Consider the following 56,519-nt stretch of genomic DNA (forward strand, 5'->3'; position numbering starts at 1 on the left):
TCAGCTGGTGCTTGCCGGCTTCGAGATCGAGGTGGCTGTCCTTGTCATGGATGGCCTCCTTGGTGGTGATCTCGACGCCGCCGAGGGTGTCGATGAGCTTCTTGAAGCCCGAGAAATCGACTTCCAGGTAGTGGTCCATGCGGATGCCGGACATCTTCTCGACGGTCTTGACGGCGCAGGCCGGGCCGCCGACCTCGTACGCCGTGTTGAACATCTGCCGCCGGCCGCCCGGATCGGTCTGACCGTCGTCGGTCTTGCACTCGGGCCGGGTTATCAGGGTGTCGCGGGGTATCGAGACGACGCTGGCCGTCTTGTGGCCCTTGTTGACGTGCACGACCATCGCCGTGTCCGAGCGGGCGGCGCCCTCGTCCTTGCCGTACTTGGCGTTGTCGCCGGAGCGGGAGTCGGAGCCGAGGACGAGGATGTCCTGCGAGCCGTTGTCGACGTTCGCGGGGCGGTCCGTGCCGAGGGCCGCGTTGATGTCGACGCCCTTGATGTTGCCGTTGAGCTTGAAGTACACGAAGCCGAGGCCCGCACCGCCGAGGACGATCACCGATGCGGCGGTCCACGCCGTGATGACGAGGGCCTTGTGCCGCTTGGTGGTCGGCTTGCGGCGCCGGCCGCCTCCGCCACGGGGGCGCTTGGGCTTCGGATCCTCGGGCGCGCTCTCGTCGGTCATGTGCTCCTCAGTCCTCGTCGGGTCGGTTACCCCCTGCTTTCAGGGTCAGGCGTGGTGTGACGTCATTTGTCAGACGTGCAAACCGCCTGAAGGGTTGCACAGCGCCTTGTGGGCGCCCCCGGCGCACACCGGTGACCCACCGTGCACTCCGAACCCACCCATCCAGCTTCCCACCTGCGATTTCGTCGGCGCCGGTGCTACTGCCCGTGACCGTGAGAATCTCTTATGTGTGTGGCAAAGGTCTCTCGGCAGGCAAAAGGGCCGCCCCCGTCGGATGACGGGGGCGGCCCTTTGGTGGTGCTGTTCGCTGTGACTAGTCGTTGCCGTTGCCCGGCGTCGGCGTCGTCTTCGCGATCTGCATCAGGAACTCGGCGTTCGACTTCGTCTGCTTCATCTTGTCGAGAAGCAGCTCGATGGCCTGCTGCGAGTCGAGCGCGTGCAGCACCCGGCGCAGCTTCCAGACGATCGCCAGCTCTTCGCTGTTGAGCAGGATCTCTTCCTTGCGGGTGGAGGACGCGTCGACGTCCACCGCCGGGAAGATGCGCTTGTCCGAGAGCTTCCGGTCGAGCTTGAGCTCCATGTTGCCGGTGCCCTTGAACTCCTCGAAGATCACCTCGTCCATGCGCGAACCGGTGTCGACAAGCGCGGTGGCCAGGATGGTCAGCGAGCCGCCGTCCTCGATGTTGCGCGCCGCACCGAAGAAGCGCTTCGGCGGGTAGAGCGCGGTCGAGTCGACACCACCGGACAGGATGCGCCCGGACGCCGGGGCCGCGAGGTTGTACGCACGGCCGAGGCGGGTGATGGAGTCGAGCAGGACGACCACGTCGTGACCCAGCTCGACGAGACGCTTGGCGCGCTCGATGGCCAGCTCGGCGACGGTGGTGTGGTCCTCGGCGGGACGGTCGAAGGTCGAGGAGATGACCTCGCCCTTCACCGACCGCTGCATGTCGGTGACCTCTTCCGGACGCTCGTCGACCAGGACGACCATCAGGTGGCACTCGGGGCTGTTGGTGGTGATCGCGTTGGCGACCGCCTGCATGATCATGGTCTTGCCGGTCTTCGGCGGAGCCACGATCAGCCCTCGCTGACCCTTGCCGATCGGCGACACGAGGTCGATGATGCGGGTGGTCAGGATGCCCGGGTCGGTCTCCAGACGGAGCCGGTCCTGCGGGTAAAGGGGCGTCAGCTTGTTGAACTCCGGTCGCCCGCGCCCGGATTCGGCCGCCATGCCGTTCGCCGAGTCGAGGCGGACGAGCGCGTTGAACTTCTCGCGGCGCTCGCCGTCCTTGGGCTGACGGACCGCGCCGGTGACGTGGTCGCCCTTGCGCAGACCGTTCTTGCGGACCTGGGCGAGCGACACGTACACGTCGTTCGGTCCGGGCAGGTAGCCCGACGTACGAATGAACGCGTAGTTGTCGAGGATGTCCAGGATGCCCGCGACGGGGATCAGTACGTCGTCCTCGGCGACCTGCGGCTCGTTGGCGCCGCCGAACTCGTCGCGGCCACGGCGGCCACGGCGGTCGCGGTACCGGCCGCGACGCCCGCGACGGCCGCCCGCCTCGTCGTCGAAGTCGTCCTGCGGGCCGTTGTCCCGCTGCTGACGGTCCTGCCGGCCGCCGCCCTGCTGGCGGTCCTGACGGCCACCGCCCTGCTGGTCGTCGCCCTTGTTGCCACCTCGGCGGTCACGGTCGCGGCCACGGCCCTGGCGGTCGCGGCCCTGACGGTCACGGCGGCCCTCGGCGCCCTCACCGGAGCCGTCGCCGCGGGACTCGGACTGCGCGTCCTGCTTCGGCTCGGCCTTCGCCTCGGCGGTGACGGTCTCGGGGCTGCCCGCGTCGGCGGTGGCGCGGCGACGCCGGCGCTCGCCCTTGTCGGCACCCGCGGGCTGGCCCGGGATGTCGATCTGCTGCTGGGCGACGGCCTCTTCGGCCTTGCCGCCCGAAGCCTGCTCCGTCTTCTCGGCCTTGTCGGCCTTGCTCGACTTGCCGCCGGCCGCCGCGTCCTCGCCCGTACGGGCCTTGGAGGTCGCGCGGCGCTTCGGCTTGGTCTCGGCCTCGGCCGAGGACGGCGCGGCACTCTTCGCGGGGGCGCCCCCTCCCGCCTGCGCCTCCTTGATGACCTCGATCAGCTGGCTCTTGCGCATCCGCGCAGTGCCCTTGATACCGAGGCCGGATGCGACCTGCTGCAGTTCCGCCAGCACCATGCCCTCGAGGCCGGTGCCGCGGCGCCGCCGGGACCCGGCCGAAGCACCGGTGGCAGGCGCCGCAGAGGCGTCCGTGGCGGGCGTGTCGGCAGTCACGCCCATCAGATCGGTGGTGTCGCTCACGAAGGGTCCTTCCCTGGAGCGGACGTCGGCCTGTCTGGCTCGGCGACCGGTTGTGCTGTCCGGCGGTCCTTTGGTGTGTGGACCTGGCCGGGGCGGTGGTCCGCCAATGCGCGGCGGAAGAATTCACTGGTGATGGCGAGTCCCGGTGAGGTGCCACTGATGTGCGGTGTCACTCGGCTCGGTCACGCCGGTTCCGGAGCGTGCTCGGAACTGCTCAATGCAAGGCACGAAGCAGTTTGGGAGGCTCCCGGAAGGATGGATGTCCCGGACGGGGACACGAAGCACCTCGCCATGGTGGGGTCGGGTGCAGACTTGAGGTTAACACTACCGGATCCAACAAACATTCCCCCTCTCCAAATCCGGTTACCCGGAGGTCACTGCGTCAAGGCGCGAGCGGCAGCACGCTCGCCCCGGTCGCGTCGAGCGCCAGACGGTTGGCCGCCCAGCCCTCGCCCGCGAGGCGTGCGACCTTGTCGGCCGTACTCTCATCGGCCAGCGCGAGGACCGTGGGTCCCGCGCCGGAAATCATCGCGGGAACGCCGTCCGCCCGCAGTCGGTCCACCAGGGCGGCGCTCTCCGGCATGGCGGGTGCGCGGTACTCCTGGTGGAGGCGGTCCTCGGTGGCGGGGAGCAGCAGCTCGGGGCGTCTGGTCAGCGCCTCGACGAGCAGGGCGGCCCGGCCCGCGTTGGCGGCCGCGTCCACATGGGGGACGGTGCGCGGGAGCAGTCCGCGCGCGGTTTCGGTGAGGACCGGCTTTCCCGGTACGAAAACCACCGGAACGATGGAATCGGCGGGGTCCATCCTGATCGCCCGCGCCGCTCCCCCGTCCATCCAGGAGAGCGTGAAGCCGCCGAGCAGACAGGCGGCGACGTTGTCGGGGTGGCCCTCGATCTCGGTGGCGAGCTCAAGCAGGGCGTTGTCGTCGAGCCGGGCGTCACCGCCTATCGTCACGGCGCGCGCGGCGACGATTCCGGCGCAGATGGCGGCGGACGACGAGCCGAGGCCCCGGCCGTGCGGAATACGGTTGGCGCAGACGATTTCGAGCCCGCGCGGCTGTCCGCCGAGCAGGTCGAAGGCGGTACGCAGGGAACGTACAAGCAGATGCGACTCGTCGCGCGGGAGCGTCTCGCTGCCCTCACCTGCGATGTCGATGTTCAGTCCGGAGTCGGCCACCCGGACGACGACGTCGTCGTACAGCCCCAGCGACAGGCCGAGGGCGTCGAAGCCCGGCCCGAGGTTGGCGCTGGTGGCGGGGACGCGCACCCGGACGGCGGCGGCGCGGAACGCGGGACCGGCCATCGCTCGATGACTCTCCTTGAGCTGCGATCTTTTGGAGGACTTGCCACATGTGAGGCAGTACCCGAAGGCCGATACACGGCGGCACCGCGGCATATGCGGCGGGGCGGGTTGGGTACAGCCTATCGAAGGAAGGTTCTGTGGCGACATAGGGCGCACAGGAGGCGCACGATGCGTGCCGTAAGCCCCCTGTGCACCCCCTGTGGGGAGTTGCGGGTTTTCCCCGGGGTTATGCCAGGCCGAGGCGCTCGGCGGCGGTGGCCGCGTCGACCGGCACGGTGACCGGCTGCGGGGCGCCGGCGACGGCCCAGTCGGGGTCCTTCAGGCCGTTTCCGGTGACCGTGCAGACGATCTTCTGGCCCTTGTCGACCTTGCCCTGCTCGGCGGCCTTCAGGAGACCGGCGACGGACGCGGCCGACGCGGGCTCGACGAAGACACCCTCCTGGGACGCCAACAGCTTGTAGGCGCGCAGGATCTCACGGTCCGTCACCTCGTCGATGAAGCCGCCCGACTCGTCGCGCGCGGCCAGGGCGAAGTCCCAGGACGCGGGGTTGCCGATGCGAATCGCGGTGGCGATGGTGGACGGGTCCTTGACGACCTCGCCACGCACGATGGGCGCCGAACCCGAGGCCTGGAAGCCCCACATCCGGGGAGTGTGCGTCGACACCGAGTCGGCGGCGTACTCCTTGTAGCCCTTCCAGTAGGCCGTGATGTTGCCGGCGTTGCCGACGGGAAGGACGTGGATGTCCGGGGCGTCGCCGAGCGCGTCGACGATCTCGAACGAGGCGGTCTTCTGGCCCTCGATGCGGAACGGGTTGACCGAATTGACCAGCGCCACGGGGTAGTTCTCCGAAAGACCGCGCGCGAGGTTCAGGCAGTCGTCGAAGTTCCCGTCGACCTGAAGGATCTTCGAGCCGTAGACGAGCGCCTGGCCCATCTTGCCGAGCGCGATCTTGCCCTGCGGCACCAGGACCGCGCAGACCATTCCGGCGCGTACGGCATAGGCGGCCGCGGAGGCCGACGTGTTGCCGGTGGAGGCGCAGATGACGGCCTTCGCGCCCTCCTCCTTGGCCTTCGTGATCGCCATCGTCATGCCGCGGTCCTTGAAGGACCCGGTCGGGTTGGCGCCCTCGACCTTGAGATGGACCTCGCAGCCCGTGCGCTCGGAGAGCACCTGCGCGGGCACGAGCGGCGTGCCGCCCTCGCGGAGCGTCACGACCGGCGTCGTGTCGGAGACGGGGAGACGGTCCCGGTACTCCTCGATGATTCCGCGCCACTGGTGGGTCATTGCTGGTTACTCTCCTTCAACCCGCATGATGCTCGCGACACCACGCACGGTGTCGAGATTCCGCAGCGCCTCGACCGTGCCGCTGAGCGCGGCGTCGGGTGCCCGGTGGGTGACGACGACGAGGGATGCCTCGCCGTCCTTGCCCGTCTGACGGACCGTATCGATCGATACGCCGTGCTCGGCGAAGACCGTCGCGACCTGGGCGAGGACACCCGGCTTGTCGGCCACGTCGAGGCTGATGTGGTACCGCGTGACGACCTCGCCCATGGAGCTCACGGGCAGCTGGGTGTACGCGGACTCGCCGGGCCCGGTGGCCTCGCCGAGCTTGTTCCGGCAGACGGCGACGAGGTCGCCGAGCACCGCCGACGCGGTGGGCGAGCCGCCCGCGCCGGGCCCGTAGAACATGAGCTGGCCGGCGGCCTCCGCCTCCACGAAGACGGCGTTGTACGCCTCGCGCACGGACGCCAGCGGATGGCTGAGCGGAATCATCGCGGGATGCACGCGCGCGGTGACGGACTCCCCGTGCGCGGCCCGCTCACAGATGGCGAGCAGCTTGATGGTGCAGCCCATGCGCTTCGCGGAGGCGAAGTCGGCGGCGGTCACCTCGGTCATGCCCTCGCGGTAGACGTCGTCGAGCCGCACGCGCGTGTGGAAGGCGATGCCGGCGAGGATCGCGGCCTTGGCGGCGGCGTCGAAGCCCTCGACGTCGGCGGTCGGGTCGGCCTCGGCGTACCCGAGAGCGGTGGCCTCGTCGAGGGCTTCCTGGTACCCGGCCCCGGTCGTGTCCATCGCGTCAAGGATGAAGTTGGTGGTCCCGTTGACGATCCCGAGGACCCGGTTGACCTTGTCGCCGACAAGGGACTCGCGCAGCGGCCGGATCAGCGGAATCGCGCCGGCGACGGCGGCCTCGTAATAGAGATCCCGCCCGTGCTCCTCGGCGGCGGCGTGCAGCGCGGCACCGTCCTGGGCGATGAGGGCCTTGTTGGCCGAGACGACGGACGCGCCGTGCTCGAAGGCGGTGGTGATGAGGGTCCGGGCGGGCTCGATCCCTCCGATGACCTCGACGATGACGTCGATGTCGCCCCGTTTGACCAGCGCGGTCGCGTCGGTGGTGATGAGGGAGGGGTCGATTCCCTCGCGCACCTTGGAGGGACGGCGGACGGCGACCCCGGCGAGTTCGACCGGGGCGCCGATCCTGGCCGTGAGGTCGTCGGCGTGCGTCGTCATGATGCGCGCCACCTCTGAGCCGACAACCCCACAGCCCAGCAGCGCCACCTTCAGCGGACGCGTACGCATCATCCGACCTCACTTCTCATACATCTAAACGATGGGACCAGTCTCACCCACCGGACCGGAGTTTCTATCCCCTGTCCGAATCATGAGACATCTATTTCATTACCCGACATCGAGACGCAGGAGATCTTCCTCCGTCTCGCGCCGGACGATTACGCGCGCCGCACCATTCTTGACCGCGACGACCGGCGGACGGAGCGCGTGGTTGTAGTTGCTCGCCATGGAACGGCAGTACGCGCCGGTCGCGGGCACGGCGATCAGATCGCCGGGAGCCAGGTCGGCGGGGAGGAAAGCGTCCTTCACCACGATGTCGCCGCTCTCGCAGTGCTTGCCCACGACGCGTACGAGCATGGGCTCGGCGTCGGACTCGCGCGACACCAGGGCGACGCTGTACTCGGCGTCGTAGAGCGCGGTGCGGATGTTGTCGGACATGCCGCCGTCGACGGAGACGTACGTACGCAGACCCTCGAGCGGCTTGACGGTGCCGACCTCGTACAGCGTGAAGGCGGTCGGCCCGACGATGGCGCGCCCCGGCTCGACGGAGATACGAGGGGTGCGGAGATCGGCGGCCTCGCACTCACGCGTGACGATCTCGCTCAGTGCCTTGGCGATCTCGTGCGGCTCGCGCGGGTCGTCGTCGGAGGTGTACGCGATGCCGAGCCCGCCGCCGAGGTCGATCTCGGGAAGCTCGACACCGTGCTCGTCACGGATCTCGGCGAGCAGCTGCACGACACGACGGGCGGAGACTTCAAAACCGGCCATGTCGAAGATCTGCGACCCGATGTGCGAGTGCACGCCGATGAGCTCGAGCCCGTCCAGCTGCAGCGCGCGGCGGACGGCCTCGGCGGCCTGTCCTCCCGCGAGGGCGATGCCGAACTTCTGGTCCTCATGCGCGGTGGCGATGAATTCGTGGGTGTGCGCTTCCACGCCGACGGTGACGCGGATCTGCACGGGCTGCCGCTTGCCGAGCCGCTCGGCGATGTGCGCGACCCGCACGATCTCCTGGAAGGAGTCGAGCACGATGCGCCCCACGCCGACGGAGATGGCCCGCTCGATCTCCTCTTCACTCTTGTTGTTGCCGTGGAAGGCGATGCGGTCGGCGGGCATCCCGGCGTCGAGGGCGGTGGTGAGTTCGCCCCCGGAACAGACGTCGAGGTTGAGTCCTTCTTCGTGCAGCCAGCGCACGACCGCACGCGAGAGGAAGGCCTTGCCTGCGTAGAAGACGTCGGCGTCGGTGCCGAAGGCGCCGCGCCAGGCGTGGCAGCGGGCACGGAAGTCGGCCTCGTCGAGGAAGTAGGCGGGGGTGCCGAACTCCTCGGCGAGCCGGGTCACTTCGATGCCGCCGACGGTGGCGACACCGTCCGCGTTGCGGGTGACGGTCTGCGCCCAGACCTTCGGGTCGAGGGAGTTCAGATCGGCGGGCGGCGCGGTGTAGTGCCCTTCGGGCAGTACGTCGGCGTGGCGGGGCCCGGCGGGGTGTGCGGAACGGCTCATGTCGCGGTCGTCTCTCTCACAGATGTTCTGGTGCGCTGATGCCGAGCAGGGACAGGCCACCGGCGAGCACCGTCCCGGCGGCTTCGGCGAGCGCGAGCCGGGCGCGGTGGGCGGCCAGGGGTTTCTCGTCACCGCGCGGCAGGACGGACGGCTGAAAGGCGAGGAAGGCGTCGGCGGTGGTGACGAGGTGCCGGGCGAGGCGGTCGGGCGCGTGACGCCGGGCGGCGGCTGCGAGGACGCGGGGGTGGTCACCGATGGCGTCGAGGAGGTCTTGCGCTTCTTGTACGTCTTGCACGTCGCCGGGGACGGCGTCGAACCCGAGGGCCTCGGCGTTCCGGCTCAGGGCACGGGTACGGGAGTACGCATACCGCACGCGGAAGAGGGGGTTGCTCTCGCGCTGGGCGAGGTGCTGCTCGGCCGGCTCGATCCGGGGGCGGTCGTGCCCGGCCGGATACAGCAGGGCCCAGCGGGCGGCGTCGCGGCCGAGGGGGGTGGGGTCCTGCGGGGCGGGGACGGGGCGGAGCGTGTCGAGCGGGACGGGAGGCTTCCCGTGGGCGTCGACGCGCACCCCGAGGCCGGTCGACCAGCCGGGGTCGGGCGCCTCGTCACAGGTGACACGCACGAGGGCACCCTGCGAGCGGAGGATCCGGCGGAGGGTGTCGGCGAGGACGGCGGCGCGGACTTCGCGGGGGAAGTGGAGCTGGTGGCGGGCGCCGGTGTCGGGGTGGACGTGCCCGTAGCAGGCACCGCGCTCGCGTACGTCGCGTACGAGGGCCGCTCCCCCGCTGTTTCCGCCTTCGGCGAGGGTGATGTTGAGGAAGCCGGGCCCGGTGATGTCGATGGAGGCGATGCCGGGCTCCGCGGTGAGCCGCGGGGACAGAATCTCGGCGACCTGCATCGGCGGACGCCCGGCGGCGCGGGCGACCTGCAGGGCGACGTTGGTGGCGTAATCCCCACGCCCCCCGGGCCGAGGCCGCTCGACGATCACCCGCTCGGGCATGCCCACGTCACGTAGCTCACCGTCATCGACGGCGCGGCGCATGGCGCGCAGCACGGAACGGGAGAGCTCGACGGGGGTCACGGGGACAAGCGTATGGGAGGAGGGGGGTAGGGACGCGACCCGGTTTGGCGGATGGTCCGGGATGTGGACGGGGGGTGGGGGTCTCCGGGGTGGCCGGGCCTCTGCGACAGGGCGCGCGGGGCGGTCGGCTCAGCCGCCGGTGCGGCCGGCTCGCTCGGCCTCTCCGGTCCCGGCCGCGCAGTCGCCGCCGAGCGCTTCGCCGCCGCGGCCGCGCTCCAGCAACTGCCGTACGATCCCGACGAGTTCACCCGGCTCGAAGGGCTTGGCGAGGAAGGCGTCCACGCCCACTTCAAGACCGCTCTCCACCTCGTACTGAGTACAGGCACTGACGATCACGATGGGCAGATGCCGGGTCCGCGGATCGGAACGCAGCCGCGCGGCGGTCCGCAGCCCGTCAAGGCGGGGCATCACCACATCAAGGGTGACGGCGTCGGGCCTGACCTCTTGCACCACGTCCAGGCACTCGGCACCATCGGCCGCGGTCACCACCTCGAAGCCCTCCAGCTCGAGGTTGACCCTGATCAGTTGCCGGATGACCTTGTTGTCGTCCACAACAAGCACGCGGCCGGGCACGCCTGACACAACTCGAGAGTAGGTCTGCCGACACCGCCGCGTCCGGGTTTTCCCCACTTCTGCCCTGTGCGGGGGATGCCTGGGGTGCGCGTCCGCCCCGGGTGGGGGACCCCGGGGCGACCCCTGGGAAGCGCGGTGCGGTGCGGCCGTTCCGGCGGCCGCGGAGATGCGGAAATACCTGTTCATGGGGAGCCCATTGGAGCTGGTAGGGTTCTACCCGTCGCCGCGCAATCAGCGCTGACACGCCCCCGTAGCTCAGGGGATAGAGCAACGGCCTCCGGAGCCGTGTGCGCAGGTTCGAATCCTGCCGGGGGCACCTTGTATGAGGTGTCCGAAGACCCCGCCATCAGCGGTTTCGCTGAGGACGGGGTCTTGGCGTATCTACGGACGTGTGCAGCCGTATGCCGCCCTTAGCGGCCCTATGTCAGAGTCTGTGGACTATTCGTGGACATGATCTTGGGGCGTTTCCCCAGGTCAGTCCCCACAAAACGACGAAGGCCCCCGGACAGGTCCAGGGGCCCTAGCGTCGACGCGTGGTCGTCGGTCAGTCGTACTCGCTCAACAGATCCTCGATACGGCGGTTGGCCACCTCCTGACGACCATCGAGGCACTTCGCGTAGCGGCCGAGCAGGACCTCAACGCTGTTGCCAGCTCGCTCGGCTACCTCTGTTGGATCGACGCCGGCGTTGAGCCACGTCGACAGCGCGGAGTGCCGCAGGTCGTACGGCCGTCGAGCCAGCGGCGAGGCAGCCGCGGCCGGTGGGAGGGCAAGCAGCCGGGCTTCCTGCCAGGCCCGCCAGTAGGTCGAGGAGGCCACCACTCCCCCACGCTCGCTGTAGAACAGGCGCCCGTCCGCGGCAGTGCCGAAGGTGTCGAGCTGCTCGCGGAGTACGGCCACGAGCTGCGGCGGGATAGGCACGCGGCGGACATCCTCAGCAGCACGGTTCTTGAGCCCGCGGTCATCGTGGGTCTCGCCGGAATCGGTCCACTGTCGGCCGACACTCGGGCGTGTGCGGTGCAGGAGAGCAGAGCCCCAGCCTTCCCCGGGCAGGACGAGATCGGGTTCGGCGAGACCGACAGCTTCCGCGGGACGGAGGCCGGCGAAGTACATGCAGGCGAAGAGTCCGACCAGACGTCGCCCGCGCGCACGACGAAAGCCGCCGACGTAGGACACGGCGTGGAGCAGAGCGCGCGCCTGTTGCGGGTTGGCCACCACCCGGGGGTCTACCTCACTAGATGCCTTGGGCTTCTGCCAGCGCACCGCAGCCAAGGGGTTTTCCCGGAATTCGCCCAAGTCCACGGCGTAGTACAGGGCATTGACGAACGTACGCCTTTTGCGACGCACCGTCTCCGCGGCAGCGGCCTTCCCATCGAGGCGAATCTTGAACGAATCAAGAACCTCACGGGCGGTCACCGGGTCGACGAGGCAGTCCAGGGGGCGGGATGCTTTGGTGACCCAGTGCAGAGCATTGGCGACGTCAACCGGCACATCCCGATCCTGGGGACCGGGCAGGACGAATGCCCAGTTGCGTAGAGCCTTTCTCAGGACGTCGTCAGCTGGGCGCCCCGGGCGGTCGTCCAGTAGGGCCAACGTCACGGATGTCAGGGCCTCATTGAGACCATCGCGCGTGTTGGGGGCCGCATGTGGCCACTTCATCGCCAGATACCGCAAGCCGAAGGCGTACCAAGTCAACACGGCCCGCTTCGCAGCCATCGACGCAGGCAGACCCGTCTCACCGTCGAACTCCTCGCCCTCTCGCGCAGCACGTAGGAGCTTGGCTCGATAGTGATCAGCCAACGCCTTCGTGCGGAATGACTCCGAGAAGACATTGCCAGCGACGGACCAACGCACGTCGTAGGAAGCTCGTTTCGAGGCTCGCTTACGGACGCCCCAGATCTTCACGTCGAGGGATTTCACGCCGCCTCTTCCAGATCACGCAGCCACGCGTCGTAATCGCTCCGCCATACCCGAAGTTCGCCGTTCGGCAGCTTGAATGCGGTCGGCGCCTGCCCAAGTTCCCGCCACCGGTAGAAGGTTCGCCGGGAGACATCCCGCAGCTCCGTCAGGATCTCGGCCACGGTCATTAGTTCGTCTTTCACTGGTGCGCTCCTTCCAGGACGGGTTGGTCGTGCAGGGCTTCGCGTGCGGTTTCGCGGTTGAGCTGGAGGTCGCGGGAGATTGATGCGGCGAGGGCGGATTCGCCGGGGGTGTGGCCGTGGCCGGCGTATTGCCAGGAGGCGAGGACGAGCACGGTGTCGGGTTCGTGTCCGTCGAGGCCGAGGGCTTCACGTTCTTGGGCGGCTCGGTAGTCGGCTCTGATCTGTCGCAAGGTGCCGAGGGTGGTGGAGTAGCGGCGGGACTTGGTGGAGAAGTGGCCGCGGAAGCCGAGCATGTGGGCCCAGGCCGTGAGCCGTCGCTCCGGGTAGGCGGGGGCGAGGTCGAAGCAGGCGTCGATCAGGCGGCGAGGGTGGTCGGGCAGGCCGAGGAGGGTGGCGGCTTCGCGGTTGCCGATGCGACGGTCGACGGTGCCGGTGTTCTCGGCGGCTTTGGTGGCGTACTTGGCAACGTAGGAGGCCACTGCTTGTTCGGTGATCTCGGAGCCGTCGCCGAACGCCTTGATCGGGCGCACGTCGAGCTGTCGTCCCCAGAGCAGGGACCAACCGGAGTACCCGGCTTCCTCGCTCGGGGGCACGGTGACCGTGACGTACGAGTGCGCGGCGGCGGCACGGATCGCTTGCGTGAGCAGGTCCGTGCTCGCCCAGTCCGGCGGTGGGGTGTCGGGTCCATCGGGTCCGTCGATGCGGATCACGGCGTGGAAGTGGACGGCTCCGCGCTTTTGGAATTCGGCGACCTTGCCGTATGAGAGGCGGGCGGTTTCCTTGAATGCCTTCTGGGTGATGCCAGCTTGGGCTGCGAGCTCGCGGCGTAACCGGTTGATGAAGCGGTGCCACAGCTCGCCGGCGTGGTTGTTGAAGAGCACGGCGCCCGCGTAGTCGTAGCGCGTCGGATCAAGCGGGGTGCCGAGCGCCGGGTCGTCGTCACGGTGGGCGATGCCGCAGCGGCAGGCCCCGGGGGTGGGCTGGTTGTGGACGGGGCCGAAGCTGGGGGCGGTGAGAGTGGCGAAGACGCGGGGCCGGTGTCGGATCGTTGCGGGGATCTCGTGGCGTTGGTCGCCGACGAGTCCGGCGCGGATGAGGTGGTAGGTGTCGCCGGCGTAGGTCCAGGCGCAGGCCGGACAGCGCGAGGCACGGCGGTTGCCACACGCAATCCGCAGCCGACCGCCCGGCTCGTTCTCGGTCGTGTAGTGCCGCAGGGTTTCGCCGGTGGTGCGGTCTTTGGCGATGGACCAGCCGGTGAGGTGGATCGGGTCGGAGCAGCCGCCAGTGCGTCTGATCTGGTCCTGCCAGCGGTCGAAGCGGTCGGAGCCGGCCACCCGCAGCATGTCGCCAAGAGTGGCCGCATCCAGGCCCGCCACGGTGGCGGTGTCGGTCACGCGGCCACCCCCACAGCGGTCGGGGCGGTCAGGCCGGCGAGGAGCGCACCGGCCATGGGCGGGGGGACGGCGTTACCGAGCTGCTCGAACTGCTTGGTGCGCGAGCCCTGCCAGGGATAGTCGGACCGGAAGCCCTGAAGGACGGCGCCTTCCTGGACGGACAGGCGGCGCACGGCGGTGCCGTCATCGTCGTACCAAGACACGTCCTTGAGCGCGTGGCCGAACAACAGGGTGGGCGCCGGCTGGTCGAGGGTGCGGCGAGTGGCGCGCTCCCGGTTGCCCATGCGCAGCGTCCAGGAGCGGGCCCGACCGGTGATCGCCCAAGACGGAGCGGAGGTCGAGAAGCGAGTGCCGCCGCCTTCGTGTTCGCCGCGGGTGATGACATCGGCGACGGGGCAGCCGAGCGCGTCGGCCATGGTGACCCATGCCGGACGGCCGGGGCCGAAGAGCGATTCGGGTTCCGCGACCGTGCTGTGGGTGGGTTCCGGGGGCCCGACCGAGGTGGTGCGAGAGGCGAGCAGGATGCAGCGTCGCCGGGTCTGGGGGAGGCCGTAGTCAGCGGCGTTGAGGATGCCGACCCACGTCGTGTAGCCACGGGCTCGGAGGATGCGGGCGATGTGGTCGAAGACCGGCCGGACCGCGGGGACTTCCTCCAGGGCGACCCAGTCCGGGGCGAGGTCCAGGGCGTAGCGGAGGGGTTCGACGACCAGGAGCGAGCGTGCGTCGGCGCACCGGGCGCGTAAAGCGTCGCGGGTGTCCTGTCCCGCGGCGAGGTCGTCGAGGGCCCGGTGACACAGCTCTCGGTCGTCCTCCCCCGCCCGGAGGCCAGCGGCCGACCAGGTCTGGCAGGGGGCGGAGCCGGCCAGCCCGGTGAACTTCCCGGCGAGTGGGGCGGTGGGGTAGGTGGCGACGTCGGCGCGGATGGTGGTGTGTCCGGCGGCGGCGCGGGTGGCACAGGCGGCGGCATCGATCTCGATGCCGACCTCACGCACACCGAGTCGGCGGAATCCCTCGGCCCACCCACCGGGGCCAGCGAAGAGATCCAAGACGTAAGGGTTCGTAGTCATCGGGTGCCCTCCTTGCTGCTCTTACGGGGAGGGTCGGAGTAGTAGCGGGTGGTGCCCAAGTCGCGGCCGTCGTGTTCGTGGCGTGGGGCGGTGGGGTGGTCGTCGTTCCACGTCTCTGCGCACACCTTGTAGACGGGTTCGCCGGAGTGGGCGCGCAGTGGGGTGGGTTTGCCGCATTGGGTGCAGGCGCACGTGTCGCCGTGATCGAAGTGCTGTCCCGAGTTCCAGTTCAGGAGGCTCATGCGGCACCGCCGGCGACGATCAGTGCTGCGGTGATGAGCAGTCCGCCACCGATGCGAACGAGGTCGACTGCCCGCTTCAGGTCGGTGAACTTGGCGACCGCGATGCGGGAGAGGGCGGCGATGTGCTGAGTGCTGTGGTCGCTGGCTAGTTCGGTCTCGATCTCTTCGGCGGTGAGTGTCGCCCAGAGCGAGAAGCCGACGCGGTGCGAGCCGCCCAGGCTTGGGCGGACCGAGCCCAGCAGTAGGCCGGCCGCTGTGATCAGCAGTGCCACACCGGTGCCGCCGACCACGACGGCAGCGACGTTCAAGGGAGCGTCCTTGGCGACCGTCCAACCACCGGCCAGCACTGCACCGACGAACGCCAGCAGCAGAGCGGCTTTGTTGTCGGTGCGGGCCATCTCCGCTTTGACGTCGGCCAGAGCGGCGGTGAGGTTCTCCGGGGCGCTCATGCAGCCACCTCCCGTACGCGGGCCTGGCGGGCCCTGCCGGTTCCGTGGCAGGTCGTGCAGCGAGCCGTGACCGTGCGCAGGTGGCCGTGCCGGTTGCGGCCGCCGAGGGTGACCTTGACGGTGGCGAACCCGTCGCAGTTGCCGCAGATGCGGGCCGGGGCAGCAGTGGGGTGGGTCATGATGGTGTGGCTTCCTTCCGGATCGGTTGTTTCGGGTGGGAGGTGCGGCACCGGAGCGGACTGGACTTGGTGGTTGAGACCGCTCCGGGGCCGGTCAACGGGTGTGCTTGGCCCCGCCGTTGATGAGCGAGCGGATGACCAGGGCGCAGATCGCCAACGCGACAGCGGTGATGGCGACCGCCAGGAGCATGGAGACCAGCACCGCGCCGACGACAAGCACCACGGCCGTGCCGGCGCCGACCATGACGATGAGCGAGCCCGGGGTGAGCTGCACCGTGGGACCCGTGGACGTGGCCGGCGCCGGGGCACTGTGCTGGCAGAAGCAGTCGGTCGAGGCGTGGTGGTAGTCGGGCTGTGTGATCGCGCTCGCGGTGGTGATGACCGGGATCTCGCCGGTGGGTGCCGGATTGATCGGTACGCGGGGCTGAAACATGGGGTGATCTCCCTTCTGTGGTGGGTTACTTGATGGCCGGGTCGAGGGCGGGGGCGAGCAGGCTGTCGGCGAGGAGGTAGCCGCCGAGCAGCAGGACGATGACGAGCCAGGCCGGCGGGCGGACGAGTTTGATGCCGAGGTAGCCGACGACTGCGAGGGTGAACCAGAGCGGGACGGACATGACCAGGTCTTCCTTGTCTTGCAGGTCAGTTGATGCGGCAGTGGTGGCCCTTGGCGGCCATGCAGGCGCCGGAGTAGGTGTTGAAGTCGGCGGACCAGCCGCATTTGTCGGCGGTGCAGGCGGCGACGTAGCACTTGTGGCCTTCGCGGTCGTGCGCGGTGCCGATCTCTACGGGGCCGTAGGACATGACTCGCTGGAAGATGAAGCCGTGCGGCATGACGGGTGATCCTTTCTGTGTCAGGTGAGTTGGGCGGCGATCGCGTCGGCCATCGGGGCCGGGACGCCGAGGCGGGCGCGCAGGGTGTCGATGTCGATGCGGGATCCGGTGCGGGCCTGGTGCTCGTCGGCGACCTTGCGGGCGTGGCTGACCAGCGCGGCCGGAACCGCGGGAACCTCCGCAGCGGCAGGAGCTTCGGGCAGGGCCGGAACCGGGTCCGGCTCGGCAACGGGCGCCGGCTCGATGACGGGCTCGGGATCCGGTACGGCCGTGACAGGAGCTGGCGGAGCCGGCTGCTCGTTGCCAGCCTTGGTGCTCGCGGGCTCCCGTGTCGGGGAGTGGGCGAGGAGGGTGCCGCCGAGGAAGGCGAGGGCGGGCCAGCCGGCGACGCCGAAACGTAGCCAGGCCGGGGGATGTTGGAGGTCGAGGAAGCCGGCGGTGGCGACGTTCGCGCCGAGCGAGGCGACCAGGGCGATGAGGAACCAGCACCAGGCCAGCCGGGAAGGCCCGGAATTGCGTAGCCGGCGCCAGGCGGCGACCAAGAGCAGGTCGACCGAGATCGGGTAGGCCCAGGCCTTCCAGCCGGTCTGTCCGGCCGCCGCGGCGATGTCGTGCAGGTGCGCGAAGGACAGCGCCCCGGCGATCACGGCTTGGACGAGCACCGCATCCATGCGGATCTTGCTCTTCATCTCGGTTCCTCCCTTCAACGGAGTTGGAGCCGGGACGGGGCGGGGATCTGGCCCGGCCGCCCGGTCCCGGCGGTGATCAGTCGGTAGGCGCTTGGCCAGAGCCGAGGCAGCCCAGGCACAAACCGTTCTGCTCACCAACGGGGCGGCGCTTGCGGCCGACGCGGACCGGGCGGGGGACTTCCCCGGTGCCCTTGCACGTCGGGCATTCCTTGACGGCCGGCTCGTCGGCAGCGGGCTTGTCCACGGCCGGGCTCATGACTCCTCACGGGGGTACTGGGGTCCGTCGCTAGGGCCGTAGCCGGGAGGGAAGGTGCCCGGAGGCGGCTCGGGGAGGGACGCGGCCAAGGACGGGCCGACCAGGTCCACAAAAGCTTCGTCCGCGCCCGGTTGTTTGGCGTACAGAGCCAGATCGACGAAGAGGCTCACGGTGCGGGCGAAGTCGTCGCAGTGCTCACACATGGCGATCACCGACCTCTGTGCGCGACTGATGATGGACTTCAGCTGCCTTGGAGGCGGTTTCCAGTCGGGCTAGGAGAGCGTCACGACGCGTCTCCGAATCGGCGAAGCCAGCCCCGTGAGTTCGTCGTGCAAGCAGGCGGCCACCGAAGCAGGCAAGAATCTTGAACAGTGAGAGACGGCTCGTGATCGTCTTTCCGGGTTCAGTCATGGCGATCACTGACCCTTGCGGGGGTAACCGGAGCCGACCACGGCCTTGTTGGTCGCGTTCTCCGCGATCAAGGCGCCCTGCACGACCTCGGAGAAGTCGTCGCTGCCGTTGTCGCGTCCGTAGCTCCTGATGTCCCTGCCGAACCGGGACAGTCGGGCCTTGTTGTCGATGGCGTTTTCGTGCTTGCTCATGGCTTCCTCTTTCTGATTCAGGCATGGAGCGGGTAAGGACCTGGCGCGAGGCGGTCGCGCCGACCGGTGAAGCAGGAAGATCAGGCGGCTTCGGCGACGGGTTCAGCGGTCGCGGGCGCCTTAAGCGGAGCGGTGCGGATCGGCGGGCGGAAGCGCGCCAGCTCCGGGAGATCCGGGGTCATGTCGGCGTGCTTGTTGCAGGCGTTCACGGCCTGGCGCACCGTCGTGTGCGGCGTGCGGATGCGGATCCAGTCGCCGTTGGAATGGCCGACCACGGCCGTGCCCGGACGCTCGTTGGGGATCTGGGTGGTGGCGAACACCGCATGCGGGGAGATGTCCCCAAAGGCCATCTTGGCCGACGATTCATCGTTGACCCGGTGCGCGGTCCGCCCGGTCAACTGGGCGCGCAACATGGTGATTCCATCCCCGAGCTCGGAGCCGAAGCGCTGCCCGTAGATGTCGACGAAAATGCCAGCAGCGCGGCCGAGTTGAGCCAGCCGGACCAGGGCAGTGATCGCACGCTCGCGGCGCAGCTTCTCCGCCTTGTTCGTGAACAGCGCCAGTTCGGCGATCTCATCCACGGTCAGCAGCACCGGGACCGGGCGCAGATGCTCAGGAAGACCCCAGATGTCAGCGGTGATCTCCCCATCCGGTGTGTCCGCACTGACGCGCTGCTCGGACCGGATCACTTCGTAGATCGTCTCCATGCGGGCCACGAGGGCTTCGAGGAGATCGGCAGCGTCATCGGGGTTGTCCGCCAGCGCGGAGAGCCGGCGGGCCATCGGGGCGAGTTCGACACCGTTCTTGCAGTCGATACCGACCAGCGCAATGGGCAGCGGCGCGAGTTCCTTGATGACCTTGCGTTGGTAGACCGACTTACCCGACTGCGTGGCACCCAGCGTCAGCGAGTGCGGGACCTGCCGGTAATCGCGGTAGTGGACACGACCGTCCTCCCGCAGCGCGAGCGCAATCCGCAAACCCTCCCGGTCGACCTTGGCGGGCATCTGCACCCGCTTGAGGACGTCGTAGCCGGTCACCGTGATCTCGATGATTCCGGGCTTCACCTCACGGGAGGTGACCTGATGCACCGCGAAGGCATGCCGCAGCCGATCGGCCGCAGCCGAGAACTCGAAGGCGTCCTGCCCGGGCCGCATCTTGATCCGCAAACGCAGGCCGGTCCTGGTCGGCGACAGCCGCAGCAGCCGGGGAACCCGTTGGCGCGGGATGTCCTGGTTGAGCAGGCGTGCCATTCGCAGCCGCAGCCGCGAGGCGGGAACCGTCAGGTGGCAGGCGTCCATCACGGCCGCGTAGTGGACCCGGACGCGGATCGCGGCGAACAGGATCCCGAAGGCCAGCCAGTACCAGGCGGGGCGGCGCCACCGAAGCAGCAGCGCCAGCCCGACCACGATCACCAGCGTGATCGCTAACCAGCTCATGATCAGGCCGCCTTCGCGCTCTTCGGCGCCCCGACGCTCTGCGCGGTGGCCGCGACCGCACGGAAGCTGATGCCGTGCCGCTTCTGGCCGTTGAACTCGTTCTCCCACGGGCGAGCGATCAGCCCGGTAAGCGCGACCGGCGTACCGATCGCCAGCTCACCAGAGATGGACGACTCACCCACGGTGACCTTCACGACCTCCGCGTTGCCATCCTTCACGAACAGCACGTCCAAGGTCACCAGAAGCTCACCGGTCTGCCTGTCAGCCGCACGCTCCTGCGTCTTCTGGTTCGCGTACTTCGGCTGCGGAGGCTGAGCAACCATCAACGTCGCGCCGACAGTGTCCACGGGGATCTGCTGCATTGTTTGTTCTCCTGATCTTGCGAGGAGTTGAGCCGCCGTTTGGCGGTGAGATCAGGAAACTCCCGAACAGGGTGGACGCAGCACCGGCCCTATGGACCTTTGGGGACGTCTTCGCTATCTTCGAAACGTCCCTAGGTCTTCAAGTCCCTTTGTTCACAGGGGAGATGACATGGCGAACGAACGGTTACGTGCGGCGATCTCCGCCAAGGACGAGACCCTTCAAACCCTTGCCGAACACGTAGGTATCGACCCGAAGAGCGTCGAGCGCTGGATCTCCAAGGACCGCACGCCGCACCGCAATCATCGGTGGAAGGCATCGAAGTTCCTCGGAGTCGACGAGGTCTACCTCTGGCCCACCGTCGAGAAGCAAGCGGAGACAGCGAGCACGTCAGAACTGATCACGTACTACCCGCACCGTGGCGCGGTCCCCGCTTCCCTATGGTCTTCGTTGATCGAAGGAGCGACGAGCCAGGTCGAGATCCTTGTGTACGCGGGACTGTTCCTCTTCGACGGACATCCCGACCTGCCGGACGAGTTGGCCGACAAGGCCCGCGCCGGGGCTCAGATACGTGTCCTCCTCGGAGACCCTGAAGCGCCGATGATTCAGCAGCGCGGTGAAGAAGAAGGAATCGGCAGCGACTTGGCAGCACGCGCCCGGATCACGCGACGGTACCTTGAGCCGGCGAGCAGCGTCCCTGGCGTCGAACTCCGCCTCCACGACACGATCCTGTACAACTCGATCTATCGCTTCGACGACGACGTTTTGGTGAACCCGCACGTTCTTGGTGCGCCCGCCGGACAGAACCCGGTCCTGCACTTCCGCTACCTGCCAGGAGCCCGAACGTTTCGCCACTACATGCGCAGCTTCGACTACGCCTGGGAGCGTGGCCGTCCCGCGTAGAGGTGATCGCAGGACGGACGTGCGACGCTGGAGACATGGCTCGCGTCGACTACGTCAATGATCCGAACGCTCCGAAGGCGAACAGCATCGTCCCCTCCGTGGTTGCCGTGGCAGCCAACGAGGCCGGCGAAGTTCTCCTCATCCACAAGACCGACAACGATCTGTGGGCACTGCCCGGCGGGGGTGTCGAGGTCGGCGAGTCAGTCGCCGATGCCGCCGTACGCGAGACCAAGGAAGAGACCGGGATCGACATCGAGGTGACCGGACTGGTCGGCCTCTACACCAACCCCGGACACGTCATGGCGTACGACGATGGCGAAGTCCGCCAACAATTCTCGATCTGTTTCACAGCACGCATCACCGGCGGAGATCTCCGCACGAGTAGCGAGAGCAAAGAAGTTGCCTTCATCCCACCTGCGCGGCTGTCGGACCTGAACATCCATCCGTCGATGCGGATGAGGATCGAGCATGGTTTGAGCAGCCGGCCAACGCCCTACATCGGCTGATCACGCAGCGGCGTTGAGGCGCGCGAGCGTCCGTTCAACCGCCGCGCTCAGGTAGGGCCGTGCTTTGGTGATCGCGGTGTGGACTTCGCTCCCCGGCTCGTAGCGCACCAAGATCTCATCCATCCGACGGTCGAAGTCGAAGGACTGCCCTGCTGGGCCAGTCGTCATGTCGGAGTAGATCAGGGCGTCCAGAACTTCAGAGTCCTCCCGCTCGTACTCTGCCAACTCCGCTGACAGATCACGCTGCTCAGCCTCGTACACGGCACCCGAGTGATGTGCAACGAGCCGGACGAGCCGAAGCGGTGCACCGAGGGCCTCTAGATGGCGAGCCCCATCAAGGGGGTGAAAGCCGGTCTGCCTCAACTCCGGTGCGTACCCGATGTCGTGCAGCCAGGCCGCGGACACGAGGAGATCGCGGTCAGCATCGGAAACTGCCGGCGAAGCCTCGCGAGCACGAGCGGCAACGGCCTGCGTGTGCAACCAGCGATTACCGAGCGGGGGCAACAGGGACTCAGCCAGTTGAGCCGCACCCTGAGGCGTGTCCAGTGCAGTAAGCATGATTCGCACCGTAGCTGACGCAGGCCATACCCGGACAGCCCGGCATCAGCCGCTCCGGAGCAGGGGCGCGGACAGAGTTTCCCTACTTCATCAAGGCTCGCTGCGCTCGCGACCGCCAGAGTCAGCCGCGAGCTTCAACCACCCCTTGCCTAGGCTTCCGTCCCTGGTGACGCGGGAGAAGCCCACCGGGTACCGCCGCCGCGATCCGACCTAGGGAAGGGAAAAGAGCCAAGCAGGATCCGTAGGGCCGAGAAGCGCACGCCGAAGAACACCCCCATTAAGCCCTCCAGACCCGAGCCGCCCCCGAAGGGGATCAATCCAAGGAACCGAGGGCCCCGACAAGGGGGCAGGGCGCCGGCCGGCCGCCGCCCCGCGTGGCCATGTCTACGCCAGCAACGCGGGGCGCCGTCCGTCCGTCGCCCACCCCAAGGGGCCAAAACCCAGCACCGGGCCATAGGGCACAGGGGATTGCCGCACAGCAGGCCACAGACGCTTTGTGTTACCGACAAGGCCGGATCGCGGCGGCGGTACCCGGCGGGCAAACCCACTACCTGGGCCGTTGCCCCGTGGCTGGGGCGGTCGGTGGAACGGCTTTAGACAGCCACTTTGGCGCGAGCCTCGAAGATCAGGGCCTCAACGTCGTGCTCTACCGGGCAGGTCCACAACTGCCCGACTCGCCGGAAGCTTAAGAGGCCCTGATCACTCGCGCCAAAGCAGCTCCCGTCCAAAGCCGCTCCACCGACCGCGTGCCTGTCTGCGGGTGCAGGGTGGTGCGGAGGTGGGTGGAGTGGTGGGTCGTAGCCGGGGTTCTCGTCGGGGCCGAGTGTGGGTCGGATCGTCGGCGTACGGGTTGGGAACTGGCCAGTCACTGGGGGTTGGGGCAGGTCATGGTGACGGCCGGTCGGCACCGCTGACCTGATGCCCAAGGGCAGCACGAACCTGGGAGGGCGCCAAGATCGTTCAGACAGTGGGGTGCTCCACCTTGTGCGCCCTCCCAGAACCGTGCCGGGCGAAGCCCATCAGGACAACGGCACCGACCTAGGGAGCACACCATGACCTGCCCCAACCCCCAGTGCGAGGACGGCCTGGTTCCCAACCCGTACGCCGAAGACCCTCAGGACGTCACTCTCTGCCCCGACGAGTACCCCGGCTACGACCCGCGCGAGTTCCTCGACTACGAGGGCTGAGCACCAAGGGCCCCGGCTTAGGTCGGGGCCCAAAGCCGCTCCACCGACCGCGTGCGGAGTCTGGCAGCATGTGAGCGCTGTCGATCGTTCAGTCCAGGGAGAGTTGTGCAAGAGGCGTTGATTGGGCTCGTTGGTGTCGTCTTGGGTCTAGGCGGGAGCACCTGGACGACACTCTGGACGAACCGGCAGAATCGCCAAGGCCTTGAAGCGGAGCGGCTGCTGGCTCGGCAGGAGGAGGCGACCCGAGAGATTCGGCAAGCCCTGATCTCCATTCACCACATGAAGGACAGCTTGACGAGCGACCTACCGCCCGACCTGCCCTATCCCGGCTACGAGACGCCGGAGCCGATTACTGAGCTACGTCGCCACATCCACACGATCGACACCTTTATCTTCGTGCTCGCCTCGGCAGAATTGCGTGCCCGACTGAAGGGCGCGACACAAATCATGTGGTACTGGGACAGCCTTGACGCAGGCCCCGGACACCCTGTTTGGATCGCGGTAGATGATGCTGGTGCGTGCATAGGCGCACACCTTCGAGGGGAAAAGCTCCCGGAGGAACCGCCGACTGTGAAGCGTTGCCGTGAAGAGGCCGAGCGGATGACTTTTGGCTGAGTCGTCAAGAGCACCCGCCTTTCTGACATCAGCGGATGACACCAACAAGCGCGAACACTGCCGGTCAAGGCTGCACCCCAGCGGAAGGTCAGCCCCGGCACTACGGGAGTTCAGCACGGTTGAAGGGTCGACGTGGTCGACCTGGTAAAGATGAGGCCAGACCTCAAAGCCTGTGTACTGTGCGGCGCCGTCCTCAACCGGGACGGCGCCCCACCGGCTGACTCGGTCATTGAGAGACCGTCGGCCCCGTGTAGCAAGCTGTGCTAGTCGGTATCGAGAGCTTCCCGGACGGCCTGCCGAAAGGCTGCTCTCGGAGCTTGTATCGCTTTCATCGCGGTATCGAATTCCACAGCCCAACTAGACAGACCTCGCTGCCGGCCCTTCCGCAATGCGTCGCGCCAAGCCGTCCCCGCTGCGTCCAGTTCATACACGGCCTCGATGAGAGACTCCGCGGCCTCAGTCACCTGCCGAGGCCCAGCGACAGAGACTGCACCTACGGCAGCCGTGAACTCAGTCCATAGCTCATGGGCGTGAAGAAAACGTTCCTCCCGCAACTCCTCGTCGCCACTGTCGGATCGCAAGGTGTCAGCCGCTACCCACCAACCAGCCGTGAGCCGCTCGCAGCAGTCCAGTAGTGACGTATACGCCTGACGTCGCATGTCATCGCGCCAACGGGCCCGATCTGCACGTTGTTGCCCACGCTGCCCAAGCATCGTGAACATACTGCCGCCGAGTCCACCGATCGCACCTACTGCGGCGCCGATCACTGCCGCTATCCCTGAATCCACGGCAGGTTATTAGATCGCCAGACGGAATCTGACGCAAGATCACATGACGAGTCAGCCATCGCCGTACAGCAGCGAAGTACAGCAACCACGCTGGCCAGCAGCAACCATCCACACCCCTCGCGACCCGCTTGACCAGCCCAGCAGACCTTAGCGACCGCACCGCCCGTAGTTCGCATCTAGATGACTGCGACTGAGCACACATCACTCAAGGTCACGCTGCGCGAGTCTCCACCACTAGGAGCCGGCGGGGCCGGGCAGCACACCAGCTGATCATGCATCCTGGCTGGAGCCCTCAGCCAATCTCTGCATTCGGCCGTCGTCAGGGGCGCGGTTGAACAGGATGTCAAAATACTCTTCCCACTGCTTCTTCGCGCGCCCCAAAAGCCCTTCCCAGTCAGTCGCATCTCGACCACGGGGGCGCATGTCTTCAATCTTAGTGAGAACGTCTTGAGCCTTTTCAATCTTGTCGGCCACCAATAGGCCGGTAACGCTCCGAAACTCGGAGTTTCGCGCAAGGGTCGCGTTCTCCAGATTGATGAGGTAGCGCTCGTAGCGGTTGAGATGATCCCAATCCACTCGAATGCCAGGACGCATGAATTCCACCACTAGGAGCTGACTGCCAGACGAAAGGACCAGATCCATCCTCGCATTCCAGTAATCTCCGTATGCTTGCTTGGCTACCTCTTCAACCAAACCCTTGACAGATTTCTCGACACGGAACGTTTCCCATTGCGGAGAAATTAGCCAAGGGTTCTGGGCGATGTAATCCCTCACTTCATTCTCAAGCGTTCGATTCTTGATCCTTTCTTCAAGGCCAGTGATGAGGTTCAGCTGGCTCTTCACTCGCTCAGCAGCGTGAAGGGCGTTCATGACCCGAGATTCCACCAGGATCTGCACGAGAGAATCAGCATCCATCTCGTCGGCCTCTGACAGGTCACCGATGAGTCCCTTTAGCCTTCCGCCTTCCCATGCGGTAAGCATAGCCTCAGCCAAGTTTCCGAATTGCTCCTGGGTCAAAGACTGGATGCGGGCGATCGACGTCAGCGCCCTTTCTACGACCTTCCTTTCAGGCTTTTCGAGCTGTCCAAGTCTCACAGAGAATGGCGCCATGCGTTGACGCATGGCATCGACTTTCACTTGAGACCTCTTGGTCTGCCAAAGGCGAAGAAGGGACCTAACACGCGCTTGTCCCCACTCCAAGAGATCTTGAGCTGCTTCCGCCTCCCAGTTGACCCTTTGGCGCTCCGTCGAGATCAGGTCGCTAGGCTGTTCATCTAGATAGTCTGCCTCAACTCGACCAGATAGATAGCTTGTTGCCTGCTGCCCTCCTAGACCCCCGCTGAGATTGAAGAAGAATGGACGTTGCGACATCTTGTGGTGACTAAATACCGAAACTCCGGCGAGTTCAATCTCGCTGATCGGCTCCTTATAAAAGACAAATCTCCAGCGAACTCGGTTTCCGTTTGGTAGCTCCTCTACACCCCAGTCGCCATCAAGAGTAAGACCCTCCGGCATCTGCTTCTGTGTATAGTCACGAGGAAAATAGAACTCGATCTTCTCCATCACTTCAGAGTCAGCAATTTGCGTCCCGTTGACGGTCACATTGAACTCATCAGCACGCTCCAACAGCAGGAAACGTCTGGCCATACTGCTGCGGAACTGATCGCCGTTCGGTTTTTTCTTCAGCGATAGTCCGGTGAGAGTGATCTTTGTGCCGTGCTTTTTGCGTCGACCTTCACTACTCCCTTCGTACTCCAGTACATCAACAGTGAGTGGTTCATCATCGGCATAGCTGTCGGCATCTTCGATCAGCTGATTGGCATCAAGACGGAAAACTGTACGTTCCCCAGTCTCCTTGCTGATGGTCTCAATCGTCACAAACCGCGCAATACCAAAACCAGCAAACTTACCGATCCCCTTCCTTCCCATCATTGGACGGCCCGCTAGAGTTCGATCACTTGCCCTATCCTTCCTTCTGTCATATCCGACATTCAGGTATCGATCCTGACACTGTACGAGCGTCATCCCCTCACCATTGTCCGCAATGACGATTCCGGCGCTGTCTACCAGATTATCCGGAAGCGAGATAGATACCTCTCCGGCATCCGCATCCCATGAATTGGAAACCAACTCCGCAATGGCCGCTACCGGCGACTGATACATGTCGATGCCGAGATGCTCAATGACTCGACCACGAAAACGAATCTCCAACCGGGGAGCATCAGTGTTCACTTAACACCCTTTCAGTTTCAGCGTCCGGGAGAACGGTACCGACAACCTGCTCTGTTTGTGCCGGTTTCGCCGAAGCTCTCCATGCCGTCCACTGCCCTGGGTCAGATACTGGATACGGGTGAGGCAACGTCCAGTAGCGTGAACACAAGATCATCGTGCAGCACCGGTGCGGGTAGGACTGGTTATGAGCGAGAAGCTACGTGTAGGCCAGGTGTACCGCTACGCGAGCGGGAAGGATCCGAAGCCAGCTGTCCTCGACGGTCACCCCTTCCACCACGTGACGCACTCACCAGGGCTGAAGCGCGCGTTGCTTGAAGCGGGCATCAATGGAATGGCGAAGGTGCGTGGTCCTGATGGAGACCGCCGGCCAGCCACCCTGATCCGTTCCAGTCCGTGGAAGGCGGGTACTGACCAGCCCCCCGCACCACTACCGGGAACACCACTCTCCTGGACGCCTTCGAATGATGATCTCCAGTACACATGGCCTCCCCGTGGACTATTCGTGGACGAGCCGTCGTTCGTCAGCAGCATGGGAGGCTATGACCTGCGCATACTGCTGGGACTGAAGGGCCCTCCGGAGCCGTGTGCGCAGGTTCGAATCCTGCCGGGGGCACCTTGGATTAGGTGCCCGAAGACCCCGCCATCAGCGGTTTCGCTGAGGACGGGGTCTTGGCGTATGTGGAGGCGGATGCCGCTGGGCGCAGCCGTTTCGTCCGGCTGCTCCTTCTCAGCGCAGTTGCTCCGCCAGTCCGACGATGATGCCCTCCGGGCCGCGGAGGTAGCAGAGCAGATGGCTGTCCTCGAACCGGGCGATCTCGCCGACGAGTTCGGCGCCGTGCGGGCGCAGGCGGGCCATGGTGTCCTCGAGGTCGTCGACGGCGAACATGACGCGGTGCGTGCCCAGGATGTTGTGCGGCTTGTTGCGCGGCCCGGTGCTGATCACGGCGGGGCTGCGGTACTTCGACAGCTCGAGCCGGCTGTGCCCGTCCGGGGTCCGGAGCATCGCGATGTCACAGTGGACGCCGTCGAGTCCGGTGCACTGGTCGGCGACGAGGCCCTCGACCTCCGCCCTGCCCTCCAGTTCCATGCCGAGTTCCACGAAGAACGCGATGGCGGCGTCCATGTCCTCGACGACGATGCCGACGTTGTCCATCCGCTGAATCGCCATGCCGGCTTCTCCTTCTTCCTCGTGTGGCCGGATGCTGCCTGCGCCTGGCTGACAGGAGTCGGGGTCCGATGTCAGGCGCTGTCAGTGCGCTGTGGGTGTGGTGTCAGGGCCCCCCGGCAGAGTCTTGCTCATCAACAGCAGCAAGCACCCGCCGGGAAGCCCCAGCAGGGGCCGCCCAGAATTGAAGGAGCACGCCACCATGTCCGCCATCACCATCACCTTCACCGAGCAGGACAAGCTCACCCTCCGCACCGCCGCCTACGGGGCCATCTCGCTCCTGGCCGCCGCCGACGCGGCCGGCTCGCCCCACAAGATCGCCACCCAGGGCTCCATAGCCCTGGCCTCCGCCACCGGCCCCGTCGGCTACGTCCTCGCCGAGAAGTCCAAGATCGGAGACCTGGGCGGCACGTCCGTGGCCGAACTCGCCGACAACGTGTTCCCCGCCCTGACGGCCGCCACGGCCCTCCTCGAGAAGCAGGACCCGGCCCAGGCCGACAACTTCCGCGGCATCATCACCATCGCCCTCGAAACCGCAGCCCAGGCCCGCAAGGGCGGCCCCAGCCCCACCATGACCGACATGAGCCACAAGATCACCGCCGCCCTCGACGCCGCGTGACGGGGCCCACCCGATCGAGACAGCGAGGGGCCGGACCCCGATGTGCAGAGTCCGGCCCCTCGGTGACAGCGGCTAGCTCGGCTCCGCCCCGTCCCGCTTCGATGCCAGTGCTCGGACCAGGTCGACCACGTCGCCCACCGTCCTGACGTACGCCAGCTGCTCCCGCTCCACCCGCTGGCCCAGCTCGCGTTCCAGGACCGTGATCAGGTCCACGTAGTCCATCGAGTCGAGGCCCAGGTCCTCGCGGAGGTTGGTGCGGGGGTCCTCGACGTCCTCTCGTGGCATCACCACCGCCTCCGCCAGGAGGGTGATCACTCGGGACTCCAGCTCCTCGGTCGTGCCTGTACCGGGTTGCTCCATGGGGTTCTTCTCCTGCCTTTCCCGCTGTGTTGTCGTCGTCAGGCCTGCGGTGCCACCTGGACTCCTGCCATCGCGATTGCCTTCGGCGAGAGTTCGTCCCGCTGCCAGCCCAGGGACGAGAACCTGCTCAGGCCGTCGCCCTCGTTGTTGTGGCCCACCATCACCGAGTAGAGATTGATGGTTCCCGGCTCCTGGAGCTGGGTGGCGAAAGGTGCGTCGTCGAACGATGCGATCCTGCGGTGGCGGACCTTCAGGGAGCCGTAATCGCGGTCGTAGTCCTCGGGGGTGAAGGTCAGGACTCCCGTCTGGCCGCTCACTGCCGAGGGCTTGACGCTTTCGCGGTATGTGCGGATGACCGAGTGGCTGCCGTTGACGAAGCGGAAGACCGTGAGGTTGCGGCGGAACGCCGAGTGGTCGACCGCTATCTGCTGGACCAGGTTGGGGAGGATGTCAGGGACCATTGCCGCCGTGCCGTCTCCCGTGAAGGAGATGACGTTCTCGTCGCGGCGGGTGGCGATTCCGGGCAGGGCCATCAGGCCGTCGCCCATCAGGCCTCGGCCGTACCAGCCCGAGAAGCCCTGGCTCGTGCGGGGCAGGGTGTTCACCGCCGACAGGCCGGCTCGGCCGATGTCGTACACGCCCACGTAGCGGTAGTCCTCTTCCTCGATGAGGCCCTCCAGGACCCCTCGCAGGCGGCGGAAGAAGTAGTTCGTTGTCATCGGGAGGACCGGCAGCAAACCGATTACGTCTCCGTCTGAGTCCGTCGTTGAGGCGATTGCTTTGCGGCGGAGCTCCAAGACCTCGGGGTCCACGTCGAGGCGCTCGTGCAGGGCGCGCAGGACTCCCTCGATGTCGTCGACGATGCCCAGGCCCGTGAAGGGGGCCCTGTCGATCTCCCGCTCCGTTATCTGGATCGGGGCGAGCTGGCGCAGCGACGACTCGGAGAACGGCGTGTCGATCTGGGGGATCTGCGTGCCGATGAACATGACCGACTGCTCGGCCGACGGGCGCAGTGCGCCCTCCTTGTACAGGTACTCGTAGACGCGCGGCGAGTAGCCGTACATGCTCAGTGTTCCGATGTACTCGTCGATGGTCTTGCCGTCGCGGTACCTGTTCACCGTGCCGGGCTGTGCGACCGAGTCGGCCAGGCCGATGCCCGCCTTCTTCGCCAGCTCGTACATCAGGTCCGTCGCCGTGGCGTTGAGCGGTCCCACCTGGCTCAGGAGCCTTCGGGGTGCGGTGTTGAGGAGGTTCGACAGTTCGTCGACCTCGGAGGAGCGGACCGACTCGACCCGGCGAGTCGTCGGCTCCGGCACCTTCGGCAGTTCGTCGGGCGTCAGTGTCGTCTGGAGTACGTCTCGGGGCGCGATCACCATGACCGGGCCCCGTCCCGCCGAGTACGCCTCGAACGCCTCCGCCAGGCCTGCCGCGATGTCGGCCGACCTCGCGATGTGCACCACCGGGAAGCCGCGGGCCAGCAGCGACGGGCGGCTGTCCTCCGTGCGGTGGATGGTGCCCTGGAAGGGGTGCCACTGGTCGGTGCGTGAGTCGCAGCAGACGATGAAGCCCTTGGTGCCGACCGCCACGTGGTTGGCGAGCGTTCCGCGGAACTCCTCGTGCATGCCGCTGGTCGCGACGATCGCGAACGGCGCGGCGTCGAGCGTGTACCGGGCGAGGGCGGAGCACGCCAGGCTGTGCTCGCTCGGGCCGCGCACGATCGGGTTGCCGTTGCTCACCGCCCGCTGCTCGATGTCGTCGATGAAGGTCGCGACGCCGGAGCCGGTGTAGTAGTGCAGGCCCCAGGCCGAACCCGCCTGCGCCGTAAGGAAGTCGGCTATCGAATCCGCGATGCTGCTCGGCTTCATCGCGGGGCGCAGACGGCTGTTGCTGTGCAGTTGGATCGAGTCGACGAACGCGCAGGCGACATCGGCCGCCACCACCCAGGGCTCCGCCGGCATCCAGCGCGGGGTGAAGAGTTCCACCGAGTAGAAGCTCTCCACGTCCTGGTCGGTGTAGACGTGCACCGAGTACGGGCTCGGCTCGAACTCCGCCGACTCGCCGATGGCCAGGGACAGTTTGGCCAACTGCTCGTTCAGTTCGTCGGGCGAGGTCATGCGGTAGCGGTAGTCGGCGTGGTCGAGCAGGAGCAGGCTGAGGACCGACTTCTGGCCGCCCTGTGCCCCTCCCTGCGCCGCGGTCGCGGCGTTCACCGCCGCCTCCACCGCCGCCAGTGAATCGACCGTGAGCAGCGTGAACCGGTCCTCGGGGGCCACCAGATCGAGGAAGCGCAGACCGCGCGTGACGACCTCGCGGTAGTCGTCGTTCGCCGGGTCGTCGGCCGGTTTCACGGGCACGTCGAGGCCACGCGCTCCGGCCAGGTCCGTCAGCGCTCGGGCCGCCGCGTGGCCGACCGTCTCGCCGTCGGTCACGACAACCACCAGGCGGCGGAAGGGAGTTGCCTGCTGCATTTCGGGCATTTCTGTACGTCCCAACAGTAGAGATGTGATCAGGCAGGGGGTGGGTCAGTTGCGTCAGGCGGCCCCGTTGCGGAGTCTGACCACCGCCGACCACGGAGCCCGGCGCGGTTGCCGCGGATCGGGCTGGGGGAACAGGGAAAGAAGTCGCATGAAGGGAGAAAGGCGCTTCCATTTCGCCGCCGCCGGCAACTGCGAGGCAAAACGTTCGACGGTCCAGCCCGCCTCTTCAAAGAATCCGATTCCGTTGGCCGGGCCGAAGACGACCGGCGCATTGTTCTTTTTGCTGGCCCGGTCGGAGAGTTTGACGACGGCCGGGCTGATGATGTCCGCGATCCACCAGGTGATTCCGGACGACTTCAGGTCCGACATCACGCCACGGACCTCGGATTCGGACAGGTAGAGGAGAAGTCCCTCTGTGATGACCAGGGTTCTGCCCGGCTGTCCTTGTGCAGCTCCTTGTGCAGCTCCTTGTGCAGCTCCTTGTGCAGCTCCTTGTGCCGCCCCCTGATCCGCCCCTTGTGTCGCCTCCTTGAGGAAGGCGCGGCGGGCCTCGCCGTCCGTGAGGTCGACGGGTACGCGGGTGAGCCTGCAGCGCGGCTTCTCGTGGGCGAGGACGCGGTTCTTCTCCTCGACGATCCCGGCCAGATCGACCTCGATCCACTCCAGTTCCGCGGGCAGATCCAGGCGGTAGGGCCTGGTGTCGAGGCCCGCGGCGAGGTTGATGACGCGGTCGCAGCCGTCGGCGACGCACCGCGCGACGAGGTCGTCGATGAGCTTGGTCCGCGCGATGAAGAACCAGCCGTTGCCGAAAGACCGCTTGGCCTCATCGGCGATGACCCTGCCGCGTTCGCCGGCTAGGCCCGCCGCCAGCGGATCGCTGAACAACGCGTCCGGCCGCGCGGATTCACGGGCCCGATACTCCGCGACCCAGCGCGCCGTATCGGAGACATTCGCTATCACCGATTTCACCATGGATTCCCCTTCCCCAGTGCAGAGTTGGTCCTTTCGGTCGCCGCCCACTGTGGGTAGACTCCGAGACCGTATTTTGCTTTTGTTGGTACGCCTGCCGTACACCGATTCAGCTGCCGAAGGAGACCTCTTCCGTGTCCACTCCGCGTGCGCGTCGCGTCGAAGTACCGCAATCGCTTCGATCAAGTGAAATTTTCAAGGATTCCAACTACGCGTCCGCTTTCGAATTAGCGACTCCGGACGCCCGGTCCCGCACTCCCGAGCAGTGGGGCCGGACCACGTTCGAGGGTGCTCCGGCTCTCCTGCAGCGGGTCCTGCGGCTGGGCTGGACGCTCGTCCTCGGACTGCGGATGGGCGGGCGGTCCGAGCCGGGCCATGTGCTCGGCTGGCTCATCTCGGACTCCGGTTCCGAGTCGATGACGCTCGAATCGCACTCGGGCCTCGTCGCCACGTACAACGTCGTCGAGGTGACGGACGCGAGCGTGGTGTGGGCGACCTCCGTGCGCTTCAACCGGCGCTTCTCCCGCGTGATCTGGGGCATGGCAGCGCCGGTCCATCACCTGGCGGTCCCGTACCTCCTGAAGCGGGCGAGCCGGTCCGCGGCCCGTTAGTGGAACTGTTCCTCCTCGGTCGAGCCGCTCAGCGCGGTGGTGGACGAGGTGGGGTTCACGGCGGTGGAGACGAGGTCGAAGTAGCCGGTGCCGACCTCGCGTTGGTGCTTGACCGCCGTGAACCCGTGTTCCTGGGCGGCGAACTCCCGCTCCTGGAGGTCGACATAGGCCGTCATGCCCGACTCGGCGTAGCCGCGCGCGAGGTCGAACATGCCGTGGTTGAGGGAGTGGAAGCCGGCCAGCGTGATGAACTGGAAGCGATAGCCCATCGCGCCCAGCTCCCGCTGGAACTTGGCGATCTGGTCGTCGTCCAGGGCCGCCTTCCAGTTGAAGGACGGCGAGCAGTTGTAGGCCAGCATCTGATCCGGGTACTGGGCGTGGATCGCCTCGGCGAACTCGCGTGCCTGGGCCAGGTCGGGGGTGCCGGTCTCCATCCACAGCAGGTCGGCGTAGGGGGCGTAGGCCAGGCCGCGGGCGATCGCCGTGCCCATGCCGTTGTGCACCCGGTAGAAGCCCTCGGCGGTGCGCTCACCGGTCACGAACCGGGCGTCGCGCTCGTCGACGTCGCTGGTCAGCAGGTTCGCGGCCAGCGCGTCCGTGCGGGCCACGATCAGGGTGGGTACGTCGGCGATGTCCGCGGCCAGGCGGGCCGCGTTCAGGGTGCGCACGTGCTGGGCGGTCGGCACCAGGACCTTGCCGCCCAGATGGCCGCACTTCTTCTCCGAGGCCAGCTGGTCCTCGTAATGGATGCCGGCCGCGCCCGCCTCGATCATCGCCTTGGTCAGCTCGAAGGCGTTCAGCGGGCCGCCGAAACCCGCCTCGGCGTCGGCGACGATCGGGGCCAGCCAGTCCACCGACGCATCACCCTCCGCCGTGGCGATCTGATCGGCCCGCAGCAGCGCGTTGTTGATCCGACGCACCACCTGCGGAACGGAGTTGGCCGGATACAGCGACTGGTCGGGGTAGGTGTGCCCGGCCTGGTTCGCATCGGCCGCCACCTGCCAGCCCGACAGGTAGATCGCCTGCAGCCCGGCCTTCACCTGCTGCACCGCCTGCCCACCGGTCAACGCACCCAGCGCATGCACGTAATCCCGGTCGTGCAGCTGACGCCACAACCGCTCGGCACCCCGCCGGGCCAGCGTGTGCTCCTCACGCACACTGCCGGAAAGCCTGACCACATCCTCGGCGCTGTACGTGCGCTCGATCCCCTTCCAGCGGACGTCGGTCGCCCAACGCTGCGCCAGTTCCGCGGCCGTTGCCGTGGTCGTTCCTGTCTGTGCCATGCCTGTCTCTCCCCGATTGGCGTGGTTACGCTTCGTTGCTGTCAGCTGTGCGAGGTGCGGGTGCGGGCGAACCATTCGCCGAGCACCCGTGCCGTGGTCGCGGCCTTGTCCTCGAGAATCGAGAAGTGATCGGCGAGGACCGATTCGCCGAAGTCCGCCGCTTTCCAGGTGGGTTCGATGGGGGCGTTCAGCGTCGCGTCCGCCGACGCCGCCCGCACCGCGAGGGTGGGGGCCTTGATGCTGATCGGCGACCACTGGTCGTAGAGCCGCAGATAGGCGCCCATCGCCAGGAGGTTGTCGTCGTTGACGACGACTCCAGTCGGGTCCCGGTCGAGGATCTCGTTCATCGCCCAGTCGAACAGGGCCTCCCGCTCGCCCCTGTCGTCGATGTCGTACGTATCGACCATCGCGACGCCCTCGGCCTCGCGCCCCGTCCTCTGCAGCCGCTCCGCGATGGCCTGGGCCATCAGTCCGCCCACGGAGTGGCCGACGAGGAAGAAGGGTTCGCCCGCTGCGGCTTCGAGCGTGGCCTCGGCCATCGCCTCGACCACCACGTCCCACGACACCGGCAGCGGCGAGGACTTTCCGAAGCCCGGCAGTATGAGCGCCGAGGTCCGCACCCTGGGGCTGAACTCGACCGCGAGACGGGCGAATTGGTGGGGTCCTGAACCCGCGAGGAACGAGGGCACGCAGATCACCGCGGGCGATGCGTTGCCATCGGCGGCAAGCACCGACCTGGGCGATCCGGTCAGCTCCGCCGTCGACGAGAAGGACGGGCGGAAGCGTGAGGCGGCCGCGAGGACCGGGACGGCTTCGGAGATGGCGTTCTCGACGTGCGCGCGGCGCATCATCACGGTGAAGGTGCCGCTGCGGCGCTCGCCGCCGGCCGCCGCGGGTGCCGGTGCGGCCGCCGCCGTCTGCTTCTCCGGCTTCTCCCCCAGCCAGTACCGCTGGCGCTGGAAGGGGTACGTCGGGAGCTCCACCGTGCGTGCGGCGCGGCCGGCGAACGCCGGTGACCAGTCCACGCGTACGCCGCCGACATGTGCCTGCGCGAGCATGAGCAGGAAGGCGGCGAAACCGTCGGGCTCGTCGTCGACCGGCCTCGTGATCAGGAACTCGGCGGGGTCGCCGCCCGCGGCGCCGATGGCCGCGGCCACCTCGTCGGCGAGGGTGGGCTGCGGGCTGATCTCGATGAACGCGCGGAAGCCGTGCTCGGCCTTCTCGCGGATGCCGTCCCGGAGGGTGTCGGGCTCCCCTGTGTCGCCGCCCGTGGACGCCCCCGCCGCGATGCGTGCGGCCTCTTCCAGCGTGCGGTGTCCGGCGATCACCGAGGCGGCGAGTTCACCGCCGGGCCGGCCGGCCACTGCGCCGGGTTGGCCGGCCACTCCGCCGGGCTGGCCGATCACCCCGTCCGGCTTGACGCCGTACGAGTCCCAGAGCGCCGCGAGCGACACCTGGACGGCGAAGAAGGCCGGGCCGAACACTCCCTCGTCGGAGAGCGCGGGGGCGCCGGGTGCGCCGTTCAGCACGTCGATGAGGTTCCAGTCGACGTGCGGGGCGAGGGCGTCGGCACACTCCCCCAGCCGAGCGGCGAACACCGGGGCAGAACCGAGGAGTTCACGGGCGAGGTCCATGGACTGGTGGTCCGGGGCCGAGACCACGAACGCGATGCTGCCGGTCCGCGCCCCGGAGTTGAGCCGGACGCGGGGGCCGGGGTCGCCGTCGGCGATCTGGGCGAGTCCGGTGAGGAGTTCGGTGCGGTCGTTGCCGACGATCACCGCGCGGTGGGAGAGCTGGGCGCGACCGGTCGCGAGGGAGTAGCCGATGTCCAGGGGGTCCAACTCCGGGCGTGCGCCCAGCCATTCACTCAGGCGGCGGGCCTGTGCCGTCAGGCCCGATGGCATCTTGCCCGACAGGACCCACACCGCCGGAGCACCCGACCCGCCGCCCTCAGGCTCCACTGGAGCATCGGCTTGCAGCGGCGGCTCCTCCACGATCACATGCGCGTTCGTGCCGCTGGCGCCGAAGCTCGACACTCCCGCCCGACGCGGACGGGCCCCATTACGCGGCCACTCCCGCGCCTCGCGCAACAGCCCCACCGCACCCGAAGACCAGTCCACCTTCGACGTCGGCTCATCCACATGCAACGTCGCCGGCAACGACTGGGCACCCATCGCCATGACCATCTTGATGACGCCGCCGACACCCGCCGCCGCCTGCGTGTGGCCGATGTTCGACTTCAGCGAGCCGAGCCACAACGGCCGCCCGGCCGAACGGTCTTGGCCGTACGTCGCCAGCAGCGCCTGCGCCTCGATCGGATCGCCGAGCACGGTCGCCGTGCCATGGCCCTCCACCGCGTCCACATCCGCCGGCGACAGATCCGCGTCCGCCAACGCCGCCCGGATCACCCGCTCTTGGGACGGGCCGTTCGGCGCCGTCATGCCGTTGCTCGCGCCGTCCTGGTTCACCGCCGAGCCGCGCAGCACCCCATACACCCGACGCCCGGCGCGCCGCGCATCCGACAACCGCTCAAGGAGGAGTACGCCCATGCCCTCCGCCCAGCCGGTGCCGTCCGCCGCCGCAGCGAAGGAGCGGCAGCGGCCGTCCGGGGAGAGTGCGCGCTGCCGGGAGAACTCCACGAAGACGTCGGGCGTGGCCAGGACGGTCACGCCGGCGGCCACGGCCAGCGAGGACTCGCCGCGGCGCAGGGACTGCATGGCCAGGTGGGTGGCCACCAGCGACGACGAACACGCCGTGTCCACCGTCAGCGCCGGGCCCTCGAAGCCGAACGTGTAAGCCACCCGGCCCGAGACGAAGCTGCCCAGGTTGCCGATCCCCCAGCGTCCGCCCACCTGGTCGGCGCGGGCGCGGGCCAGCCAGGCGTAGTCCTGGAACATGACGCCGGCGAACACGCCCGTCCGGCTGCCGCGCAGCGAGGCCGGGTCGATGCCCGCGTCCTCGAACACCTCCCAGGAGCCTTCGAGGAGCAGCCGCTGCTGCGGGTCCATGGCCAGGGCGTCACGTCGGCTGATGCCGAAGAACCGGGGGTCGAACTCCGTCGCGGTCGACATGAAGCCGCCGGAGCGCACATAGCTGGTGCCGGGGTTGCTCGGGTCGGGGTCGTAGATCGCGTCCAGGTCCCAGCCGCGGTCGGCGGGGAAGCCGGATATCGCTTCCTTGCCGTCGTCCACCAACTGCCAGAGATCTGTTGCGGAGTTGACCTCGCCGGGGTACCGGCAGGCCATGCCGACGATGGCGATCGGCTCCTGGGACAGCTCTTGCTGCTGCCGAAGCCGGACGTTGTCCTTCAACGCCGACCGGAGTGCTTCTACTACGTCCTCGTTGTCGACAGGCATATCTGGGTTCCAATCACACGTCGTCGCCGCGCAGGGCCATTCGTACGAGGTCTTCGGCGTCCATGGCGTCGAGCCCCGCCGCCGGGTCGGATGACGTCCCGTCGTCGGCGGTGGCGGCGGGCCCGTTGGAGTCATCGGTGGCGGGGTACAGCCGGTCGGCCAGGAGCAGGGAGACGGCCCGTGGCGTGGGGTGGTCGAACACCGCGGTGACCGGGAGCCGCAGTCCGGTCGCGACGTTCAGCCGGTTCCGCAGTTGTACGGCGCCCAGGGAGTCAAAGCCGATCTCGTTGAAGGCACGGTCGGGGGCGACCGCGTCGGGTCCCGGGTACTGCAGGACCGCGGCGATCTCGGCACGTACCAGGCGCAGCAGTTCGCGCTCGCGCTCCGGGCGGGTCAGGTCGGCAAGGCGGTCGAGGAGCGCGGCGGATGCGTCGGTGGGGCGGTCGGGCGCTGCCGGCACCAGATCGCGCAGCAGGGCGGGTGCCATGCCGGTCGCGGCCTGGGTGCGCAGTGCGGCCATGTCGAGCCGCGCGGCCAGGACCAGGTGGTCGGCCGATTCGAGGGTGGCGTCCAGGAGTTGGAGCCCTTCGCCGGCGGAGAGGGCGACGACACCGCTGCGTGCGAGGCGCGCGGCGTCGGCGCTGCTGAGGTGGCCGGTCATGTCGCTGCGCTCTTCCCACAGGCCGTACGCGATCGACACCGCGGGCAGGCCTTGGGCACGGCGCCGGGCGGCGAGCGCGTCGAGGAAGGTGTTGGCGGCTGCGTAGTTGCCCTGGCCGGGTCCGCCGATCGCTCCGGCGAGCGAGGAGAACAGCACGAAGGCGGTCAGGTCGAGGCCCTCGGTCAGTTCGTGCAGATGCCAGGCCGAGTCGGCCTTGGCCCGCAGCACCCGGTCGAGCTGAGCCTCCGTCAGGGAGGTGATCAGGCCGTCGTCCAGGACTCCGGCGGCGTGCACGACCGCGCGCAGCGGATGCTCATCGGCCACCCCGGAGAGCAGCCCGGCCACAGCGGCCCGGTCCGACACGTCGCAGGCCTCGATGCTGACCTGTGCGCCGAGCCCGGTGAGCTCGTCCACCAGGGCGTCGGCGCCCTCGGCGGTCCTGCCCCGCCTGCTGGCGAGGAGCAGGTGACGTACGCCGTGCTCGGTGACAAGATGCCGGGCGACCAGCGCGCCGAGGCCGCCGGTGCCGCCGGTGATCAGGACCGTCGACTCCGGGTCGAGCGCGGGGCGCGTCCCGGCGGGCCGCCTGCGGGTCATGCGCGGCACGAGCAAGGCGCCTTCGCGTACGGCGACTTGGGGCTCGCCCAGGGTGAGGGCCGCGGCGAGATCGGGCTCACCCGCGTCCGCGTCGAGATCGACCAGGGCGAACTTGCCGGGGTGCTCGGCCTGCGCACTGCGGACCAGACCCCAGACCGGGGCGAGCGCCGGGTCGGGCTCGTCACCGGGGCGCACGGCCACCGCCGAACGGGTCACCAATGCCAGGCGCGTGTCGGGGAGTTGAGCGTTCGTGAGCCAGTCGCGCAGCAGGGACAGGACCTGGGCGGTGACCGCGCGCGCCGCATCGGGCACCGCGGTCGCGTTCTCGGGCGAACCGAGGGGGGCGATCACCCAGGCGGGGTGGGGGTTGCCTGTTGCGGCGGTCGCAATGGGCGTAGTAGCGCCGAGTTCCGTCACCCCCAACGCCGTCGCGTCGAGGACCGCCATGGCCTCGGCCGGTTGCGCCGTCGGTGTCACGGGCGTCCAGTCCACCGCGAACAGGCAGTCGGCCGTCACCGCACGCCCCGCGGCGAGCTGGGCCGTCGACACCGGTCGCGCGAGGACCGAGTCCACCGAGGCGACGACGCGCCCCTGGTCGTCCCGGGCGATCATCCGTACGGCGTCGCCACCGACCGGGGTCAGTCGGACCCGGAGTGCCTGCGGAGCACGGTCACCGGGGTACAGCCGCACGCCGGACCAGGCGAAGGGCAGCATCGCCGAGCCCGCGTCGCGGTCGCCCGCCCGGTCGGCGAAGGCGGCGTGGAAGGCGGCGTCGAGCAGCGCGGGGTGCAGGAGGTGGCGGGGGTCGAGGTCGTCCATCGTGCCGTCGATGAGGACGTCGGCGCAGATCTCGTCACCGCACCGCCAGGCGGACCGCAGGCCCCTGAAGGCCCGCCCGTACTCCATGCCACGGTCCGCGAGCCGGTCGTAGAGATCACCGAGCCCGATGGCGACGGCGCCCTGCGGCGGCCAGGCGGCGGGCGGCTCCGACTCCTGGATCGGCTCGTGGACGGGGTCCGCCTGCCCCGAGAGGACCCCCGACGCGTTGCGGGTCCAGCCGTCCGTGCCGTCGTCCGAGTACAGGGTGAAGGCGGCACGGCCACCCGCGTCGGGCTCCGTCGCCTGGAGTTGGATGCCGATGCCGTCCTCGCGCACCAGGAGCGGGGCCTCCAGGGTCAGTTCTTCGACCACGGGTGCGCCCAGGCGGGCGCCGGAAGCTGCGGCCAGTTCCACCAACGCCGTTCCCGGTACGACCACTTCGCCGAAGACGGTGTGGTCCGCGAGCCAGGGCTGCCGCTCCAGGTCCACGCGTCCGGTGAAGAGATGGCCGAGGTCCCCTGCCAGGCGTACCTGGCCCGCCAGGAAGGGGTGGCGGCCGGGGGTCAGGCCTGCGGACGGCAGGTCGGCGCCGGCGTCTCCGCCGCCGGCGGCGGGCCAGAACCGCTGCCGGGTGAAGGCGTAGTGGGGCAGTTCGACACGCTGTGCCCGCCGTCCTGCGAAGGCCGCCGACCAGTCGACGTCGACGCCGTTCACATACGCCTCGCCGACCGAGCCCAGGAAGTCCTCGATGCGGCCGTGGTCGCGCTTCAGGGTTCCGCTGACGACGGCACGGGTGTCGGGGGCGGCCGACTCGACGGTGTGGCTGATCGGTGCGGCGAGCACGGGGTGCGGGCTGATCTCGATGAACGTCCGGTATCCGCGGCCCACCAGGTCCCTGACTGCGTCCTCGAAGAGCACCGGGTCGCGCAGGTTGTCGTACCAGTAGGCGGCGTCGAGCGTCGCCGTGTCGACCAGTGCGCCCTTGACCGTGGAGTGGAAGTCGATCGCCGCCGAACGGGGGCTGACCGGCGCGAGGTCGGCGGCGAGACGCTGCCGGACGTCCTCGACCTGCGCGGAGTGCGATGCGTAGTCGACGGATATCCAGCGCGCCCAGACGTTCTCCGCCACGCAGTCCTCGTAGAGCTCGTTCAGCGCCTTGGAGCCGCCCGAGACGATGACCGACGAGGGGCTGTTGACCGCGGCGATGGAGAGGTCCGTGGACAGTACGGCGAGCCGCGCCCGTACGTCCGCCGCCGATTCGGCGATGGACAGCATGCCGCCGCCGCGGCCGAGTGTGGCGATCGCCTGGCTGCGCAGGGCGACGATCCGGGCGGCGTCCTCAAGGGTCAGTCCGCCCGCGACGCAGGCGGCGGCGATCTCCCCCTGGGAGTGGCCGACGACCGCCTCGGGCTCGACTCCGTACGAGCGCCACAGCGCGGCGAGTGACACCATCACGGCGAACAGGGCGGGCTGCACCACGTCGACGCGCTCCAGCGTGGGCGCGTCCGGTTCGCCCTTGAGTACGTCGATGAGGTTCCAGTCGACGTGCGGGGCGAGGGCCTCGGCGCACTCGGCCATCCGCTCGGCGAAGACCGGCGCCGTGGAGAGCAACTCGACTGCCATGCCCGCCCATTGGGAACCCTGGCCGGGGAAGACGAATGCCACGCGGCCCGGCCTTGCGGTCGCGCCGGGGGCGGTGTCCTGTCCGGGCGCCGGGTGCTCGATCTGGGCCAGCTGGGTGAGGAGTTCGGTGTGGTCGTTGCCGATGAGCACCGCGCGGTGGGAGAAAGCGGCGCGGTCGGTCGCGAGGGAGTAGCCGATGTCCACGGGGTCCAACTCCGGGCGTGCGGCGACCCATTTACGAAGGCGGCGGGCCTGTGCCGTCAGGCCCGATGGCATCTTGCCCGACAGGACCCACACCGCCGGAGCACCCGCCCCGCTCTCCGGCTCCAAAGGAGCATCGGCTTGCAGGGGCGGCTCCTCCACGATCACATGCGCGTTCGTGCCGCTGGCGCCGAAGCTCGACACTCCCGCCCGGCGCAGACGGGAGGCGTCGCGCGGCCACTCCCGCGCCTCGCGCAACAGCTCCACCGCACCCGAAGACCAGTCCACCTTCGACGTCGGCTCATCCACATGCAACGTCGCCGGCAGCGATTGGGCGCCCATCGCCATGACCATCTTGATGATGCCGCCGACTCCCGCTGCCGCCTGGCTGTGGCCGATGTTCGACTTCAGCGAGCCGAGCCACAACGGCCGGTCGGCCGAACGGTCTTGGCCGTACGTCGCAAGCAGCGCCTGCGCCTCGATCGGATCGCCGAGCACGGTCGCCGTGCCATGGCCCTCCACCGCGTCCACGTCCGCCGGCGACAGGCCCGCGTCCGCCAACGCCGCCCGGATCACCCGCTCTTGGGACGGGCCGTTCGGCGCCGTCATGCCGTTGCTCGCGCCGTCCTGGTTCACCGCCGAGCCGCGCAGCACCGCGTACACGCGATGCCCGCTGCGCCGCGCGTCCGACAGCCGCTCAAGGAGCATCACTCCGAGCCCGTCGGAGAATCCGGTGCCGTCCGCCGCCGACGCGAACGAGCGGCAGCGGCCGTCGGCGGACAGCGCGCGCTGCCGCGAGAACTCCTGGTACACCGTCGGTGTCGACGCCACCGTCACTCCGGCCACCAGCGCGAGCGAGGATTCGCCGCGGCGCAACGACTGCATCGCCAGGTGGGTGGCCACCAGCGACGACGAACACGCCGTGTCCACCGTCAGCGCAGGGCCCTCGAAGCCGAACGTGTAAGCCACCCGGCCCGACGCGACCGCCGGGAGCGTGCCGATCCCCCAGTAGCCCTGGAGGCTTGAGCCGCCCGAGCGGGCCACGTAGCTGTAGTCGACGCCTGATACGCCGGCGAAGACGCCGGTCGGGGTGGCGCGCAGCGAGGCGGGGTCGATGCCCGCGTCCTCGAAGACCTCCCAGGCGCCTTCGAGGAGCAGCCGCTGCTGCGGGTCCATCGCCAGGGCCTCGCGCGGGCTGATCCCGAAGAAGTCGGCGTCGAACTCGGTGGCGCCGGTGATGAAGCCACCCGACTTGGAGTACGTCGTGCCGGGGTGGTCGGGGTCCGGGTGGTACAGCTCGGCCAGCGGCCAGCCGCGGTCCGTCGGGAACTCCGAGATGGCGTCGCGGCGCTCCTCGACGAGGCGCCACAGTGCGGCGGGCGAGTCGACGCCGCCGGGGTACCGGCAGGCCACGCCGACGATCACGATGGGGTCGTCTTCGGCGGGGGCCTGGTCTCCGGCCGGTGCGTCTTCGGCGGGGGCCGCGTCCGCCACATTCTCGTCGGCCGCGGTCGTATCGGCGGGCACCTCGATACGGGACACCAGATATCGGGCGACCGCGTCGGGATTGGGATGGTCGAACAGCATGGTCATTGGCAGTTCAAGGCCGAAGGCCCTGCCTAATTGACTGGTCAGTTCAAGTGCAGCCAGTGAGTTGTAGCCGTAGTCGAGGTATGCGCGCTGAGGATCGATGACATCCGGGGACTGACCGAGCAAATCCGCGGTTTCCTTGAGGACAACATCAAGGACCGTGCGCAGGTGGTCATTGTCGCCTATTCCTGCACTGCCCATGTACTTCCCCCATTCAAGCGCCTACCGCTTCCGGAACCTACCTCAAGGAAGGCCGGACCGCGGCGAATATTCGACGTGCCGCACGGGCAGCGAGAATCTCGCGGAGTCGCAAACCTCGACCATTTACATAAGCTATCCATCAGTCACGCATCCATCAGTCACGCATCCATCAGTCACGCATCCCTCAGTCACGGGCACGACACCACCTGCGCCGCATAGCTGAGCCCCGCGCCGAAGCCGAGCAGCAGGACCGGGTCGCCGGACCGGACCTGACCCAGGTCGATGAGGCGGGACAGCGCGAGCGGCACGGAGGCCGCCGAGGTGTTGCCCGTCTCCACGATGTCGCGGGCCACGGCGGCGTTCGTGGCGCCGAGCCCGGCGGTGAGGCGTTCGATCATGCGCAGGTTGGCCTGGTGGGTGACGAAGCCCTTGAGGTCACCGGGGGCGATCCCGGCGCGCGCACAGGCCTCCTCCGCGACCGCGGCCAGCTCGGTGGTGACCCAGCGGTAGACGGCCTGGCCGCGCATCGTGACGCGGCCGTGCCGGTCGGGGATGGCGACCAGAGAGGCCTGGTCGCCGTCGCCGCCCCACACCACCGGGTGGATGCCCGTCCGTTCGGCGGGTACGACGACCGCGGCGCCCGCGCCGTCGGCGAAGACGGTGGCGGTGTCCACGTCCGCCGGGTCCACCCAGTCGGTCATCCGCTCCGAGCCGACGACCAGGGCGCAGCGGCTGGTGCGGGAGCGGATCAGGCCGTCGGCGACCCCGAGTCCGTAGCAGAACCCGGCGCACGCGGCGTTCACGTCGAAGGCCGCGGTGTGCGGCACGCCGAGCAGCGCGGCGACGGTCGCGGCGCCACCGGGCATGGGCGACGGCATGGAGCAGGTGGCGAGCACGAGGAGGTCGATGTCGGACGGGGCGAGGCCTGCGGCCGACAGGGCCTTGGCGCCGGCGGACGCGGCCATCGCCGTGACCGAATCATCCACGCCTGCAAATCTGCGTTCGCGAATACCGACGCGCCGCTCGATCCACTCGGCCGTCACGCCGAGGGGTGCGCCCAACTCCGCATTGCCGACGACCCGCTCCGGGCGAAAGCCGGAGACGGCCGCGATCCTGGAACCGGTTACCGTTTCGGGAACGGCCGGGGCAGATAAATGGGACAACGCAGGTCACCTCGTCAATTGTTCAACATCAATAGCGCGGTGGACGTCGGCGGTGCGACCCCTGGAAGGTGATGCGCAATTCACGCCCTTTATCACGCCAGTTACCTGAACGGTCAACCTGGCTACAGTGTGGCGCAAGTCACATCGAGGGCCGGTGGATTCACGCTCGATCTTCTTTAGGGTTTGACCACAGGGGGAATTATTTGATCATGGGTGCGTTTTATGCATATGACTCCTCCTGCAGTGCAGACTTCCTACGAGTGGGAGAGCGTATGAACGGGGAGCACGTTCCGGGCAGCAGCTTCATCGAGCGCAGCACAACAACCGTCGAGCGTTCCGCGCTCCAGGGTCTGACCCCCCGGGAGCGCGAGGTGCTCAGCGTCCTGCCGGCCGGCGAGGGGAACCGGGCGCTTGCCAGTCGGCTCGGCATCGCCGAGCGGACCGTGAAGGCCCATCTGACCAGCATCACCCGGAAGTTAGGGCTGCGTTCCAGGACAGAGGCCGTGCTCGTGTCGTTGCAGTGGGCAGACGACCTCCGCCAGTGCGGAGCGAGCACCGACAAGGCGTAGCGGTACGCCACATCGTGAACGACGTCGCCGTCCGGACCCTCCGGATTCCCGATCATGCCGCGGCCGCCGCCGCGCGCTCGGGGGTTCTCGACGCCGACGAGGCCTCGCGCGCCGAGGAGTTCCAGGACCCCGCGGCGCGCGAGCGCTATGTCACCGCGCATGTGGGACTGCGCGTCCTGCTCGGTGCGCGGCTCGAAGTGGCCCCGCACAGCGTGCAGTTCGTCCGCGAGCCCTGCGGGATGCCCGACTGCGAACTGCCGCACGGCAGACCCGCCGTCGCGGGCAGGCCCGATGTGCGGTTCTCCTTGTCGCACGCCGGGGACTTCGCCCTTTACGCACTGGCCGGCTCGCCGGTCGGGGCGGACATCGAGTCGGCGGAGCTGGCACGCGACGGCTTCGCGCGGATGCTGCGCCGCCTGCATCCCGCCGAGCAGGAGGCCGTCGCCGCGCTCCCCGCCGAGCTGCGCGAGGCGGCGCTGCTCGGCTGCTGGGTGCGGAAGGAGGCCTTTCTGAAGGGAATCGGGACGGGGCTGCCGGGCGGGGTCGGCCGCCGGCACGTGGGGCTTCCCGCGGAGTTCGCCCCGCGCGACGCGCCGCCCGTGCCTGCGGGCTGGTCCGTCGTCGATGTGCCCGCGCCCGACGGATACCGGGCCGCCATCGCCGTACGCAGGCAGGACGGAGCGCCGGACGGAGATGCCCCGCGCCTCCGCGCCGCCGAACTGCGCCTGGAATGACGGCCGTCGCATCACTGCTGCGGCTGTCCGGTGGCGCCGACCACCTTGTTGAGCCGGTGCATCCGCGTGGCCAGACTCATCCGGCCCTCCAGACGGAACGCCGGGGGCCGCCGCCCGTCCACGTCGTCGAAGCCGTACTCCGCCGCGAGATCGCCGGTGCTGAGCACCTTCCCGGACCGCTCCATGACGTCCGGGTCGGCGAGCAGCAGGCAGATCGCCCGGCCCACGTACTCCGGCGAGTGCACCACCGAAGCGGGGCCGCTGCCCATCGCCTCCCACGCCGCCTCCACCCGCTCCGTGCGGACGAAGCCCGGGTGCAGGGAGAGCGCAGCTACGCCGCGCTTGCGCAGATCGGATGCGAAACCCCGGCACATGCGGTCGGACGCCGACTTGAATACGTCGTAGCCGACCTGGCCGAGATAGATGTCCCCGTCGGAGAAGCTGATGCCGACGACCAGGCCGCTCTGCTGCGGGATCATCAGCGGGGCCAGCCTGCGCGTCACGTCGTACTGCGCGCGCAGCGAGCGCTCGAAGAGGTCGTAGCGCCACATCGGCTGCTCCCAGAAGGCCGCGTCGAAGCGGACCTCGGAGGAGCGTTCGTAGCCGCCCCAGGCGTTGTTGACCAGCAGGTCGAGGCGGCCCTGGTCGGCGCGCACCCGCTCGGCGAGCGCCTCGTTGTCCGCCTCCACGCCGTGGTCGCAGCGCAGGGCGATGCCCTTGCCGCCGCGCCGGGTGACCTCGTCGGCGGTGTCGTCCACCGTGCCGGGCAGGCCTTCGGTGCGCTCACCGTCGCGCGTGCTGCGGCCCGTGACGTATACGGTCGCGCCCGCCGCACCGAGGGCGAGCGCGATGCCACGGCCCACACCACGGCTGGCCCCGGTGACCACGGCCACCTTGCCGCCCAGATCCGGGGGGTTCCAGCCCTCGTTCACTGCAGTGTCCTTCCGTTCGCGTTCGTTCACGTTCGCTCCGGCCCGCTGGCCGGTGTGCCGCTCGCGCTAGCCCAGGTGCGCCGCCGCGTACTCCAGGCTCGTCAGGTAGGCCGCCGTGTCGTCGACGTGCCGGATGCCGTAGCGCTCTCTCAACTCCGGCATGGAGGTGGGCAGTACGCCGCCGCTGCATCTGGTGACCTCGCTGACGTCGCGCAGCACGGAGAGGTACGAGCGGGTCATCGGGGCGGTGGACGCGATGGCGTCGGGGTCGAGCTCGTCGGCGTTCACCACGGGCGGCAGGGACAGGGTGCGGCCGCGCTCGGCCGCGTGCTTGACCAGGAGCTCCAGACAGGTCTCGATGTCCATCGCCTCGGGGCCGTACGTCACCCAGAACTCGCCCTGGTCGTCGCCGAGTTCGATGGCGCCGAGCACGGCGCGGGAGAGCAGGTCCTGCGGTACGAAGTCCATCCGGATGCCCGGGTGCGCGGGGATGAAGGGGGCCCTCCCCCGGCCGAGCCAGTCCGACATGAGCTGCACGATCTGGCCCTGCGACGTCCAGCCCGTCGACGAGTCGCCGATGAGGTTGGTGGGCCGGAAGACGGTGTGCGGCACGCCGCTGTCGCGCAGGAGCTGTTCCGCACGCTGCTTGGAGCGGATGTAGTTGCGGCAGACGTTGTCCGCGCAGAGCTCCACGGGCGCGGTCTCCGCGAGCGCCGCGACGAAGGCGGTGCTCATGAAGTGGACGGTGGCGCCCGCCTGTCGGGCGAAGTCGATGACGCGGCGTGTGCCCTCGATGTTGATCGGTTCGTAGCGCTCGGCGGGCAGGCCCCACTCGGTCAGGCCCGCCGAGTGGATGACGACGTCGACCTCGCCGGCCAGCGCGGCATAGCTGTCCGCGTCGAGCCCGAAGCGGTCCGCCGTCATGTCGCAGCGCACCGTCGGCCCTGTCGCCTCGGGCACGGGAGCGCTGTGCGACGCGGCGATGACGCGTGGCCCTTCCCCGTCCCGCGCGTTCTCGCACAGGACGGAGCGGCCGACGACACCGGACGCCCCGGTGAGCAGGACGGTTCGACGTGCGCTCATGCGCGGGACTCCTTCCAGTCCATGAGCCGCGCCACGGCGCGGGCGCCGACGTAGAGCGCGGGCTCGGGCGGGAAGGAGGCGGGCGGCTTGCGCCGCTCGTCGTCCACGAAGAGCAGCCGGGAGTAGTCGGTCTCCTTGCCGAGCGCCAGGTCGCGCAGGACCTTGCCGCCGGTGTGGGTCGCCGCGATGCCGTTGCCGCAATAGCCGTACCCGTAAAGGATGTTGCCGCCGTTCAGGGTGCCGAAGTGCGGGGCGTAGTCGCGCACGACATCGGCGGTGCCGCCGTACGCGTACGTGAACTCGATGTCGCCCCACATCGGGAAGAACCGCAGGAACTCCTGGCGGATGGCGCGGTAGACCTCGGGGCGGTTCATGTTGCGCTGGCGCTTGTCGCGGCCGTAGTAGTACGGCGCGGGGCCGCCGGCGAACATCAGCCGGTTGTCGTGGGTGAAACGGGCGCAGGTCAGCAGGGACTTGGCCTCGACCAGGCCCTCGCGCCCGGCCCACGCGACGCGGGACAGCTGCTCGTCGGTGAGCGGCTCGCTGACCATCGCGTACGTCCAGATCGGCACGACCTTGTTGCGGAACGGCGGGAAGGCGTCCATGTGCACATTGGTGGCCAGGACGACCTTGTCGGCCCTGACCCGGCCGCCGGCCGTCACGACGGTGGGCCGCACGCCCGGCTCGACGCGCAGGCAGGGCGACTTGTCGTAGATCGTCACGCCCTTGTCCCGTACGACGCGGGCGATGCCGCGGGCTAGCTTGAACGGGTTCACCAGGGCGCCGCCGGTGCGCATGCTCGCAAGGACCGCGGGCGAGCCGACGATGTCCTGCGAGTCCTGGCGCGACAGGATCTCCGGCTGCGCGGCGCCCATCCGCTCGGCCAGGTCGCGGTCGTGCTCGAGGCGCTTGAGCTGGGCGGCGTCGGTGGCGACCATCAGGTAGTCATTGGCCTCGTACTCGACGTCGACGCGGTTCCTGCGGGCGAATCTGCCGATTTCCAGAATCGACCTGCCGACCGCCTTCGAGGCGTCGAGTGCACGCTGCAGACCGAATTCCTTGACCAGTGCTTGAATGTCTTTGCCGATGGTTGGCGTGACAAATCCGTCGGCGCGGCCCGAGGCCCCGTATCCGGAGTGGTTGGCCTCGACGACACGGATGTCGAGTGCGGGCTCCGCTTCCTTGAGGAAGTAGGCGGTCCAGAGCCCGGTGAATCCGCCGCCGACAATGCACACATCACATTCGACGGATTCCCGCAGCGGCTCCCCGAGAGTCACCGGCTCCGTGTCGTGCCAATACACGACGTGCTTGTACGCGTTCAAAGTTACTCCCCGGTCACACGGCTTCGAGGATGATGCGCGACAGGCCCAGGTGACGGTTGGCGAAATGCCCCACCGTCGCGCCCAAGTACCGCTCGTAGTTGGCCACGTTCTCCTCGCCCGCGCACTTCACGGCCTGCTCGCGGTGGGCGCGCAGACGGTTCAGCCACTCCTGGCAGGTCCGGCTGTAGTGGTCCGGGTCGTTGCGCAGCGAGACGACGTCGAAGCGCTTCTCGCCGGCCTCGATCACTTCCGACAGCGCCGGAATCTCGGACTCCGGAAAGATGATGTCGATGATGAAGAGCAGGTCGCGGACGGTCTGCCGGTCCATCCGGACGTTGTTGCCCTTGATGTTCGTCTGCAGCGCGAGACGTCCGCCCTTGGGCAGCCAGTCCCGGCACCGCTCGAAGAACTCGCGGTACGCCGCGACGCGTTCGGTCCGTGACAGGCCGGTGCGGGCGAAGTGCTCGAAGGCACCGATGGAGATGATGGCGTCGTAGCCCTCTTCGGGCTCGTGGTCGAGCCAGTTCTCCACCCGAACTTCCGTGCGGGGCAAGGCGAGTTCACGCAGCCGCTCCGCCTGGCTCTCGCTCAGCGTGAGGCCGACCGCCTGCTGCACGCCATGGGTGTGGACGAGCCTGCCGAGCAGGCTTCCCCAGCCGCAGCCCACGTCGAGGACCCGGCGGGCGCCGCCGGCCCGCGCGCCCTCGATCAGATGGTCGAGCTTGCGCTGCTGCGCGCTCTCCAGGGTGTCGCCCTCGTCCCACAGGGCGCACGTGTAGGTGAGATCCGCGTCCAGCCACAGCGCGAAGAAGTCGTTGGAGACGTCGTAGTGGTGCTTGATGGACTCGGCCGTCGCGCCCCGGTAATCGGTGGTCACGCCGCGGCGCTGCCCTGCTTGGTCTCCTCCGCCAGCTTCACCAGGTCGGCGACGGTCTTCACACTCGCGGCCCGGCTCTCGTCGAACTCGATCTCGAGGTCGTCCTCGATGCTGTAGACGATGTCGGCTATTTGCAGGCTCGAAAGACCCACCGAGTCGAACGAGGTCTCGGCGTCGAGCGTAAATGAATTCGCTTTGCTGCCGAGCTTCTTGGCGATGCGTGCGCAGACCTCTTCAGCAGTGATCACAGGGCAGCCTTTCCGCTACGAGTGATGGATTGCCTGAGAATTAATGAGCCGCCGTCCGGGATCCAGACTCGGGAGCAACGACCCTACCGAGGCCCGTCGACGGACCGCCATTGCCCTTTAGGGCATTGCCCTCGCCCGATCCGGATGCTGCTGGCGGAAAGGGGGCGCGAGGTGTTTTCCTTACTCCGAGCCATCTCTCCGACTCATCTCTCCGACTCATCCGACAGCTCCGAGGAGACTGTTATGCAGCCCGTCGGCATAGTCGACTTCGGGAGCTACCTGCCCGAGAAGGTCGTGGGCCCCGAGTTCTTCCTGGAAGAGAACGCCCCGGTGGACCCGCTCGCCAACACCCCGCTGTTCCGCGTGCCGCCGGCCCGCCACCATGTCGCCCCGGACGAGCGGGCGTCCGACATGATCGCGAAGGCGGCCCGGCCGCTCTTCGAGCGGCTCGGCAAGGAGCCCGCGGGCCAGGTCGATGTGCTCCTGACGAACGTGCTGCTGCCCGACGAGCCCTTCATGGGCGTCGGCGCCCAGGCCGCGCACCGGCTCGGCATCGACCCCGAGTGGATCGTGGACCTGCACAACGGCGGCTGCGCCTCGTTCATGTACATGATCCAACTGGCCCGGAAAATCATGGCCGACGGCACCGCGCGCACCGCGCTGATCGCCAATGTGCAGAACACCGCGGGCCAGATGTTCGCCCAGTCCGACGTGCGCACGCAGTCCCACGCGGCGATCCCCGGAGACGGCTGCGGGGTGGCCTATCTGGAGGCCGGCGGCGGTTCGCCGGTGCTCGGCGTACGGACCCGCAGCATCCCCTCGTACGCCGACGATCTCGGCCTTTCGGCCCCCGACGGCCGCAAGTACTGGGAGCCGGGCACCGGTCAGACGGACATCAGGTTCGACGGCACCAAGACGGCCGAGATCCTGGAGCGCGGCAACAGGCTGGTGCCCGAGCTCGTCTCGGAGCTCTGCACCGACCTGGACGAACAGCCGTCGCTCATCGACGTGCTGGTCACCAACCAGCCCAACCGGATCTTCCTGAAGAACTGGCGGCAGGCCCTCAAGATCGACGCCGAGCGCCACTTCGACACCTTCGACCGGTTCGGCAACCTCTACGGGGCCGCCGTGCCCATCACCCTCGACCAGGCGGCGCGCGCGGGTGACCTGCGCGACGGCGACCTCGTCGTGATGTCCGGTTTCGCGCACGCCGGAGACTTCGCCGCCGCGGCGGCCGTGCGCTGGAACGCCCCGAACTGAACAGCGCCCGCGCCACCCGCACCCACCAGTCAGTCAACTCCCGGAAGTGAGAGGCACATGGACGGCAGGAAGCATCGCTGGTTCATTCTCGGAGCGTCCGTCATACCGCTGATCGCCGTGTTAGGCGCCATGGCGCTGCTCTGGAACAAGGTCTTCAGCTGGTCGGACGTCGTCGTCCTGGTCATCATGTACGCAATCTCGGGCTTCGGCATCTCCACCGGCTACCACCGCATGCTCACCCACCGGTCGTTCGAGACGTACAAGCCCATCCGGGTCGCGCTCGCCACGGCCGGCGTCATGGCGGGCCAGGGCCCGCCGCTGATCTGGGCGGCCCACCACCGCAAGCACCACCGCGTCGCCGACAAGGAGGGCGACCCGCACAGCCCGCACCTGGACTTCGAGCCGGGCTTCAAGGGCACGATGGCCGGTCTGTGGCACGCCCACCTGGGGTGGCTCTTCAACGTCAACCTCACGTCCGACCCGATGCGTTACTGCCCCGACCTGGTCCGCGAGAAGCCGCTGCGCTGGCTGAGCGAGAACCTCCTGCTCGTCGTCGCGGCCAGCGTCGTGCTGCCCGGCCTGATCGCGTTCGGCATCACCGGAGGCTCCGTCCAGGCGGGCCTGACCGGCATGCTCTGGGGCGGCCTTGTCCGCATCTTCCTGATCAACCACATGACGTACGCGGTGAATTCGATCGGTCACGTCTTCGGCCGCCGCCGCTTCGAGACCACCGACGAGTCGCGCAACGTGGCCTGGCTCTCGATCCCGTCGTTCGGCGAGGCCTGGCACAACAACCACCACGCGTTCCCCCGCTCCGCGCGGCACGGCATGAAGTGGTACGAGATCGACCTCAGCGCCATCCTCATCTGGAGCCTGGAGAAAACCCACCTGGCCTGGAAGGTCGTCCGCATCGACCCCGAGCGGATGACGATGCGCGAGGCCAACATCAGCCGGGTCAGCGGCAGTTCCCTCGACAAGAAGGAGCTCCTGGAGAGCCAGCAGAAGCTCGCCCCCATGGCCGAGCGCGGCCGCGACTCCGACACCTCGCTCGTGGACGTGGAGTAGCACGGGCGACGGCGCACATCAGCAGATCCGCAGATCCACAGATCCGCAGAAATGCAGAGAAGACGGGGAACACGTACATGCAGTTCTTCAACGCCCTGACCAACCCGGCATCGCACGGCGTGCTGCACGAGTGGACCGGCGACGAGTTCGCACACACACCCTGGCGCGACGTCGTCAAGGACGCGCACGGCATGGCCGCCCGGCTGCGCACCCTCGGCGTCGGTCCCGGCACCCGGGTCGCCACCATCCTCACCAACACCCCTGATGCCGTACGGGGGTTGCTCGCGATCTGGCTGGCCGGCGGCGCGGTGGCCTCGCTGCCGCTGCCGACCAGGGGCCAGAGCCACGAGGCGTACGGCGAACAGCTCGTCGCCCTCTCGGCGCGGCTCGACCCGACGCTCCTGCTCCTCGACGCATGGCTCACGGCCATGGTCCCGCAGGAGCTGAGCCGGCACCTTCCGGTGCACGGCTGGCCCGCGCCGGACAGCGCGGCTGCGGGCTCCGGACGCTTCGAACCGAGCCCGCCGGGCCCTGACGACGTGGCGTTCATCCAGTACTCGTCCGGCAGCACGAGCACCCCCAAGGGGTGCGCCCTGACGACCCGTTCCATCGAGCAGCAGCTGCAGATCATCCTGCATCTGACGGGCGGCAGGCCCGGCGCGGACACCGTCGCGTCATGGCTTCCGCTCTCGCACGACATGGGGATGTTCGGCTGCCTGCTGTACTCGTGGGCGTACGACTTCGACTTCGTGCTCTCATCCCCCGACCGGTTCGGGATGGCCCCGCGGACCTGGTTCCGTGACATGTCGGAGTACGGGGCGACGATGACGGCGGGCACAAGCACCGCCGTCTATCTCGCCGCCCGCGCGCAGGGCCGCGGGACGCTCCCCAAGGAGCTGCGGCTGCGGGCCGCGGTGATCGGCGCGGAGCGGGTCGACTGGGACACCCTCGACGCGGCCACCGAGAAGTTCCGGCCCTTCGGCCTGACCGACACCGCGTTCCAGCCCGCGTACGGCATGGCGGAGGCGACGCTCGCCGTGACCGGGAAGCCCTGGGACCAGGCGCCCAAGGCGCTCGCCTTCGACGGGCCCGCGCTCGTCGAGGGCGTGGTGACCGAGGTGGCGCCGGACCATCCGCGGGCGACCCGGCTCGTCTCCAACGGCCCTGCCCTGCCCGGGGTTTCGGTGTGCGCGGGCGACTCCGGCACGATCGCCGAGATCGAGGTGGCCTCGCCGAGCCTGGCGAACGGCTACTACGCCGACCCCGAGCGCACGGCCGCCCGCTTCAAGGACGGCCGGCTGCTCACCGGCGACCTGGGCTTCCTGCGCGACGGCGAGTTGTACGTCCTCGGCCGGGCCGACGACATGCTGTCCGTGGGCGGGCGGAAGGTCTACGCCTCGGAGATCGAGTCGGCGGTCGACTCGCTGAAGAACGTACGCAAAGGGTGTGCGGCGGTCGTCGACGCGGGCGACTCGGGCATGACGCGGCTCGTGCTGATGCTGGAACCGCAGGGCAACCCGCGGGACTTCCGGCCCATCGCGGAGGAGGCGGCGTCCCTGGCGATGGACCGGGCCGGGGTCGCCCTCGCCGAGTGTCTGTTCCTGGCGCGCGGCGTGCTGCCGAAGACGCCGAGCGGGAAGATCCAGCGGTTCCGCTGCCGGGCGCTGCTGGATGACGGGCTGCTCGATCCGGTGGCGCGGGTGACGTTCGCCTGAGTTTCGCCTGATGCGGAGCACGACGGCCCCTGCTTCCCGACCCGAAGGCCTGGAAGCAGGGGCCGTTCGTGTCACCTCGCGGCGTTCACGCTCCGGCACTCGTCGAGGAAGTCGACGATGTGGCCGAACACGTCAAGGGCCGCGTTACGGCCGATGAACGTGTCGAGGTGGCCGTAGCCCGGCACCTCGACATAGCGGACGTCCATGTCCGGGTAGCGGCTCGAAAGCACCTCGTGGCAGAGCTTGTTGGAGTCGTACCAGAAGCGGTTGTCGCTGCCCGAGAGGAGCAGCAGCGGCGCCTCGTACTTGCCCGCGTTGTCGAGCGCGTTCTTCGGGAGCGCGTCGTAGCGGCCGTCGGCGTCGTTGAACCGCAGCATGGTGTGGGCCAGTTCGATGCCCCGCAGATGCGGCAGGATCCACATCGGCACCGTGCCGTACAGATCGGCGAGACGGTCGTGGGTGACGTCGTGGAGGTTGTCGTGCTCGAAGAGTGAACCGCCCACGCCCCACGAGTCGTTGTGCAGGATCTGGCAGTTGGGGTCCTTGCACTCGGCGCCGAGCGAGACCTCCGCGAAGATCAGCGAGTGCTTCGACCACAGGCCCACCTTCTTGAAGTCGGTGGGGATGTTGACGAAGCGGGACCGCAGCAGCTCCCCGCCGAAGTGCAGCCGCGCCCGCGTCTTCCAGGACATCTTCGGGGTGAGGAAGACGCCCTGCGCGACGACTCCGGCGAGGCCCGGCACAAGACCGGCCGCCATGCTCATCGACAGGCACATCGCGCCGATGCAGTGCGCGACGACCAGCAGATCGCGGCCCTCGATCCGCTCCTTGATCAGCGACACGGCCTCCGGTATGTCGTAGAGCGCCACGTCGTCGAAGCTGTAGCGCACCCGGCCCTCGTTGTACGGAAGCCGGCAGCTGCCGCGCCAGTCGAGCAGCCAGGGCTCGTAGCCGGCGTCCAGCAGCACGTCGACCAGGTTGCGGGTCTCGGGCAGCGTGAACATGTCGGCCGACGCGGTGAGTCCGTGCAGGACGAGCACGGCCGGGCGGTCGGTGGAGCCGTCCTCCGGAGCGATCCGGCACAGACCGAGCTGCGTGCCGTCGGACGCGGTGAAGGGGATCTGCTCGACCCTGTCGCCGAATGCGGAGTGGAGTGGCCTCAGCGCCATCGGGCTCAGCGTCATCGGGTCTGCTCCCTCTTGATCATCAGCTTCCTGATCTTGCGTTCCAGCTTGCCCTTGTCCCGGTCGATCGCGTCCTTGCGCAGGTCGAGGAGTTCGGCCCCCGCGCGCAGGGTCGGCTCCGCGAGCCCCATGCCCACCTGGACGAAGAACCACGAGAGCCACGCCAGCTTGGCGAGCCGCTGCTCCTGCGGCGTCAGCTTCGGGTCGACGCGGATCCCGTCGATCTGGTCCGGGACATAGCTCTTGGCGGGCACCTTGACGACACCGGCCAGGCTCGCGGGCTCGCCCTCGCGGCCGATGGTGACGTCGATGGTCCGGGTCTGCTTCCAGAAGTCGCGGCTTGCGCGGGCCGTCTTCCAGCCCTCGAGCCACCAGCGGCCGCCGTCCCTGTCGACCAGGACGAGGCGGTAGCGGAGCAGCGGATGGTCGCTGCCGTGCTGCAGCGGGACGCCCTCGTCGGGGCGGACCCAGATCTCGCCCGCCGCCACCGTCAGCGGCTCCGGGTGCAGCCGCTCGCAGGTCACCTCGCCGCGTACGTCGATCTTCCGGTGCCGTACGACCTGATACATGCTCGCGATGGACAGCGTGAGCGCCATCCGGCACTTGGTGTCGCGGTCCTCGCCGACCGGGCCGACATGGCCCTTCGTGCGCTCGCGGAACGACAGGTAGGGCGGGTCCTCACGGCTGGGCAGCCGCGCGATGCCGTCCTTCGCCATCCGCTCGAAGGCCTTCAACTGGGCCTGGGAGCCGTACCGTTCGGCCATCGGGAGGCGGTGCCTTGCCAGGAACGCCTCGGTGCGCTCGGAGCCGGCCTCGGGGCCGAACATCAGCGCCTCGAACAGCTTCATCGCGGTGGGGCTGCTCAGGATCCGGATCAGGAAGTCGAGCTCCGGCACCGGCTCCGCGGCGTGCCGGCGCAGCAGGTCGTCGCGCCAGTCCTGCCAGCCGGCCACCCGCACGTTCATCCCGGCCAGCTTCATGTCCTTGACCAGTTCGGGCAGCGTCTCGGCGCGGCCGGTCAAGTTGTAGTTCTGGCCCCATGCCTTGGGGTCGAAGACCACCGCGGCCGCGGTGCGGCTGATCCAGTCGACCGGCGCCAGGTTCATGAACTTGAAGGCGGGCACGGTCCGGTAGCGGGAGAACGCCCCGATCAGGCCGGTGCTGAGGTCGCGCGGGTTGTAGACGCCGGTGCGGGTGTGGCCGCCGATGGCGCCGGGGCGCAGGAACGTCACGGTCAGGCCGTGTTCGCGGGCCCGCCGCAGCACGGCCTCGGCGGCCCACTTCGACTTGTCGTAGCCCGCGAAGAGCCGGTCGATGTGGGCGACCGGGTCGTCCTCGCCCATCTTCTCGATGCCGACCTCGTTGAACACGGCGACGGACGAGATGTGGTGCAGGGGCTTGGTCCGCCCG

The 56,519-nt window shown here is 68.4% G+C and carries 52 protein-coding genes and 1 tRNA gene (2 of these 53 cut by a window edge); 12 read left to right on the top strand and 41 right to left on the bottom strand.

Annotation, left to right across the window (positions count from 1 at the left end; all coding sequences use genetic code 11):
• The 8 genes from AB0G47_RS11450 to AB0G47_RS11485 all read right to left on the bottom strand — a co-directional run.
• Positions 1-679: the 5' portion of an LCP family protein gene (locus AB0G47_RS11450; protein ID WP_360767155.1), read on the bottom strand. 443 nt of this gene lie to the left of the window's left edge; 679 of the gene's 1,122 nt are visible here — the first part of the coding sequence; it begins with the start codon at positions 677-679; its stop codon lies beyond the left edge, outside the window.
• Positions 680-992: 313 nt separating this feature from the next.
• Complete coding sequence (gene rho / locus AB0G47_RS11455) at positions 993-3,005, bottom strand: transcription termination factor Rho (RefSeq protein ID WP_360767158.1); 2,013 nt, start codon at positions 3,003-3,005, stop codon at positions 993-995.
• A 382-nt stretch (positions 3,006-3,387) separates the two neighbouring features.
• Positions 3,388-4,305 carry a homoserine kinase gene (thrB, locus tag AB0G47_RS11460; RefSeq protein ID WP_266870799.1) on the bottom strand — a complete coding sequence of 306 codons (918 nt, stop codon included), beginning with the start codon at positions 4,303-4,305 and terminating at the stop codon, positions 3,388-3,390.
• Between the two features lie 226 nt (positions 4,306-4,531).
• Positions 4,532-5,590 (bottom strand): threonine synthase, encoded by a 1,059-nt coding sequence (gene thrC / locus AB0G47_RS11465; RefSeq protein ID WP_360767161.1) that lies wholly within the window; start codon positions 5,588-5,590, stop codon positions 4,532-4,534.
• 6 nt (positions 5,591-5,596) lie between these two features.
• On the bottom strand, positions 5,597-6,886 hold the full coding sequence (locus AB0G47_RS11470) for a homoserine dehydrogenase (protein WP_360767991.1): 1,290 nt from the start codon (positions 6,884-6,886) through the stop codon (positions 5,597-5,599).
• A gap of 99 nt (positions 6,887-6,985) precedes the next feature.
• Complete coding sequence (lysA, locus tag AB0G47_RS11475; RefSeq protein ID WP_360767164.1) at positions 6,986-8,377, bottom strand: diaminopimelate decarboxylase; 1,392 nt, start codon at positions 8,375-8,377, stop codon at positions 6,986-6,988.
• Positions 8,378-8,393: 16 nt separating this feature from the next.
• On the bottom strand, positions 8,394-9,458 hold the full coding sequence (gene nrtL / locus AB0G47_RS11480) for an ArgS-related anticodon-binding protein NrtL (protein ID WP_360767167.1): 1,065 nt from the start codon (positions 9,456-9,458) through the stop codon (positions 8,394-8,396).
• 129 nt (positions 9,459-9,587) lie between these two features.
• Positions 9,588-10,040, bottom strand: coding sequence for a response regulator (locus AB0G47_RS11485; protein ID WP_360767170.1), 453 nt, complete (start codon positions 10,038-10,040; stop codon positions 9,588-9,590).
• A 235-nt stretch (positions 10,041-10,275) separates the two neighbouring features.
• Here AB0G47_RS11485 and AB0G47_RS11490 point away from each other — a divergent pair.
• A tRNA-Arg gene (locus AB0G47_RS11490) sits at positions 10,276-10,347 on the top strand.
• A 228-nt stretch (positions 10,348-10,575) separates the two neighbouring features.
• On the opposite strand, the gene AB0G47_RS11495 is transcribed toward AB0G47_RS11490, so the two are convergent.
• The 16 genes from AB0G47_RS11495 to AB0G47_RS11570 all read right to left on the bottom strand — a co-directional run bounded on the left by AB0G47_RS11495 (position 10,576) and on the right by AB0G47_RS11570 (position 19,638).
• Positions 10,576-11,949, bottom strand: a complete 1,374-nt coding sequence (locus AB0G47_RS11495) for a tyrosine-type recombinase/integrase (RefSeq protein WP_360767172.1) — start codon at positions 11,947-11,949, stop codon at positions 10,576-10,578.
• On the bottom strand, positions 11,946-12,116 hold the full coding sequence (locus AB0G47_RS11500) for an excisionase (protein ID WP_360767174.1): 171 nt from the start codon (positions 12,114-12,116) through the stop codon (positions 11,946-11,948). Before AB0G47_RS11500 ends, AB0G47_RS11495 begins: the two co-directional genes overlap by 4 nt.
• An 11-nt stretch (positions 12,117-12,127) precedes the next feature.
• Positions 12,128-13,525: a replication initiator protein RepSA gene (repSA, locus tag AB0G47_RS11505; RefSeq protein WP_360767177.1), complete on the bottom strand. Its 1,398-nt coding sequence runs from the start codon at positions 13,523-13,525 to the stop codon at positions 12,128-12,130.
• Entirely contained in the window at positions 13,522-14,592 is a 1,071-nt protein-coding gene (locus AB0G47_RS11510; protein ID WP_360767179.1) for a DNA cytosine methyltransferase, read from the bottom strand. The genes repSA and AB0G47_RS11510 overlap by 4 nt, the downstream gene beginning before the upstream one ends.
• Positions 14,589-14,834: a hypothetical protein gene (locus AB0G47_RS11515; RefSeq protein ID WP_360767182.1), complete on the bottom strand. Its 246-nt coding sequence runs from the start codon at positions 14,832-14,834 to the stop codon at positions 14,589-14,591. The genes AB0G47_RS11510 and AB0G47_RS11515 overlap by 4 nt, the downstream gene beginning before the upstream one ends.
• Entirely contained in the window at positions 14,831-15,283 is a 453-nt protein-coding gene (locus AB0G47_RS11520) for a Pycsar system effector family protein (RefSeq protein ID WP_360767185.1), read from the bottom strand. Before AB0G47_RS11520 ends, AB0G47_RS11515 begins: the two co-directional genes overlap by 4 nt.
• A complete protein-coding gene (locus AB0G47_RS11525) occupies positions 15,280-15,462 on the bottom strand; it encodes a hypothetical protein (RefSeq protein WP_360767188.1) in 183 nt (60 codons plus the stop codon). Before AB0G47_RS11525 ends, AB0G47_RS11520 begins: the two co-directional genes overlap by 4 nt.
• Positions 15,463-15,556: 94 nt before the next feature.
• Positions 15,557-15,895 carry a SpdD-like protein gene (locus AB0G47_RS11530; RefSeq protein ID WP_360767190.1) on the bottom strand — a complete coding sequence of 113 codons (339 nt, stop codon included), beginning with the start codon at positions 15,893-15,895 and terminating at the stop codon, positions 15,557-15,559.
• Between the two features lie 25 nt (positions 15,896-15,920).
• The gene (locus tag AB0G47_RS11535) at positions 15,921-16,076 is read right to left on the bottom strand and encodes a hypothetical protein (RefSeq protein ID WP_360767193.1); all 156 of its coding nucleotides are present in this window, start codon (positions 16,074-16,076) and stop codon (positions 15,921-15,923) included.
• Between the two features lie 25 nt (positions 16,077-16,101).
• Positions 16,102-16,293 (bottom strand): mobile element transfer protein, encoded by a 192-nt coding sequence (locus tag AB0G47_RS11540; RefSeq protein WP_360767196.1) that lies wholly within the window; start codon positions 16,291-16,293, stop codon positions 16,102-16,104.
• 20 nt (positions 16,294-16,313) lie between these two features.
• Positions 16,314-16,982, bottom strand: a complete 669-nt coding sequence (locus AB0G47_RS11545) for a DUF2637 domain-containing protein (protein ID WP_360767199.1) — start codon at positions 16,980-16,982, stop codon at positions 16,314-16,316.
• A gap of 76 nt (positions 16,983-17,058) precedes the next feature.
• Positions 17,059-17,238: a hypothetical protein gene (locus tag AB0G47_RS11550; RefSeq protein ID WP_360767202.1), complete on the bottom strand. Its 180-nt coding sequence runs from the start codon at positions 17,236-17,238 to the stop codon at positions 17,059-17,061.
• The gene (locus tag AB0G47_RS11555) at positions 17,235-17,441 is read right to left on the bottom strand and encodes a hypothetical protein (protein ID WP_360767205.1); all 207 of its coding nucleotides are present in this window, start codon (positions 17,439-17,441) and stop codon (positions 17,235-17,237) included. Before AB0G47_RS11555 ends, AB0G47_RS11550 begins: the two co-directional genes overlap by 4 nt.
• 213 nt (positions 17,442-17,654) lie before the next feature.
• Positions 17,655-17,840: a hypothetical protein gene (locus AB0G47_RS11560; protein WP_360767208.1), complete on the bottom strand. Its 186-nt coding sequence runs from the start codon at positions 17,838-17,840 to the stop codon at positions 17,655-17,657.
• An 80-nt stretch (positions 17,841-17,920) separates the two neighbouring features.
• On the bottom strand, positions 17,921-19,276 hold the full coding sequence (locus AB0G47_RS11565) for an FtsK/SpoIIIE domain-containing protein (RefSeq protein WP_360767993.1): 1,356 nt from the start codon (positions 19,274-19,276) through the stop codon (positions 17,921-17,923).
• Positions 19,277-19,278: 2 nt separating this feature from the next.
• Positions 19,279-19,638 (bottom strand): hypothetical protein, encoded by a 360-nt coding sequence (locus AB0G47_RS11570; RefSeq protein ID WP_360767210.1) that lies wholly within the window; start codon positions 19,636-19,638, stop codon positions 19,279-19,281.
• Positions 19,639-19,807: 169 nt separating this feature from the next.
• Here AB0G47_RS11570 and AB0G47_RS11575 point away from each other — a divergent pair, with 169 nt between their 5' ends.
• Both AB0G47_RS11575 and AB0G47_RS11580 read left to right on the top strand, forming a co-directional pair.
• A complete protein-coding gene (locus tag AB0G47_RS11575) occupies positions 19,808-20,539 on the top strand; it encodes a helix-turn-helix transcriptional regulator (protein WP_360767213.1) in 732 nt (243 codons plus the stop codon).
• A 35-nt stretch (positions 20,540-20,574) separates the two neighbouring features.
• Positions 20,575-21,045: an NUDIX domain-containing protein gene (locus tag AB0G47_RS11580; protein ID WP_360767216.1), complete on the top strand. Its 471-nt coding sequence runs from the start codon at positions 20,575-20,577 to the stop codon at positions 21,043-21,045.
• On the opposite strand, the gene AB0G47_RS11585 is transcribed toward AB0G47_RS11580, so the two are convergent.
• Positions 21,046-21,603, bottom strand: coding sequence for an HDIG domain-containing metalloprotein (locus tag AB0G47_RS11585; RefSeq protein ID WP_360767219.1), 558 nt, complete (start codon positions 21,601-21,603; stop codon positions 21,046-21,048).
• Between the two features lie 1,052 nt (positions 21,604-22,655).
• On the opposite strand from AB0G47_RS11585, the gene AB0G47_RS11590 reads away from it, so the two are divergent.
• Positions 22,656-22,790 (top strand): hypothetical protein, encoded by a 135-nt coding sequence (locus AB0G47_RS11590; protein WP_360767222.1) that lies wholly within the window; start codon positions 22,656-22,658, stop codon positions 22,788-22,790.
• 105 nt (positions 22,791-22,895) lie between these two features.
• Positions 22,896-23,405, top strand: a complete 510-nt coding sequence (locus tag AB0G47_RS11595; protein ID WP_360767225.1) for a hypothetical protein — start codon at positions 22,896-22,898, stop codon at positions 23,403-23,405.
• Positions 23,406-24,463: 1,058 nt separating this feature from the next.
• Here the strand turns inward: AB0G47_RS11595 and AB0G47_RS11600 are convergent.
• Positions 24,464-26,425: an ATP-binding protein gene (locus tag AB0G47_RS11600; protein ID WP_360767228.1), complete on the bottom strand. Its 1,962-nt coding sequence runs from the start codon at positions 26,423-26,425 to the stop codon at positions 24,464-24,466.
• A gap of 727 nt (positions 26,426-27,152) precedes the next feature.
• Positions 27,153-27,593, bottom strand: coding sequence for a VOC family protein (locus AB0G47_RS11605; RefSeq protein WP_360767231.1), 441 nt, complete (start codon positions 27,591-27,593; stop codon positions 27,153-27,155).
• Between the two features lie 199 nt (positions 27,594-27,792).
• Between AB0G47_RS11605 and AB0G47_RS11610 the strand changes: the two genes are divergently transcribed.
• Positions 27,793-28,209, top strand: a complete 417-nt coding sequence (locus tag AB0G47_RS11610) for a hypothetical protein (RefSeq protein ID WP_360767234.1) — start codon at positions 27,793-27,795, stop codon at positions 28,207-28,209.
• 72 nt (positions 28,210-28,281) lie between these two features.
• Here AB0G47_RS11610 and AB0G47_RS11615 read toward each other — a convergent pair whose 3' ends face one another.
• The 3 genes from AB0G47_RS11615 to AB0G47_RS11625 form a co-directional block, all read right to left on the bottom strand.
• The gene (locus AB0G47_RS11615; protein ID WP_360767236.1) at positions 28,282-28,569 is read right to left on the bottom strand and encodes an acyl carrier protein; all 288 of its coding nucleotides are present in this window, start codon (positions 28,567-28,569) and stop codon (positions 28,282-28,284) included.
• A 38-nt stretch (positions 28,570-28,607) separates the two neighbouring features.
• Positions 28,608-31,037, bottom strand: coding sequence for a hypothetical protein (locus AB0G47_RS11620; RefSeq protein WP_360767239.1), 2,430 nt, complete (start codon positions 31,035-31,037; stop codon positions 28,608-28,610).
• A 63-nt stretch (positions 31,038-31,100) separates the two neighbouring features.
• Positions 31,101-32,066 carry an SAM-dependent methyltransferase gene (locus AB0G47_RS11625; RefSeq protein WP_360767241.1) on the bottom strand — a complete coding sequence of 322 codons (966 nt, stop codon included), beginning with the start codon at positions 32,064-32,066 and terminating at the stop codon, positions 31,101-31,103.
• Positions 32,067-32,149: 83 nt separating this feature from the next.
• On the opposite strand from AB0G47_RS11625, the gene AB0G47_RS11630 reads away from it, so the two are divergent.
• On the top strand, positions 32,150-32,626 hold the full coding sequence (locus AB0G47_RS11630) for a DUF2867 domain-containing protein (RefSeq protein ID WP_360767244.1): 477 nt from the start codon (positions 32,150-32,152) through the stop codon (positions 32,624-32,626).
• On the opposite strand, the gene aceA is transcribed toward AB0G47_RS11630, so the two are convergent.
• The 4 genes from aceA to AB0G47_RS11650 all read right to left on the bottom strand — a co-directional run bounded on the left by aceA (position 32,623) and on the right by AB0G47_RS11650 (position 44,120).
• On the bottom strand, positions 32,623-33,909 hold the full coding sequence (gene aceA, locus AB0G47_RS11635) for an isocitrate lyase (protein WP_360767247.1): 1,287 nt from the start codon (positions 33,907-33,909) through the stop codon (positions 32,623-32,625). The two genes, AB0G47_RS11630 and aceA, sit on opposite strands and share 4 nt — an antisense overlap.
• Before the next feature lie 41 nt (positions 33,910-33,950).
• Complete coding sequence (locus tag AB0G47_RS11640) at positions 33,951-37,265, bottom strand: alpha/beta fold hydrolase (RefSeq protein ID WP_360767249.1); 3,315 nt, start codon at positions 37,263-37,265, stop codon at positions 33,951-33,953.
• A 13-nt stretch (positions 37,266-37,278) separates the two neighbouring features.
• Positions 37,279-42,957: a type I polyketide synthase gene (locus AB0G47_RS11645; RefSeq protein WP_360767251.1), complete on the bottom strand. Its 5,679-nt coding sequence runs from the start codon at positions 42,955-42,957 to the stop codon at positions 37,279-37,281.
• Between the two features lie 188 nt (positions 42,958-43,145).
• Complete coding sequence (locus AB0G47_RS11650) at positions 43,146-44,120, bottom strand: beta-ketoacyl-ACP synthase 3 (protein ID WP_360767253.1); 975 nt, start codon at positions 44,118-44,120, stop codon at positions 43,146-43,148.
• Between the two features lie 272 nt (positions 44,121-44,392).
• On the opposite strand from AB0G47_RS11650, the gene AB0G47_RS11655 reads away from it, so the two are divergent.
• A complete protein-coding gene (locus tag AB0G47_RS11655; protein WP_360767256.1) occupies positions 44,393-44,689 on the top strand; it encodes a helix-turn-helix transcriptional regulator in 297 nt (98 codons plus the stop codon).
• A 14-nt stretch (positions 44,690-44,703) separates the two neighbouring features.
• The gene (locus tag AB0G47_RS11660; protein ID WP_360767259.1) at positions 44,704-45,423 is read left to right on the top strand and encodes a 4'-phosphopantetheinyl transferase superfamily protein; all 720 of its coding nucleotides are present in this window, start codon (positions 44,704-44,706) and stop codon (positions 45,421-45,423) included.
• 11 nt (positions 45,424-45,434) lie between these two features.
• Here the strand turns inward: AB0G47_RS11660 and AB0G47_RS11665 are convergent, their stop codons facing one another.
• The 5 genes from AB0G47_RS11665 to AB0G47_RS11685 are packed head-to-tail and all read right to left on the bottom strand — an operon-like array spanning position 45,435 to position 49,885.
• Positions 45,435-46,385, bottom strand: coding sequence for an SDR family NAD(P)-dependent oxidoreductase (locus AB0G47_RS11665; RefSeq protein ID WP_360767261.1), 951 nt, complete (start codon positions 46,383-46,385; stop codon positions 45,435-45,437).
• A gap of 36 nt (positions 46,386-46,421) precedes the next feature.
• On the bottom strand, positions 46,422-47,438 hold the full coding sequence (locus AB0G47_RS11670) for an SDR family oxidoreductase (protein WP_360767263.1): 1,017 nt from the start codon (positions 47,436-47,438) through the stop codon (positions 46,422-46,424).
• Positions 47,435-48,760 (bottom strand): FAD-binding oxidoreductase, encoded by a 1,326-nt coding sequence (locus tag AB0G47_RS11675; RefSeq protein WP_360767266.1) that lies wholly within the window; start codon positions 48,758-48,760, stop codon positions 47,435-47,437. Before AB0G47_RS11675 ends, AB0G47_RS11670 begins: the two co-directional genes overlap by 4 nt.
• Positions 48,761-48,773: 13 nt before the next feature.
• Complete coding sequence (locus tag AB0G47_RS11680; protein ID WP_360767269.1) at positions 48,774-49,637, bottom strand: cyclopropane-fatty-acyl-phospholipid synthase family protein; 864 nt, start codon at positions 49,635-49,637, stop codon at positions 48,774-48,776.
• Positions 49,634-49,885 carry an acyl carrier protein gene (locus AB0G47_RS11685; RefSeq protein WP_360767272.1) on the bottom strand — a complete coding sequence of 84 codons (252 nt, stop codon included), beginning with the start codon at positions 49,883-49,885 and terminating at the stop codon, positions 49,634-49,636. The genes AB0G47_RS11680 and AB0G47_RS11685 overlap by 4 nt, the downstream gene beginning before the upstream one ends.
• Before the next feature lie 243 nt (positions 49,886-50,128).
• Between AB0G47_RS11685 and AB0G47_RS11690 the strand changes: the two genes are divergently transcribed.
• The 3 genes from AB0G47_RS11690 (at position 50,129) to AB0G47_RS11700 (ending at position 53,925) form a co-directional block, all read left to right on the top strand.
• Entirely contained in the window at positions 50,129-51,145 is a 1,017-nt protein-coding gene (locus AB0G47_RS11690; protein ID WP_360767275.1) for a 3-oxoacyl-[acyl-carrier-protein] synthase III C-terminal domain-containing protein, read from the top strand.
• A 57-nt stretch (positions 51,146-51,202) separates the two neighbouring features.
• Positions 51,203-52,210: an acyl-CoA desaturase gene (locus AB0G47_RS11695; RefSeq protein ID WP_360767278.1), complete on the top strand. Its 1,008-nt coding sequence runs from the start codon at positions 51,203-51,205 to the stop codon at positions 52,208-52,210.
• 77 nt (positions 52,211-52,287) lie between these two features.
• Positions 52,288-53,925 carry an AMP-binding protein gene (locus AB0G47_RS11700; protein WP_360767281.1) on the top strand — a complete coding sequence of 546 codons (1,638 nt, stop codon included), beginning with the start codon at positions 52,288-52,290 and terminating at the stop codon, positions 53,923-53,925.
• 71 nt (positions 53,926-53,996) lie between these two features.
• Here the strand turns inward: AB0G47_RS11700 and AB0G47_RS11705 are convergent, their stop codons facing one another.
• Together AB0G47_RS11705 and AB0G47_RS11710 are read right to left on the bottom strand one after the other, a co-directional pair.
• On the bottom strand, positions 53,997-55,109 hold the full coding sequence (locus AB0G47_RS11705) for an alpha/beta fold hydrolase (RefSeq protein WP_360767284.1): 1,113 nt from the start codon (positions 55,107-55,109) through the stop codon (positions 53,997-53,999).
• Positions 55,106-56,519 carry the 3' end of a thioester reductase domain-containing protein gene (locus AB0G47_RS11710; protein ID WP_360767287.1) on the bottom strand. It continues 1,523 nt past the right edge of the window, so the window shows 1,414 of its 2,937 coding nt (coding positions 1,524-2,937); its start codon lies off the right edge, out of view; it ends in the stop codon at positions 55,106-55,108. Before AB0G47_RS11710 ends, AB0G47_RS11705 begins: the two co-directional genes overlap by 4 nt.

Origin of the sequence: Streptomyces sp. NPDC021622, from assembly GCF_040640795.1 — a bacterium.
In the GTDB taxonomy this organism is placed as follows: domain Bacteria; phylum Actinomycetota; class Actinomycetes; order Streptomycetales; family Streptomycetaceae; genus Streptomyces.

What these genes read in the sequence shown, in the direction of transcription:
- AB0G47_RS11645 (WP_360767251.1), bottom strand. Translation starts at nt 42,957, where the DNA reads ATGGGCAGTGCAGGAATAGGCGACAATGACCACCTGCGCACGGTCCTT.
- AB0G47_RS11535 (WP_360767193.1), bottom strand. Translation starts at nt 16,076, where the DNA reads ATGTCCGTCCCGCTCTGGTTCACCCTCGCAGTCGTCGGCTACCTCGGC.
- AB0G47_RS11585 (WP_360767219.1), bottom strand. Translation starts at nt 21,603, where the DNA reads ATGCTTACTGCACTGGACACGCCTCAGGGTGCGGCTCAACTGGCTGAG.
- AB0G47_RS11700 (WP_360767281.1), top strand. Translation starts at nt 52,288, where the DNA reads ATGCAGTTCTTCAACGCCCTGACCAACCCGGCATCGCACGGCGTGCTG.
- AB0G47_RS11520 (WP_360767185.1), bottom strand. Translation starts at nt 15,283, where the DNA reads ATGAGCGCCCCGGAGAACCTCACCGCCGCTCTGGCCGACGTCAAAGCG.
- AB0G47_RS11530 (WP_360767190.1), bottom strand. Translation starts at nt 15,895, where the DNA reads ATGTTTCAGCCCCGCGTACCGATCAATCCGGCACCCACCGGCGAGATC.
- AB0G47_RS11560 (WP_360767208.1), bottom strand. Translation starts at nt 17,840, where the DNA reads ATGAGCAAGCACGAAAACGCCATCGACAACAAGGCCCGACTGTCCCGG.
- AB0G47_RS11470 (WP_360767991.1), bottom strand. Translation starts at nt 6,886, where the DNA reads ATGCGTACGCGTCCGCTGAAGGTGGCGCTGCTGGGCTGTGGGGTTGTC.
- AB0G47_RS11590 (WP_360767222.1), top strand. Translation starts at nt 22,656, where the DNA reads ATGACCTGCCCCAACCCCCAGTGCGAGGACGGCCTGGTTCCCAACCCG.
- AB0G47_RS11555 (WP_360767205.1), bottom strand. Translation starts at nt 17,441, where the DNA reads ATGTGTGAGCACTGCGACGACTTCGCCCGCACCGTGAGCCTCTTCGTC.
- AB0G47_RS11540 (WP_360767196.1), bottom strand. Translation starts at nt 16,293, where the DNA reads ATGCCGCACGGCTTCATCTTCCAGCGAGTCATGTCCTACGGCCCCGTA.
- AB0G47_RS11615 (WP_360767236.1), bottom strand. Translation starts at nt 28,569, where the DNA reads ATGGAGCAACCCGGTACAGGCACGACCGAGGAGCTGGAGTCCCGAGTG.
- thrB (WP_266870799.1), bottom strand. Translation starts at nt 4,305, where the DNA reads ATGGCCGGTCCCGCGTTCCGCGCCGCCGCCGTCCGGGTGCGCGTCCCC.
- thrC (WP_360767161.1), bottom strand. Translation starts at nt 5,590, where the DNA reads ATGACCCACCAGTGGCGCGGAATCATCGAGGAGTACCGGGACCGTCTC.
- AB0G47_RS11670 (WP_360767263.1), bottom strand. Translation starts at nt 47,438, where the DNA reads ATGAGCGCACGTCGAACCGTCCTGCTCACCGGGGCGTCCGGTGTCGTC.
- AB0G47_RS11580 (WP_360767216.1), top strand. Translation starts at nt 20,575, where the DNA reads ATGGCTCGCGTCGACTACGTCAATGATCCGAACGCTCCGAAGGCGAAC.
- AB0G47_RS11640 (WP_360767249.1), bottom strand. Translation starts at nt 37,265, where the DNA reads ATGCCTGTCGACAACGAGGACGTAGTAGAAGCACTCCGGTCGGCGTTG.
- lysA (WP_360767164.1), bottom strand. Translation starts at nt 8,377, where the DNA reads ATGAGCCGTTCCGCACACCCCGCCGGGCCCCGCCACGCCGACGTACTG.
- aceA (WP_360767247.1), bottom strand. Translation starts at nt 33,909, where the DNA reads ATGGCACAGACAGGAACGACCACGGCAACGGCCGCGGAACTGGCGCAG.
- AB0G47_RS11695 (WP_360767278.1), top strand. Translation starts at nt 51,203, where the DNA reads ATGGACGGCAGGAAGCATCGCTGGTTCATTCTCGGAGCGTCCGTCATA.
- AB0G47_RS11510 (WP_360767179.1), bottom strand. Translation starts at nt 14,592, where the DNA reads ATGACTACGAACCCTTACGTCTTGGATCTCTTCGCTGGCCCCGGTGGG.
- AB0G47_RS11500 (WP_360767174.1), bottom strand. Translation starts at nt 12,116, where the DNA reads ATGACCGTGGCCGAGATCCTGACGGAGCTGCGGGATGTCTCCCGGCGA.
- AB0G47_RS11515 (WP_360767182.1), bottom strand. Translation starts at nt 14,834, where the DNA reads ATGAGCCTCCTGAACTGGAACTCGGGACAGCACTTCGATCACGGCGAC.
- AB0G47_RS11705 (WP_360767284.1), bottom strand. Translation starts at nt 55,109, where the DNA reads ATGACGCTGAGCCCGATGGCGCTGAGGCCACTCCACTCCGCATTCGGC.
- AB0G47_RS11525 (WP_360767188.1), bottom strand. Translation starts at nt 15,462, where the DNA reads ATGACCCACCCCACTGCTGCCCCGGCCCGCATCTGCGGCAACTGCGAC.
- AB0G47_RS11565 (WP_360767993.1), bottom strand. Translation starts at nt 19,276, where the DNA reads ATGAGCTGGTTAGCGATCACGCTGGTGATCGTGGTCGGGCTGGCGCTG.
- AB0G47_RS11620 (WP_360767239.1), bottom strand. Translation starts at nt 31,037, where the DNA reads ATGCAGCAGGCAACTCCCTTCCGCCGCCTGGTGGTTGTCGTGACCGAC.
- AB0G47_RS11545 (WP_360767199.1), bottom strand. Translation starts at nt 16,982, where the DNA reads ATGAAGAGCAAGATCCGCATGGATGCGGTGCTCGTCCAAGCCGTGATC.
- AB0G47_RS11570 (WP_360767210.1), bottom strand. Translation starts at nt 19,638, where the DNA reads ATGCAGCAGATCCCCGTGGACACTGTCGGCGCGACGTTGATGGTTGCT.
- AB0G47_RS11605 (WP_360767231.1), bottom strand. Translation starts at nt 27,593, where the DNA reads ATGGCGATTCAGCGGATGGACAACGTCGGCATCGTCGTCGAGGACATG.
- AB0G47_RS11550 (WP_360767202.1), bottom strand. Translation starts at nt 17,238, where the DNA reads ATGAGCCCGGCCGTGGACAAGCCCGCTGCCGACGAGCCGGCCGTCAAG.
- AB0G47_RS11655 (WP_360767256.1), top strand. Translation starts at nt 44,393, where the DNA reads ATGAACGGGGAGCACGTTCCGGGCAGCAGCTTCATCGAGCGCAGCACA.
- AB0G47_RS11575 (WP_360767213.1), top strand. Translation starts at nt 19,808, where the DNA reads ATGGCGAACGAACGGTTACGTGCGGCGATCTCCGCCAAGGACGAGACC.
- AB0G47_RS11610 (WP_360767234.1), top strand. Translation starts at nt 27,793, where the DNA reads ATGTCCGCCATCACCATCACCTTCACCGAGCAGGACAAGCTCACCCTC.
- AB0G47_RS11690 (WP_360767275.1), top strand. Translation starts at nt 50,129, where the DNA reads ATGCAGCCCGTCGGCATAGTCGACTTCGGGAGCTACCTGCCCGAGAAG.